Source organism: Campylobacter sp. BCW_4321 (assembly GCF_001763075.1).
Classification (GTDB): Bacteria; Campylobacterota; Campylobacteria; order Campylobacterales; family Campylobacteraceae; genus Campylobacter_D; species Campylobacter_D jejuni.
On sequence record NZ_MJYA01000060.1, the window covers coordinates 57,672 to 115,182 of the forward strand.

Consider the following 57,511-nt stretch of genomic DNA (forward strand, 5'->3'; position numbering starts at 1 on the left):
ACTTGAAGAGCGTAGTTATGAGCACTTTAGTGAATTATTATGCTTGGGTTTAAATCCTTCATTGGTAGAAGATTTAAAAATTCAAGGTTTTATACAAAATTTAACACAAAAGCCTTTTGTAATAGGCGAAGAAAATTTTAAGAACGAATTAATGGAATTTATCAATCATCGCATAATGGTTGATAATATGTATGTCCAAAAAAATTTAAATTTTTTTAATGATAATCTAAAAAAAATCTATGAATTACTTGTTTTGCTTAATAAATCGAATGAAAAAAATATGGATTTTATCAATACCTTAAAACCAGATGAAAATGGGGAAGTAAAACTTAGTTTTGAGGATTTAAAACTAAAATTTAAACAACTTGGAGAAAAAATTACATCTTTAAATAATCAAATTGAATTCACGCAAAATTTGGAGGAGAGAGAGGCTTGGAGTGTTCTTAAAGAGCTTGATAAAATGGATGAAAATTTTAATAAGTATAAAGTTAATTATTCTTTAGCTTTATTTTCTATAGTGAATTACCGTTTCATTATGGAAAAATATGGTATGGGAAGTTTGAATGAAATTTTTGTTCGATTTAAAAAAATTTTAAAAGATTCTTGTAGCGAATTTGATGAACTGTGGATGATAGATGAAAAGAGTTATTTGATTGTTTCGCCAGGAAAAAGCAAAGATGAAATTACACAGCTTGTAAATACAAATCTTAAAACTATAGAAAATTTTAGATTTATTTATAAGCAAGATATTATAACCCCTAAAATTCACGTGGCTTATCTTGATAAGCAAAGTAAACCAAGTATTAATATTTTAGATGAGTTAATAAAGCAAATTGCAGCGGTTAATGAACAATATAATGAAAGTTGAGAATTTTTTAGCCCAAAAAAGCATAAATTACGATAAAATTGACCGTTTTTTGATGTTTAGAATGTATGAAAAATATAAGAAATGTTTTAAAAATATTCCTATAATTCAACTTATAGGCACAAACGGTAAAGGTAGCACGGGTAGATATTTAACCCAACTTTTAGAAAATTTAAATTATAAAATAGGGCATTATACTAGCCCGCACATTTTCAGTTTTAATGAAAGATTTTATCTTGATGGTAAGATTGCAAATGATAAAGAATTAGAACAAGCTCATATAAGACTTGAAGAAATTTTTAAACAAGACTTGCAAAAATTAAGTTATTTCGAATATGCTACTTTTTTAGCTATGATTTTATTTCAAAAATGCGATTTCATTGTTTTAGAAGCAGGGGTGGGTGGAGAATATGATGCTACTTCTGTTTTTGAAAGAAGAATGAATATTTTTACAAGAATTGGATTTGACCATGTTCAAATTTTGGGTAATTCTTTAGAAGATATTGCAAGAACCAAGCTTAAAATTATGGCACCTATAGCGCTTATAAGTGATGAGCAAGAGCAAAATGTTTTAAATTTAGCAAAAAAAATTGCTTTTTTAAAAAAAGCTGATTTGCAAGTTTCTTCCTTAAATCCTTTTTTGAAAGAAAATTTTGAGATTTATTGTAAAAAGTTTGTTTTACCTTATTTTTTAAAGCATAATTTAAAGCTTGCATTAAAGGCTTGTGAAATTTTAACTTCGCAAGAAAAAACCTTAGAAGCTTTAAAAAAGTTACAAGAGTTAAATTTACAAGGAAGATGCCAAGAAATTTCTCCAAATTTTTTTGTTGATGTGGGTCATAATCCCATGGCTGCTAAGGCTATGCTTGATAAATTTCAAGGAGAAAAAATAAATCTTATTTATAATGCTTATTTAGATAAGGATATTTTTCAAATTTTAAATGCATTAAAGCCTATTATTGATACAATACAAATATATAAATATAAAAGTGCAGAACGAAAGCTGGCTGATGATGAAATTTATAGTATTGCATCAAAGCTAGGCATACAATGTAAAGAATTTGTAAAATTAGAAGAAAATAAAAAAAATCTAGTTTTTGGCTCTTTTATGCTGGTAGAAAATTTTTTAAAGGAGTGGTGTGGTAAAAAATAAATTCACTATTACCATTACAGATATTAACGGTTCAAGACATTTTTATTTAAATCAAATAATCAAAAAAATAGTTTTTTATACTATTGCTTTTATTGTTTTATTTTTAGTTTTTAGTGGTTTTTATATCAAATATCTCGATAGCAAACTTAGTGATATCAGTGAAAAGCGTGAGGAGCTTTTGAAAAAAAGTAAAGAATTGGAATTATCTAATTCGCAAATGCAAAAAAGCATAGAAGAAAAAACTCAGCAGTATGCAGCTATAGAAGATAAAATAGCTTCTTTTGAAGAGGCTTTGGGCTTAGAAGCAGAAAATAATCTTACAATTAGTGCAAGACTTGATAATCTTCAGCTTACCAATGAGCAGCAACTTGGAATTTTGGGACAAATTCCTAATGGATGGCCTATTGAAAATAAAGGTATTACGGGAAATTTTGGCTGGAGAGAGCATCCGCTTTTAAAAAGAAGGGAATTTCATCCTGGCATTGATTTAAGAGCAGAAATTGGTACTCCTATTTATGCACCAGCAAGTGGAGTGGTGGAATTTTCAGGTTATAATGATAATGGCTATGGTTATAATGTAATTTTATTGCATAATTTTGGTTTTAAAACAGTATTTGCTCATATGATGCGCAAAGAAGTAGTCAAAGCGGGTCAATTTGTTAATAAAGGGCAGTTGATAGGTTATAGTGGCAATACAGGTCTTTCTACGGGGCCGCATTTGCACTATGAGGTAAGGTTTATTAATAAAACTTTAGAACCTTTGTATTTTTTAAATTTGCAAAGAAAAAATATGAATGATTTTTTTAATCAAGAAAGGAGAGTTCCATGGCAATCTTTAATAAAGGCGGTATCAGCCCAACATCCAGCTCTAGCTCAGAAACAACAGTAATTTCTTCAGGTGCGAGAATTGAGGGTAAATTTTATTTTGCTTCTATGCTTCATGTTGATGGAGAGTTAAGTGGTATTATTCATTCTGAAAGTATTGTAGTTATCGGAAAAAATGGAAATTTAAAAGGTGAATTACAAGCAGATAAAATTGTAGTAAATGGGTATTTTGAAGGGCAGCTTGAGGCTAATAGTTTAGAAATTTTAGCAGGCGGAGTTGTTAATGGCGATATTTCAACGCAAAAAATTTCTATAGAAAATGGCGGTCGCTTTAATGGAACTAGTAAAATTAAAGAAGATACTATCAAACTTATTGAAAATAACAACGAAGAATAATGCAAGCTTCATTTTATGAATACCTACAAAATCCAAAAATTTGTGAACTTTTGCTTTGTAAAGATGAAAAACAAGCAGATTTACTTGCTCAAGTTTCACGATTTAAGGGTTTAAAAACCTTTGTTTTACCTGATTTTAGAGCGCAGTTTGGAGATGATTTAAGGGCTTTTTCCAAAGAACTTTTTGATCTTTGCAAGATTTTAAATGCTTATCATAAAGAAGAAGAAAAAAAAATCCTTATTTCTCCTTTAAATACTGTTTTAAAAAAACTTCCTTCAAAAAAACATTTACAAAATTATCATATCGATAAAAAACAAAATTTTGATTTGAAATGTTTTGAAGATGAAATTTCAAGATTGGGATACGAATTTGTAGATATAGTTCAGGATAAAGGTGAAATTTCAATTCGTGCGGATATTATTGATATTTTTTGTATCAATGAAGAAAATCCTATTAGAATTTTACTTTTTGGCGAAGAGATTGAAAGCATAAGATATTTTGATTTGCAAAGTCAAAAGTCTATTCCTAATGAACTAGAATATTTTGAAATTTGTCCTTTTTTAAAATATTTTGACAAAGAAAATTATGAAATTTTTAAGGACAAATTAGAAGATTTTCAAAGCGATACTTTAATACATGATATTAATTCTTTAGGATTTTGGTGTATTGATGATTTTTTTGATTATTTAGAACTTGATTTTTTAGCTTGTGAAAAGTTTGATATTAATGAATATGAAAAAGATATAAGTTTTGTGAATGCAAAAATTTTACCTCAAGCTAAAAAATTTAAAGAATTGCAAAGTTCTTACAATAAAGATTTTTTTGAATTTCATAAAAATAAAAAAATCACACTTTTAGCTAAAAATGAAGCTTTGTTTAAAGCTTTGGAGCTTGAAGATACTCAAAATATCCATTTTGTAAAAAGTGATTTAAGGCTTAATCTTATTAGTCCTGAAGAGCTAATCATTTCTTTAAATCAAAAAGAAAAACAAAAAACAAGAAAAAAAGCTAGTTTGATTATAGATGAGCTTAAAAATGGGGATTATATAGTGCACGAAGATTATGGAGTGGGCAAATTTTTAGGTCTTGAGATGATAGTGATAAGCGGAGCAAAAAAAGAGTTTGTTGCTATAGAGTATCAAAATTCTGATAAGCTTTTATTACCAGTGGAAAATCTTTATTTGATTGATAAATATTTGGGTGTGAGTGGATCTATTCCAAGCTTAGATAAACTAGGTAAAACAAGCTTTATTAAACTTAAAGAAAAATTAAAGACTAAACTTTTAGCCATAGCTTCTGAAATTGTTATTATGGCGGCTAAAAGATCTTTGGTGCAAGCAAAAAAAATTACAGTGGATTTAAATAGACAAGCTGATTTTATAACTAGTGCAGGTTTTATTTATACAAGCGATCAAGAGAAAGCTTGTCATGAAATTTTGCAAGATTTTCAAAGTGGAAAAGTTATGGATAGGCTTTTAAGCGGTGATGTGGGTTTTGGAAAAACAGAAGTTGCCATGAATGCTATTTATCCAGTGGTTAAAAGTGGATTTTGTGCATTTTTATTTGCGCCTACAACTTTGCTTTCTCATCAGCATTATAAAACCTTAAAAAAGCGTTTTGATCCTTTTGATATAAAGGTTTTTAAACTGGATCGCTTTACAAGTAGTGCAGAAAAAAAACAAGTTTTACAAAATTTAAAAGAAAATAAAGCTTGTGTAGTTGTAGGAACTCATGCGCTTTTAAGTGTAGAATGTGAAAATTTAGCTCTTGTTATTATTGATGAAGAGCATAAATTTGGAGTGAAGCAAAAAGAAAAGCTTAAAGAAATCACTCAAAATTCACATATTTTATCCATGTCAGCAACCCCTATACCAAGAAGCTTAAATCAAGCTTTAAGTTCTATAAAATCTTATAGTGTTTTACAAACTCCACCAGAAGATAGAATGGATGTAAGAACTTTTGTCAAAGAAAATGATGACGCACTTTTAAAAGAAGCTATAGCAAGAGAGTTAAGACGTGGTGGGCAAATTTTTTATATTCATAATCATATTGCAAGTATAGAGCAGTGTAAAAAACATTTATTAGAACTTTTTTCTACTTTGCGTATTTTGATTTTACATTCTAAAATCGATGCCAAGGTGCAAGAAGAAGAAATGTTGAAATTTGAAAACAAAGAATATGATTTGCTTTTAAGTACCTCTATCGTAGAAAGTGGGATTGATTTACCTAATGCAAATACTATCATAGTAGAAAAAAGCGATCGTTTTGGTATGGCTGATTTGCACCAATTGCGTGGGCGTGTAGGAAGAAGTGATAAGCAAGGTTATTGTTATTTTTTAATCGAAGATAAAAATGCTATCACAAAAGATGCTTTAAAGCGTCTAGTTTCTTTAGAAAGTAATTCTTTTTTAGGCGCAGGTTCTGTTTTGGCTTATCATGATCTTGAAATTCGTGGCGGTGGAAATTTATTAGGCGTAGATCAAAGTGGACATATCGAGCAAATTGGATATAGTTTATATCTTAAAATGTTAGAAGATGAACTTAATGCTTTAAGTAAAAATGAAGTGGATCAAAAAGAAAATAAACTTGATTTAAAACTCAATGTTAATGCCTTTTTAAATAGTGAGCTTATCAGCGAAGATCGCTTAAGATTAGAACTTTATAGAAGACTTAGCAAGTGTGAGCAAGTTCATGAGGTTTATGAGATCGAAGGTGAAATTGAAGATCGCTTTGGAAAACTTGATGTTTATACTAAGCAATTTTTATCTTTGATTATTATTAAAATTTTAGCTTTAAATAAATTTAAAAGTATTAGCAACTATGAGCAAAATATTCAATTTACTGCTTTAAATGATGAAAAAGAACTCATCAAAGCAAAAAGCAAAGACGATGATGATATTTTAGAGGCAATTTTAACGCATTTAAGAAAGGCTTAAAATGGATTGGAATAAAACTTATGCAGCAATTTATAGAGCAAGAAAAGACTATTTAAAGCCTATTTTTGAAATCGATCCTATTGCTTTAAAAGATTTAGTAGGTATGGAAAAACAAAAAAAAGCACTTTATGAAAATACTTTAAATTTCATTCAAAACAAAGGGGCAAATCACGCACTTTTATGGGGATCTAAGGGTACTGGAAAATCAAGTTTAATTAAGGCTATATTTAACGAATTTAAAGATCAGGGCTTAAGACTTGTTGAATTAAATAAAGAAGATTTATTTGCCTTAGCAGATATCATCGATGAAATCAGATTAGAAAATTTTAAATTCATACTTTTTTGTGATGATTTTTCTTTTGAGAAGGGAGATGATAGTTATAAATTTTTAAAACCTTTACTTGAGGGAAGCATAGAAAAAGCCCCAAATAATGTAATTATTTATGCGAGTTCAAATCGTAGGCATTTATTAAGTGAAAGCATTGCTGATAATCTTGATACGCAAATTGCACATACAGAACTTCATTTAAGCGATGCTGCTGAAGAAAGATTAAGCTTGAGTGATAGATTTGGTTTGTGGTTAAGTTTTTATCAAGGAAATTTAGAAGAGTATTTAAAGATGATAGATTTTTATTTTAAAGATTATTCTTGTGATAAAGAGCTTTTACACGCTAAAGCTAAAGAATTTACTACTCTAAGAGCAAGTAGAAGTGGTCGTACTGCAAAGCAATTTTATTTGGCTTTTAAGGAGAATTTTAAATGACTGGAGCGCAAATTTTTACCAAGCTTTTAAATTTGGATTTAAATTATCATGATTTTGATTGGCTTGAAAATCAAGGATTGAGTGAATTTGAGCTTTTAATTTCTGTGATTTTAACTCAAAATACAAATTGGAAAAATGTCTTAAAAGCTTTAGACAATTTAAAAAAAGAAAATATTGCAAGCTTAGAACAAATCAATACTTTATCCAATTTAGAACTTGCAACTTTAATTAAGCCTAGCGGATTTTACAACACCAAAGCCAAGCGTTTAAAAGGCTTGGTAGAAAGTATCATAAACACTTATAAAAATTTAGAAAATTTTAAAACAAATGTAAGCAGAGAATGGCTTTTAAATATCAAAGGTTTAGGTTTTGAAAGTGTTGATGGTATTTTAAGCTATCTTTGTAAAAGAGAGATTTTGGTTGTAGATAGCTATAGTTTGCGTTTGGCTTTTTACTTAGGTTATGAGTTTGAAAATTATGAAGAATTAAGAGAATTTTTTCAAAGTGGCATAGAAAGTGAGCAAGAAAATTTGTGTAAAATTTTAGGAAAAAAATGCGAACTTTACGAACTTTATCAAATTTTTCATGCTTTGATCGTAGCTTTTGCAAAACAGAGTTTTAAAGGACAAAAATTAAGCCCTAAGGGTGAAGAATGGATTAAAATTTTAAAGGAAGATTTATGAAAGCAAAAGGAAGTGAACTTATACCTGTTTTAACTATAGCAGGGAGTGATTGTAGTGGTGGAGCAGGGATACAAGCCGATCTTAAAACCTTTAGTGCACACAATCTTTTTGGTATGAGTGTGGTTTTAAGTGTGGTAGCTGAAAATACCGCAAGGGTGATTTCTGTACACGATATACCTACTCAAAGCGTGGACGAACAAATGCTTGCCGTGTTTGAAGATATAGCGCCAAAGGCAACTAAAATCGGAATGATAGGTTCTTGTGAATTAATGAGCTGTGTAGCTAAAAATTTAAGCGAGTTTAAACCTCAAAATATAGTGATTGATCCTGTAATGTTTGCTAAAAATGGTTATGCTTTAATGCCTCAAGAAAATTGTGATTTTTTCAAACAAACCATAGTAAAATTTGCAGACATTCTTACGCCTAATATTCCTGAAGCAGAGTTTTTATGTGGTTTTAAGATTGCCAATGAAGAGCAGATGATAAAGGCAGCTAAGCATTTATGTAGCTTGGGATCTAAGGCGGTTTTACTTAAAGGCGGACATAGTGAAGAAAATGCCAATGATGTGCTTTATGATGGAAAAGAAATTTATATTTTAAAAGGCGAACGCATAGAAACTAAAAATACTCATGGTACAGGTTGTACGCTTTCTTCGGCTATTGCTAGTAATTTAGCTAAGGGCAAGGATTTATTTCACGCCGTTAGTGAAGCTAAAGAATATGTAAGAAATGCGATTTATTATTCACTCAATCTTGGAAAAGGTTGTGGTCCTACAAATCATTTTTTCAAGTTTTTAGATGAAAAATAAATTAGATCTTAGTCTTTATCTAGTTGCTTCTCAGGGAAATAAAAGCGAGGAGTGTTTTTTAAATACTTTAGAAAATGCTATAAAAGGCGGAGTAAGTATCATACAACTTCGTGAAAAAGAGCTTAATGCAAGAGAATTTTATAAACTAGGTTTAAAAGTACAAAAACTTTGCAAGGCTTATAAAATACCTTTTTTAATTAACGATAGAGTGGACATAGCTTTAGCTTTAGATGCTGATGGGGTGCATTTAGGGCAGGAAGATTTAGAAGTAAAACTAGCTAGAAAGCTTTTGGGAGATGAAAAAATCATAGGCTTAAGCCTTAAAAAGCTAGAACAACTTGAGTTCATACAGGGAGCAAATTATCTAGGTTGTGGAGCCATTAAGACAACACCTACTAAAGAAAGTTCGCTTTTAAGCCTTGAGCTTTTAAGTCAAATTTGTGATAAAAGTCCTATAGGGGTTGTAGCTATAGGAGGGGTTGATAAAGCAGTGCTTGATGAGTTAAAGGGTATAAATTTAAGCGGCGTGGCTGTGGTTAGGGCGATCATGGATGCTAAAGATGCTTTTTTGGCAGCTAAAGAGTTAAAGCGTAAAATCTATGAAAATTTACCTTTTAAATGAAACTCCTTTTAAAGGGGTGGAAAATCTTATTTTAAATGAGATTATTTTTTACGATTTTAGTGTGGATTTAAGTTTATATGATGCTTTAATCTGCACCTCAAAAAATGCTTTAAAAGCTTTACAACATGCAAAAATCACTTTAAATTTTAAACTCAATTTATACGCTGTAGGACAAAGTACAGCTCAATACGCTAAAAATTTAGGTTTTAAAAAGATTAAAATTCCATCAAAGGCTTATGGAAAAGATCTTTTTCTTGAATTTAAAGAGGAATTAAAAACGCAAAAATGTTTGTATTTAAGGGCTAAAAATATTGTTTCAACTTTAAATTTGGATCTTAAAAATGTAGGTGTGGATTTAGATGAAGTGATTGTTTATGAAAATGTTTTTAAAAAAGGTGACAAAAAACTTACTCATCCTGCTATTTTTATATTTACCTCTCCTTTAAGTGTAGAAAATTTTTTAAAATTTTATAGCTTAAAAGAAGAAGATAAGGTTGTAGTTATAGGACAAAGCACAGCAAAGAAGCTTTTAAATTTTAAAAATCTTTATATATGCGAAAATCAAAGTCTTTTAGAGTGTGTTAAGCTTGCTAAGACTTTGGTTTAATTTTTTAAATTCCAAAAATTTTCTTTGGGATAAATAATAATGCTTTTTGTGAGTAAAATTTCATCATTGACGTTTTTATCACGATTTAAAGCAATGCTAATGTGGGCTATAATAACACCATCTTTGCTTAAATTTGCATCGGGATTGAAGTTGGAAAATTTAAAATTAACACATTGTGCAATAGGATAAAAATATTTTATTTTAATCAAAGCTTTTGTGTAATTAAAATATATATTATCTAAACATTCTTTATTTTCTTGCTTTGCTTGATATAAAAAATATTTAGAAAATTGTGTTGCATTATGACTTAAAATTTGAGCTTGAAGGTAGTAATAACTATCTTGGATTATTTTTGGAGTGTAGCTAGATATGTTTAAGGTCAAGCTCATCCATAGACTTATTAGTAATATTAAAAAAATTGTCCAAATTAAAACATAAGCTTTTTTCATAGTAAAATTCTTTTTTCAAGGCAATATTTTGTTTGTCTTTTTAGGCAAATTTTTAATTTATTGTTTTGCAGGTTAAATGAGCTTATGTTTTTAGAAATTAATCCTTGTTGGTTTAATTGTCCATTAAATTTTGGCTTTATTTCATATATAAGTTCTCCATTTTGCAATTTGATAACTAATTGAGCTTGCAAAGGAATAAAACTACCTGTAAAATTTGCAGATATACCATTTTCTAAGATGAATATTTTTTCAACCTTATTAATTTTATAAGCATAGCCAATATGTTCATTGTCATTATATAAATCTTTTCTGTTTTGGAGTTGTGTTTTAAAATCAGAATGAGGTGAATAAAGTGTATGATTATTTTCTAAAATAAGAGCAGAATTAATAAGATAAAGTTTATTATCTTTTAGGCTAATTAACTCATCTTTTAAAAGACATTTTAATGTATTTTGTGAAAATGTAATATTAATACAATTTTGTATTAATTTTTCTATTTTAAGCAAGTTTAAATGTGTTTGAGTGATAAGATTGTTTGTATGTAAAGCAGTGAAATTTAAATGATAAAAATCCATTAAAGGTTTTGAAAGTAAGCTAGCTATAAAAGTAAAAAGTATTAGCGATAATATAAGTTCAAAAAGTGTAAAAGCTTTGCTCATTCTTTAAAATAAACACTATAATTTTGATCTTGAAAATATAATTTTTGAAATTGAAATATACCATCATTAACAAACTGTTCTTGTAAAATTATAGGTTTTAAGGCTGAAGTTTGAAGTATGATGGTTTTAAAAATGGGCTTTTCATATAATTCTTCTTGAAGTCTATAGAGTCTTTCAAAAATATTTAAATTTTCATAGTTTTTGTAAAGTTGAGTATAATAATAAAAAATGCCAATGAAAATTAAAGATATGATCGTTATAGCACTAATACTTTCTATAAGTATGAAAGCCTTTTTCATTTAGCGCTGCTAGCATTTATGGCTTCAAAAAAACTTCCGCGAATTGCTTTTTGTTCGAGTATTTTTATGCCTTTTATTGTAACTCCGCCAGGAGAGCAAATATTTTCTTTGATAATAGCTGGATGTTCATGTTCTAGTAAAGCACTAGAGCTTTTAAATAAAGAGCGCGTAAGATTGAGACTAAGTTCTTTTGACAAACCTTCATAAACTCCAGCATTAGCAATACTTTCTGCTATAAGTGCTAAAAAAGCAGGAGCGCAGCCGCTAATCGCCATAGCTGCATTCATTTGTATTTCATTATCTAATTTATAAGCCGAGCCAAAAGTTTTTAAAATGTCTAAAATTTCATTTTCAAAATGAGAGTTTTTAAGTATATATGGTGTGGTTGAAGCCTTATATTTAGCTGCTGTATTAGGCATTATTCTAACATAATTTTGAGCTTTGATGGTTTGTAGTTTTTCAAAATCAACATTGGCTAAAACAGAGATTAAGATACGTGCTTGTCCTTTTAGCATTTGAGCAATATTTTCTAAAGCATAGGGTTTAAATGCTAAAATAACATCTTTACCTTCTATGTTAAAATCTTTGTAAAGTAAGGTTTTAAAGCCTTCTTTGGTGAGGGCTTGAAGTTTTTCTATACTTCTTCCTACTATACAAATTTCATAATCATCTTTTAATCCATAGGCTAAGGCTGTTGCCATAGCTCCATTTGCAAGTATATAGAGCATTATTTTTTAATATAATTAGCAATTTGATCAGCTTGAAAAAAGTCCGGATAATTAACTGTATCTAGTATCACTTGTACCATAGTATTATTATCAAGATTAATGACTACTGGAGCTAGAAAATTCACTGTCGATTCTTCAATGCTTTTTGCTATGGCTACTATATTAAAAATTTTCATATTAGATTCAGGTGTTAAAGAAAGAAGCTCTTGATAATAAGTTGGTATATCAAATTCATAATCAGGTCTAATTAAATAAGGATTAATTAAAACAAAAGAAAAGTCTTTACCATCAAGACTTTTAAGTCTTACAAATACTTCATCGATAGTTGAAAATTCCATATTTTTGGTTTCTTCAAAACCTAAGATAGGGCATTTAACAGCTAGGGTCATGTTTTCTCCTCAAGTTATAATGTTTAATATTTTAACATAAAATAAGCAATAATCATTCCAAAAATTTTAAATTATTTAATTAATTTTATTATAATTTTAGAAGAACATAATTATAAAATCGTTAAAATATAGATTTTTGAGAATATAAATCAAGGTGAAGTATGAAAAAAGGTATTTTTTTATTGGTTTTTTTAAGTGTTTTTTTTAATGCGTGTAGTACGAAAAATGATGAAGGTTTATACAATCTTAGTGCTAGTGAGTGGTATAAGCAAATTATTAAAGATTTACAGGACAAGGATTTGGAAAAAGCCGATGATCATTATAATGGCATGGCAAGTGAGCACATTGCCGATCCTTTATTGGAAACTACTTTAATTATTTTAGCACAAGCTCATATGGATGAAGAGGAATATAAGTTAGCTGAATTTTATTTAGATGAATATAATAAAAAATTTGGAAATTCACGCAATGCTGATTATATTCGCTATCTTAAAATTAAAGCAAAATTTGATGCATTTGCAGTGCCAAATCGTAATCAGGCTTTAATGCTTGAAAGCCAAAAAGAAATAGATACTTTTTTGAAAGATTATCCTTATACAGAATATGAACCTTTGGTTCAGACAATGCTTACAAAATTTAATTTAGCGGTTTTTTATCTTAATAGTACTATAGAAAATCTATACCAGCGCATAGGGCATGATGAAAGTGCACAAATTTATAAACAAAGACTTCAAGAAAGTGAATTTTATCAGCAAAGTATTATCAAACCTGAGCTTCCTTGGTATAGAAGTATATTTGAAAGATTTTAATAAACAAGGAAAATAAATGCAGATTGAAGAGATACAAAATTATCCAGCAAATTTACCAGTATTGGTTGAAGATGAATTATTTTTATATCCTTTTATGATAACTCCTATTTTTATTAACGATTCATCCAATATGAAAGCTTTAGATCTTGCGATTAAAAATGATAGTATGCTTTTTGTTGCACCTTCAAGGTTGGAAAATGGAAGAAATTTTGATGAAATTTATAATTGTGGAGTGATTGGGACTATCATGCGAAAAGTTCCTTTACCTGATGGAAGAGTGAAAATACTTTTTCAAGGATATGCTAAGGGTAAAATTATAGAGCAAGTTTCTAATAAACCTTTGGAAGCCAAGATAGAACTTATAAAAGAAGACTTTTTAGAAGGAACTAAAAAAGAAGCACTTCTTGAAGTTTTAAAAGAGAAGGTAAAAAATTTGGCAAATATTAGTCATTATTTTTCTCCAGATCTTTTAAGAACAATTGAAGAAGGCTTTGATGCATCTAGGATTTGTGATTTGATTTTAAATACTGTGCGTATTAAAAAACAAGTTGCTTATGAGTTTTTTGTTTTAACAGATCTTGAGCAAAAATTAGTAAAATTAATAGATTTAATTGCTCAAGAAATAGAAGCCAATAAAATTCAAAAAGAAATTAAAAATAAAGTACATTCTCGTATTGACAAGGTAAATAAAGAATATTTTTTAAAAGAACAATTAAGACAAATTCAAAAAGAGCTTGGTTCTGATACACAAAAAGAAGATGAGGTTAGAGAATATCAAAAGCGTCTGGAGTTAAAGAAGAAATTTATGCACGAAGACGCTTATAAAGAAATCAAAAAACAAATTGAAAAATTCGAACGCATTCATCAAGATAATTCTGAAGCATCGATGATTCAAACTTACATAGAAACAGCATTAGATATTCCTTTTGAAAAAATTTCTAAGAAAAAACTTGATATTAAAGAAGTTTCAAAACAGCTCAACCATGATCATTATGCATTAAATAAACCAAAAGAACGCATAGAAGAATATTTTGCAGTTAGGGAACTTTTAGAAAAAAGAAAAATAGCAGAAAAAGATGGTGCTAAAGTTATACTTTGTCTTTATGGACCTCCTGGCGTGGGTAAAACTTCACTGGCAAATTCTGTTTCAAAAGCTTTAAAAAGAGAGCTTATTCGCATAGCCTTAGGCGGACTTGAAGATGTTAATGAGCTACGTGGTCATCGTAGAACTTATATAGGCGCTATGCCTGGACGTATTACCCAAGGACTCATAGAGGCAAAACAAATTAATCCTGTAATTGTATTGGATGAAATTGATAAATTAAATCGCAGTTTTAGAGGCGATCCAAGTGCGGTGCTTTTAGAAATTTTAGATCCAGAGCAAAATTCTAAATTTAGGGATTATTATTTAAATTTTAATATTGATTTAAGTAAAGTCATTTTTATAGCAACGGCAAATGATATTAGCAATATTCCTGCACCTTTAAGAGATAGAATGGAATTTATAGAACTTAGCTCTTATACTCCAAGTGAAAAATTTCATATAATGAAAAAATATTTAATTCCAGATGAGCTTAAAAAACATGGCTTAAAATCCAATGAATTATCTATTGATGATGAAACTATAGAGTTAATCATTAGTGATTATACTCGTGAATCAGGAGTCAGAAATTTGCGTCGCAAAGTGGCAGAGTTGTGTCGTAAGAGTGCTAAAAAACTACTTTTAGAAAATATTAAAAAAGTCATTATTAATACAAAAAATTTGAATGAATTTTTAGATAAAAAAGTTTTTGAAATAGAAAAAAATAATGGAGAAAATCAAGTAGGTCAGGTTAATGGTTTGGCTTGGACAAGTGTAGGTGGAGATGTTTTAAAAGTAGAGGCTGTAAAAATTAAAGGTAAAGGAGAATTAACGCTCACGGGAAGTTTGGGTGATGTAATGAAAGAATCAGCTAGAATTGCTTTTAGCATGATAAAAGTTTTAATCGATGAAGGAAAAATAAAAATACCTAAAAAAATAATTATCGATCCTAAAGTTAATGTTTATGATAGTTATAATATTCATATACATGTGCCAGATGGAGCTACTCCAAAAGATGGCCCAAGTGCAGGCATTACGATAAGCACAGCTATTGCTTCTATTTTTAGTGATAGAAAGGTTAAAGCAGATATTGCAATGACAGGTGAAATAGATTTAAAAGGAAAAGTTTTACCAATAGGTGGATTAAAAGAAAAATTAATTGCGGCTTATAAAGCAGATATAAAAATAGCTTTAATCCCAAGAAAAAATTACGAAAGGGATTTAAAAGATATTCCTAGTGAGGTTAGAGACAATATGGAAATCATTGCTGTTGATACTTTTAGTGATGTTTTAGAATATACTTTGGTTTAATTTTATTTTGAGAATAAATGTATATAAAAGCAAACTTTTTATAAGTTTGCTTTTAAAAGATTATAGTCCTTCAAAAGGATTATTGATTACTTCTTTTCTATCCACTATATAAGGGATAAGAGCTACATGTCTTGCACGTTTGATTGCAACTTCTACCATTTCTTGGTATTTTTTGCTTGTACCTGTTAAACGGCGTGGCATGATTTTAAATCTTTCAGATAAAGCATGTTTTAACATTGCTGTATCTTTATAATCAATAAATTCAACTTTTGCTTCAGTGTATTTGCAATATTTGCGAGAGTATTTTCTTTTTTCTGCCATAGTTTATCCTTTAAAATGGTAAATTAGTATCATCGCTATCATAAGCATCGATATCAATTTCTTTTAATTTTTCTTCGTGTTGTGGGTTTTGGTTTCTTTGTGGAGCAGGGTTTGCTTTTGCTTTATTAAAATTTTGATTTTCACTCATATAAGGATCATAGCTTTGATTTTCATAGTTTCCACTATAATTGTTGTTTGAAAAGCTATTATTGCCAATTCCACCTTGTTGTGGAGCATTGGAATTGCCGCCAAGCATTTCCATATTTTCAACTTGAATGCTATGTTTAGAGCGATTTTGCCCATTTTGATCACTCCATTGTTCAAATCTCAAACGTCCTTCTATGAGTACTTTTGAACCTTTTGTAAGGTATTGGTTTGCAACTTCTGCGGTGCGACCATAAAAGCTTATATCAATAAAGCAAGTTTCCTCTCTTTTTTCTCCATTTGTGGTAAATCTTCTTGTTACTGCGATAGCAGAAGCCCCAATAGCACTACCGCTTTGTGCATAACGCATTTCTATATCACGTGTAAGATTTCCAACCAAAACAACTTTGTTAAACATCTTTTTCCTTATTGAATTTCAGGAGCATCTAAAGGTTTGATTTCTTTTTTAGATTGCTTAATCCCGTGGCTTAGTTTTTCCCAAGCTGCAATTTCTTTTTTGTTTTCATATTTTACGATTAAAAATCTTATTACTTCTTCAGTGATTCTTAACACCCTTTCAAGCTCAGCGATCAAGTTTGTAGGAGCTTTGAAATAAATCACAAAATAAGTTCCTCTTTCGTATTTTTTGATTTTATACGCTAATTTTCTAGTGCCCATTGGAACAACAGTTTCAATTTCTGCACCATTTTTGGTTAGGACTTCTTTAACGAATTCCAACTTCGCATTCACTTCCTCTTCGGTAAGTGTTGGTTTTAAGATAAATAAAACCTCATAATGTTTCATTTTTTCTCCTTATGGATATTAAAGCCCATTTTCATGAGCAAGGATTTTGCATAAAGCAAGACTAAATTATATCAAAATATACTTAATTTATACTTCAATAAGTGTTGTAACTTTTTGTAATTACTGTTTATAATTTAAAGGTGAAATTTTAACCTTTTATCTTAATCCGTGATATAATTAATTTAAGTTGCGAATTGTTAAAAAAGGAGGGTGGATATGAATAGTACGAAACCTATTCGTTGGTTTACTTTTATCGTTTTAGTTATTGGCGGAGGAACTGTTTTTAAACTTTCCTCTTTAAAAGATGCCTTTTATGTGCCTATGCAAGAATTTATGAATCTTAGCAATACACAAATTGGACTCGCGCTCTCAGTTTATGGCATAGTGCAAACGGTAGGAAATTTTGCATCTATTTATATAGCAGATAGATTTTCTAAAAAAATACTCATTCCTTTTTCATTGGTTTGTGTGGGTTTGGTTGGAATTTATATTTCTACTTTTCCTTCTTTTTATGGAATTTTAATAGCTTGGGGTTTGCTTTCTTTATTTGGAGAAGTTGTGTATTGGCCTGTTTTGCTTAAAGCCATTCGCTTGCTTGGAGATTCTACTCAACAAGGAAGACTTTTCGGATTTTTAGAAGCAGGACGTGGTGTTATAGATACTATAGTTGCTTCTAGTGCTTTGGGAATTTTTTTACTTTTAGGGTCTGGTGCAGGTGGACTTAAGGCTGCTATATTATTTTATAGCGCTTGTGTGATTATAGCAGGTATTTTGGCATATTTTCTACTTGAAGATGACAAAATTAATACCCAAGATGAGCAAGGAAATGAAATCAGCAAAAACAAAACCGCTTGGAATGGAGTTATTAAAGCGATTAAAACTCCTGAAATTTGGGTGGTATCTTTGACCATTTTTACTATTTATTCTGTGTATTGTGGTTTGACTTATTTTATTCCATTTTTAAAAGATATTTATGGTATGCCTGTGGCTTTGGTTGGTGCTTATGGTATTATCAATCAATACACTTTAAAATTAGTAGGTGGGCCAATTGGGGGATATTTAGCAGATAAAACCTTTAAATCTTCAACAAGATATTTGCGTTTTGCTTTGATTTTAGGAGCCTTGGCCATATTAATTTTTGTTTTTATGCCTCATGAGAAATTAAATATTTATTTTGGTATGAGTTTAACCTTAGGTTTTGCCGCTCTTGTTTTTACTATGCGTGCGACATTTTTTGCACCTGTGGATGAGATAGAAGTACCTAGAGAAATTAGCGGAGCTGCTATGAGTATAGCTTGTATTTTTGGTTATTCTCCACAACTTTTTTGTTTTGCGCTTTATGGTTTTATGATCGATCATTTTAAAGGTTTATTAGGCTATCAAATTGTTTTTGCGTTAATGGGGATTTTTGCTATTTGTGGTGTGATTGTAACTACGATTTTACTTAAGATGATAGCTAGAAAAAAAGCATCAAAAGGAGTGGTATCATGAAAATAGGTTTAGAAACTGAAAGCATGCATTTATGGTTTCAAAATGGCAGGATGGATATATTTTCTTATATCGATTTTGCTAAAAATTTGGGCTGTGAGGGTGTGATTATAAATATCATTAAAGATTTTGGTTTGGATGAAGAATGGGGATGCTTAGGAAGCGATGACGAAAATCATCTTAAAAAAATTAAAGCTAAATTGGATGAATACAATATGTATTGTGAGATCGACTCTAAGGGTTTTAATAAAGATAAATTTGAAAAAATTGCTAAAGTAGCTTCTATTTTAGGCGCTAAAATTATACGCTCTTATGTGCCCTTAACCGATAAAAATAAAAAGGTTAAACATGCTAGCGATGGGGCTTATGATGATTCTAAAATTACTGCTAGATTCGATAAAGAAGATTTTTTAGCTACAAAGGATGAAATAAAAGCTTTGATACCGATTTTGGAAAAATATGATTTAAAACTTGCTATAGAAAATCATGAGTATCAAACTTCAGAGGATTTGCTTGATTTGTTGAAATTGATCAATCATCCTAAAATAGGATTTTTATATGATTTTGGAAATTCCATGATGGCCTATGAAGATCCTATAAAAGCTTGCAAAGACATGGCTAAATATACTTTTAGCACGCATTGTAAAGATCATATAGTTTTCATTGAAGAGGGTGTAGAATATGTTTGTGGCGTTCCTTTAGGAGAAGGAAATTTAGACATTAAAACTTGTGTAGAAATTCTTAAAAAAGAAGGACTTGACCGTATTAATGTAGAGCAATGTTATCCTTATTGTGCGACTTTTAAAAGAGAAAAAGGAACAGGCGGGGTTAAAGAATTAGGTAAAGGGGCTTTTAAGATAGAAAAAGCTTTATTTGAAGATTTAAAAGCTATGCAGTATTATTATCCTCAAGAAGTATCTCAAGAATGCTTAGAGAGGCTTTTAAAACTTCAAAAAAAAGGTTGCGAGAAAAGTGTAGAATATTTAAAAAGTATTATTTAGATAAAATTTGGAATAAATTTTGTTTAATATTTTCAAGCATAGCAAAACGTTTTTTATACATGGAGCGTTTTTGCGAAGGGATTTCTTCTAGGTTTTTTTGCGAGTGGTGGAGCTTGTAGTATTTGTGTTTATCGATTTTTATTAATTCTCCACCATTTTCTAGCCAAATTTTTTGATAATCTACAAAATAGCCCTTTTCTTTTCCTTTTTGAGAACGGATTTGATTTTTTTCATGTACACCTAAAGTAGCTTGAAGTTTTAAAATTTCACAAAGCATCTTAGAGCATTCTATAAGTAAAGCAACAGGGCGCAAACCGTGACATTTTTTAGTTAAAATTTTATTAATTTCTAAAATATTGAAATCTTTGTATTTATATCCTTGTATGCAAGAAAGTAGAAGATTATTTTCTAAAGTAAAGCAAAAATTACATTGTGAAATAGTGTATTTTTTAAATTTTAAAGAAAAAGCCCAAAAACCTTCTTCGTAAACATTATGGTTATATCCTAAAAAAAGCTCAAAATCTTTATCAAAAGAAAAAATCATTTGTTCTTCGGGAAGAAATTTAAAACAAGTAAGTCCCTTATCAACATCATAAATAAGTGTTTTAACGCGTTCATTTGCTTTAAAACTTTTATCGCAAAATCTTCTTATAGCATTGTAGCAAGCATAGGGTCTTTGAGAGAAAAAGTCTTTTAAATGTTTATTTTTTTCTTCATTAAGCGTTTTTTCCAGAAGTCTTACTTGAGGAAAATATAGAATTTTTCTTGCTTGAAAACGCAAATAGCGCCAAAAGATGATACTTTTTCTTCTATCAGTAAAATTTGGAATAGGGTAGGAAAATTTTTTATTCACCTGCAATCCTTGATATATCATTATAAGTTGCAAAGAGCATCAAACTTAAAAGTATTGCCATGCCTGCATAACTTAGATATTCAAAAGCACGCTGTGGAACCTTGCGTCTAAAAATCATTTCATAAATATTAAAAAGTATATGTCCTCCATCAAGCATAGGAATAGGCAAAAGATTTAAAATGCCTAAATTTATAGAAATTAAAGCAGTGATAAATAAAAGTAAAGTAAAGCTATTTTGTGCAGCCTTTGAGGTAATTTCAGTCATGGTAATAATACCACCTAAATTTTTTGCTTCAACTTCACCACTTATGAGTTTTACTATACCCTTGATGATGAGTGTAGAAGCTTGAAAACTTTCTTGTGCGGCATATTTAAAACTTTCTAAACCTTGATGTTTTACAAGAGTGCTTGTACCATTTGGACTGATTCCAAGTTGAGGTTTTTCAATAATTTGCCCAAAGTCATTATATCCTTGTCCTATTTTTGGAGTTAAAATAAATTCTAAATTTTTTCCTTCTCTATTGATTAATATTTTCAAAGGCTCTAAACTTAAATGTTTTGAAATTTCATCAAAGCTTTGAATTTTTACACCGTTGATTTCTAAGATAGTATCATTTTTTTGAAGTCCTATGTCTTGTGCAGCAGAGTTTGGCGCTATGTTTCCTATTTGTGGAGCAAGTTTTTCTAAGCCTAAATTTCCTATGATAATATAAAGAAAAAAAGCTAAAATCAGGTTGAAAAATGGTCCAGCAAAAAGAATATAAATCTTTTTTAAGGGGCTTAAAATGCTATAGCTATCTTTGTCTAGATTTTCAAAACCAGGACGCATATCATCTTGTCCTTTAAGTTTAACATATCCTCCAAGTGGCAAAGCACTTAAGCGATAGTTTGTGCCTTTAAATTCACGTTCTATAAGACTTTTTCCAAATCCTATGCTAAAGACTTCAACTTTTACACCCAAAGATCTTGCAGCTAAAAAATGTCCTAATTCGTGAAAGAAGATTAAAAATGAGATGACTAAAACAGTTGCTAAAAATTCAATAGAATAAAATTTAATTCCTAAAATCAAAATAATAATTAAAAACAATAAAGATCTCATTTTTCTCCTTTTTTTTGAGCTTTTGTATAAGTATAGATGTATTCAAATCCAGAATAAAGAGTTAAAATCAAAGCTATATAAAGTAGAATTTCTCCGCCTATCCACTCCATGATTAAAAATCCTATCGCAGTCATTTGAAAAGCGGTTTTAAGTTTGCCTGCAAAAGAAGCATTGACATTTAAATTTTCACTAATCATCACAACTCTAAAACCTGTGATAAAAAATTCCCTTACTAATATAATATAAATTACCCATTCATTAGCTTTTCCTGTGAGTAAAAGTCCTAAAAAAGCTGCTAAAACAAGCATTTTATCGGCTAATGGATCTAAGATTCCGCCCAGTTTTGTAGTTTGTTTCCAAGTTCTTGCAATATATCCATCGAAAAAATCACTTAAAGCTGCTAATGAAAAAGTTAAAGCAGCAAAATAGTTAATCCAACTTTGATGAATATTTTCAAAATGATGAATTAATAAAAAAAATAGCAAAGGCGCTAAAACCATTCTAAAAATCGCCAAGATATTGGGTAAATTCATAACAAGCCTTGTGAAATTAAATGTAAAATTATAATCAAAATTGTATAAAATTTAAGCAAAGACTTAGTAAAAATACAAAAAAAGAATCAGTTTATTTTTATTTAAATTTTGCTTTTAAGCAAAATTTAAATAAATTTTACAACTTCATCAAAACTAAAACGATTTTTTTGAGGATTTTTTTCATCGTTGCAATATCCTAAAGCCACCACCAAACTTGATCTTTCTTTTTGAATATCAAGTGATAAATAAGAATCAAGCTTTTCTTTATCAAAACCACCTATAGTACAACTTGCTATATTTAAAGCATTAGCACTGTAAAGTATGCTAGCTAGAGCTATATGAGCTTGTTCTCTTGCATAAGATATTTTTTGTTCTTGATTTAGAGATTTTAAAAAAGGCATATAAGTATCTAAGCGTTTTTGAATTTCTGTTTCACTCATATCTCTTTTTCTAAGTTTTTCTTCAAAATAATCTAAAAAATCAAGTCTTGAAATGATGATAATTAATACAGCGCAATCTTTTACATGTTTTTGTTGGTTGCAAATTTTAGAAAGCTCTTCTTTTCTTTTCTCATCTTGCACTACTATAAATTTCCAAGGTTCCAGTCCTAAGGAACTGGGGCTTAATCTTGCTATTTCTAAAATAGAATTTAAATCCTCTTTTTTGAGTTTTTCATTTTTAAAATTTCTACAAGAATATCTTGTGCTAAAAATTTCAAGTTCTTTTTTCATTATTTTTCCTTGTAAAATTCAACGACTTCATTAAAATTTAAGCGTTGAGTAGAATATTTTGGTTCGTGGGCTTTATATCCTAAGGATAAAATTACAGCAGTTTCAAAAGGATAAGTTAAATGAAGAAAATCATCAACCTTAGTTTTTTCAAAGCCGCCTATCATACAAGAATCAATACCTAAGCTCATTGCAGCTAGCGACATTTGCATCATAGCAAGATAGCATTGAAGTTGTGCGTAATGATAGAGTTCATTATCATTCATTGCATTGGTTTTATGGGTGTAAATTTCTAAAATTTTTTGAAAATTTTCTTCGCTAGAACCTGAGAAACGACGCACCTGTTTTTGTGTAAATTCATCTTTGCTTTGAAGATCTTTTCTTGCTAGAAAAATAATATTATGACTCGCACTTGCTACATTTTGTTGATTGTAACATAGGGTTGAGAGTTTAAGATTGTGTTCTTTTTGTTCTAATACTACAAATTTCCAAGGCTCAAATCCATGTGAGCTTGGGGCTAAGACTCCACTTTCTAAGATAAAATGCAAATCCTTTTCATTGATTTTTTTATCATTAAAAAGTTTACAAGCTCTGCGTTTTGAAATTAGTTCTTTAAAATTCATTTTATTCCTTAAAATCAAAAATAATAATATTAATTATAAAATGCAAAGCTTAATCAGAAATATTATAGTTTGATATTTTTCTTAAAAACAAAACCGGATTTTTCAAAACCCATTTTTTGGATATAAAATTTATGAGCTTGTGTTCTAAAAAAACTTGAACTTAGTTCTAATTCTTCATATCCTTGATCTTTTGCCCAAATTTGGATTTTTTTCAAAAAAGCTTGACCTATACCTTTTCCTCTTAAAGTTTCATCTACGACAAAATCACAAATATAAAGACAATGATTATGATAAAGTAGATTAAAGGGTATGACCCCGCAAGCTGCTTTGTAATTTCTCTCATTTTCATAGGCAAAAAGTTTATAATGTTGAGTTTGTGTAGCAAGTTGGATTTTGTCTAAAAAATCTTTCAAAGATAGGTTATTTCTTAATTGTTTTATCAAGGGATAAATTTTTTCCAAGTCTTCTTTTAGCTTAATTTCTTTCATTTTTAAATCCCTTAAATTTCAAAAATCTCAGGTTTTAATTTTAAAAGTAGGCAAAAAGTTGCCAAAACAGCTTGTTCTTGCATAAATTCACGATCCCCATCTAAATAAAGAGTTTCTTGGACAAAAGTTCCATCTCTAAACATTGCACCTATATAAATAGTGCCTGATTTTATTTTTCCCTCATCTTTTTCGCCAACTACTCCGCTAATAGCTAAGGCAAAATCAGGATTAGCTGTTTTAAAAATACCTTTTAGCATAAAATAAACACAACGTTCACTGTATTCGCCATTATTTTCTAAGACGCTTTCGCTAATTCCAAGCCATTCGTGTTTGATGCGGTTGGAATAACTTACAATAGATCCTTCAAAAATTTCACTTACACCTGAAATTTTGGTTAAGGTGCTTGCACAAAGTCCGCCTGTGCAACTTTCAGCAAAAGAAATTTTTAATTTTTTTTCTAAAAGTTTAGAGCTTATAAAATGTATAGGATCTTTACCTAAAAATACTTTTTGTCCAAAAAGATTTTTTACGCTATTTAAAAAACCATCAAGTTTTCCAAAATTAGCGCAAGTGGCCTTAATAAGCACAAGATTATCTAAAAGCTTGGTTGATTTTATACTTATCTCATAAGATTTTGTTAGGGTTTGCAGTAGCAATATAGCGCTTTCATCATCCATACCAAAAATGCAAAAATATGCAAAATTTAATTTTATATGCCCAAGAAGATTGGGTAATTTTTCGCTTGGATTTATTTTAACGACATTGATTTTTGAATTTGAAAAATTACACACAAAGCTATTTTTACTAAATTCTGCTTTATCTGGAACCAAGGTATCATCTTTTAAGATAAGATTATCATCATTTAAAGTTGCTAAAATTTTAGCAACAGTCGCATAATGCAAAGAGCTTGTAAATAAAGTGATAAAATCATACTGATTTAAGAGGTTTTCAAGCAAAAAGGGTAAATCTTTATCGGTTTTATTTTGTATGCGAATTTCGTTAATTTCTTTAAATTTTTCTTCATAAGTTCTATAAATATAATTTTTGAATTTTTCGTTTATAGTAAGCTCATCTCCTATAAGATAAAGCAAATGTTTCATAAATTTTCCTTTTTTTCTTATAATTATAGCCAAAAACAAAGTAGAAATTAAAGCTAATTTGAGTAGAATTTAAGATTATTAAAAATTAGGTGGAAAAAATGGACTACAAAGAAACTCTACTTTTGCCCAGCACTACTTTTGCTATGCGGGCGAATTTAGCGGAACTTGAACCGCAAAGATTTAAAAAATGGTTTGAGCAAAATTATGCTTATGAAAAAATGAAAGAAAATCGCAAAAATGCGAAAAAAAGTTTTACCTTGCACGATGGCCCCCCTTATGCTAACGGACATATTCATATAGGACATGCTTTAAATAAAATTTTAAAAGAAACTATTATCAAAACGCATTATTTTAAAGGTGAGAGTGTGCGTTTTACTCCAGGGTGGGATTGTCATGGTTTACCTATAGAACAACAAGTAGAAGTAAAGCTTGGAGAAAAGAAAAAAAGCTTAAGCAAGAAAGAAATTCGTGAGTTTTGCAGACAACATGCGAGTGAATTTGTAGATATCCAAAGAGAAGAATTTAAAAATTTAGGCATTATTGCGGATTGGGATAAGCCTTATTTGACTATGAAATTTGAGTTTGAAGCAGCGATTTATAGAACTTTATGTGAGATTGCTAAAAAAGGCTTACTTTGTGAGCGTTCTAAACCTGTTTTTTGGAGTTGGGCGGCAAAGTCAGCTTTAGCGGAAGCTGAAGTAGAGTATCAAGATAAAGAAGATTATTCTATCTTTGTGGCTTTTGATTTAGATGTAAAAGCTTGCGAAAAATTAGGCGTTTCAAAAGCAAGCGCAGTGATATGGACAACTACGCCTTGGACTTTGGTGGCTAATCAAGCTATAGCCTTAAATCCTAACGAAAATTATGTGATCACTAAAGAAGGTTTGATTTTTGCAAGTGCTTTGCTTAAAAGCATGGTAGAAAAAGGACTTACAAGTGGAGAAATTCAAAAAGAACTCAACGCAAAAGAATTTGAAAAACTTGAAGCTATCAATCCTTTAAATGGAAGAAAATCTGTTTTAATTATGGGCGAGCATGTATTGATGGATGGTGGAAGTGGACTTGTACATACTGCACCAGGACATGGCGAAGATGATTACTATGCTTGTTTGAAATATGACATTGAGGTTTTAATGCCTGTTGATGATAGCGGATGTTATGATGAAACTTTAAGAGCTAAAGGGCTTTTGCCTTCTCATTTGCTTGAAGAGTTTATAGGTCTTCATATTTTTAAGGCCAATGAAAAAATTTTAGAACTTTTAGGCGAAAAACTTTTACATTCTTCTAAATTTATACACTCTTATCCATTTTGTTGGAGAACGCATAAGCCTGTGATTTATAGAGCTACTAAACAATGGTTTATTTTAATGGATGAACCAAAACTTCAAGGAAAAACTTTAAGAGAGTGTGCAAAAGAACAACTTTTAAAAACAACCTTTTATCCGCAAAGCGGAGTAAAAAGAATAGGTTCTATGGTGGAAAATCGACCAGATTGGTGTATTTCAAGACAAAGGGACTGGGGAACGCCTATAGCCTTTTTTAGAGATAAAAACACTAAAGAAGTGATTTTTGATGATGAACTTTTTGACTTTGTAGTAGCTATTTTTGAAAAACACGGTGCTGATGCGTGGTGGGAGTTTGAAATCAAAGATTTAATTCCTACAAATTCAAAATATAAAGCTGAAAATTTAGAAAAAGTATATGATATTTTAGATGTTTGGTTTGATAGTGGAAGTACTTTTAATGCGGTTTTAAATAGCGGACTTTATGACGCAGGAGAAAAAAGAGCAAGTATGTATTTAGAAGGAAGCGATCAGCATCGGGGTTGGTTTCAAAGCTCTTTGCTTGTAGGTACAGCGATCAATGAAAGCGCGCCTTATGAAAGTATTTTAACTCATGGTTTTACTACGGATGAAAAAGGGCAAAAAATGTCTAAATCTAAAGGCAATGTGATTGCTCCTGAATATGTAGCAAAAACCTATGGAGTTGAAATTTTAAGACTTTGGATACTTTTAAGTGATTATTCAAGTGATTTAAAAATTTCAGACAATATCTTAAAACAAGTGGGCGAACAATACCGCAAAATAAGAAATACTATAAGATTTTTACTTGCCAATACAAATGACTTAAAAGATTTAGAAGTTAAAGAATTTAGTTTTATTGATAAATGGATATTAAGTCGTGCAACCAAAGTTTTTAAAGCAAGTAAAGAAGCATTTTTTGCTTATGAATTTGCTAAAGGTTTTAGTTTGCTTTTAAATTTCTTAAGTGCGGATTTAAGTGGGATTTATCTTGATATCAGTAAAGATAGACTTTATTGTGATAGTGAAAATGCTCAAAGAAGAAAATCTGCTCAAGTGGCTATGGCTTTGATAGCAAAAGAACTTTTAAATTTACTTGCTCCAAATTTAAGCTATAGTGTAGATGAGGCTTTAGAACATGCTAATGTTTTAATCAAAGGCGATGCAAAAGATGTATTTGATTTGAGTTTAACTCAGGATTTTGATTATGATTTTGGTATAGATGATACATTTTTAATGAGTGCTAGAGAGAAATTTTTTGAACAAATTGATATGCTTAAAAAAGATAAAATCATTAAATCCACCTTGGAATTAAATTTAAACATTAGTTTTAATAAATTCCCAAATGAGGAATTAGCCGATTGGTTTATGGTAAGTCAAATCAGTAATGAAAATGAAGAAATTTTGGCTGAATTTGAAGTAGAGAATGAGAAATTTAAAATCACCAAAGCTTCACTTTGTAAATGCCCAAGATGTTGGAAACTTCAAAGTAAAGATGAAGAAACACCTTGTTTAAGATGTGAAGAAGTTTTAAAAGGGGTGTAATGTTAGAAAATCCTATTCCAAATAGTATTATCATTGCAACTATAGCGGTGGTTTTGGCTTTTAGTGCTTTAGCAGTATTTTTGATCAAAAAAACAAAGGAAAATAAATGATAACTTTAAAAGAAGCTTTAAAATACTCCAAAGAAGAACTTGAAAATTTAAAAAAAGAACTCAATGAAAAAGCAAAAAAAGAAAAAAAAATAGGTGCTTATATCGAACAATTTTTAGATAAAGACTTAAGTGTTTCAGGTGAAGGTGTGCCTGTAGCTATAAAAGATAATATCAGTGTAAAGGGCTGGGAGCTTACTAGTGCGAGTAAGATTTTACAAGGTTATATCGCTCCTTATGATGCAAGTGCGATTGTTAATTTAAAGGCTAACGGTTTTTCTCCTTTTGGGCGTTGCAATATGGATGAATTTGCTATGGGAAGTTCAACAGCGAGTTCTTGTTATGGAAAAACTTTAAATCCTTTAAATTTTGAGCGTGTTCCAGGTGGGTCAAGTGGTGGAAGTGCTGCTGCGGTAGCGGGTGGCTTGGCTTTAGCAAGTTTAGGTTCTGATACAGGAGGATCTGTGCGCCAACCTGCGGCTTTTTGTGGTTGTGTAGGATTTAAACCGAGTTATGGAAGAGTAAGTCGCTATGGTTTGGCTTCTTATTCTTCAAGTTTGGATCAAATCGGAGTTTTAACGCAAAATGTAGAAGATGCGGCAATTTTATATGATGCGATCGCAGGATATGATAAAATGGATAGCACGAGTGCAAATATCGAGTTTATCAAAACCGCTCCAAATTTAAATGCAAATAAAAAATTAAAAATTGCAGTGATTGAAAATTATGTCAATGATGCAGATAGCGAAGTAAAAAACGCACTTTTAAAAACCATAGATATGTTAAAAGCTAATGGACATGAGATTGTATATAAAAATTTGCTTGATTCTAAGTTTGATATCGCAGCGTATTATATCATCGCAACAGCTGAAGCAAGTGCAAATTTAAGTCGTTATGATGGGGTGCGTTATGGCAAGCGTTCTGAAAATATCCAAAATTTAAAAGAAATGTATGTAAATACACGCAGCGAAGGTTTTGGCGAAGAAGTAAAAAGAAGAATTTTGTTAGGAACTTTTGTTTTAAGTAGTGGATATTATGATGCGTATTATATCAAAGCACAAAAAGCTAGAGCTTTTATCAAGGCAAAATATGAAGAAATTTTGCAAGATTGTGATCTTATTTTTATGCCTGTAACTCCTACAACGGCTTTTAAATTTGATACTCAAAAAAGCCCTATGCAAACTTATTTAGAAGATGTTTATACTATCTCTGTAAATTTAGCAGGACTTGGAGGCATTAGTGTGCCTGTTGCAAAAGATAAAGAAGGGCTTAATATATCAGCACAACTGATTTGCAAAGCTTATGATGAACAAACCTTGTTAGATGGGGCTTTAAGTTTAGAACAAATGATTAAAAATTAAGGATGAAAGATGAAAATTGTAAAAAGAGCTTTAACTTTTGAAGATGTATTACTGCGTCCTGGGTATTCTGAAGTTCTACCTAAGGAAGTAAAAATTCACACTAAACTAACAAAAAATATCACTTTAAATATGCCTTTAATCTCTGCGGCTATGGATACAGTTACTGAACACAGAGCTGCTATCATGATGGCAAGACTTGGAGGACTTGGGGTAATTCATAAAAATATGGATATAGCTTCACAAGTTAGAGAAGTAAAAAGAGTGAAAAAAAGTGAAAGTGGAGTGATTATCGATCCTATTTTTGTAAGTCCTAAAGCAAGTGTTGCAGAGGCTTTAGAAATCATGGCAGAGTATAGAATTTCAGGTGTTCCTGTAGTAGATGAAGATAAGAAACTAATAGGCATACTTACCAATCGTGATTTAAGATTTGAGAGTGATTTTTCAAATTTGGTTGAAAATGTTATGACTAAAATGCCTTTAATTACTGCTCCAAAGGGTTGTACTTTAGATGATGCAGAAAAAATTTTCAGCACCAACAAAGTAGAAAAACTTCCTATAGTTGATGAACAAGGACGCTTGGAAGGACTTATCACTATAAAAGATCTTAAAAAACGCAAAGAATATCCTGATGCCAATAAAGATAATTTTGGAAGATTACGCGTGGGTGCGGCTATAGGAGTAGGGCAAATGGATCGTGTGGATGCTTTAGTTGAAGCAGGCGTTGATGTTGTTGTGCTTGATTCTGCGCATGGACATTCTAAGGGTATTATTGATACGATAAAAGCAATTAAAACTAAATATCCAAATTTAGATCTTATCGCAGGAAATATCGCTACTGCAGCCGCAGCAAAAGCACTTTGTGAAGCAGGAGTAGATGCGGTTAAAGTAGGTATTGGGCCAGGAAGTATTTGTACTACGCGTATTGTTTCAGGTGTGGGTGTGCCTCAAATTTCGGCCATTGATGAGTGCGTGGAAGAAGCAAATAAATTTGGCGTTCCTGTGATAGCTGATGGCGGGATTAAATATTCAGGTGATATTGCAAAAGCTTTAGCTGTGGGTGCGAGTTCTGTTATGATAGGATCGCTTTTAGCTGGAACGGATGAAAGTCCAGGAGAGCTTTTTACTTATCAAGGAAGACAATATAAGTCTTATCGTGGTATGGGTTCGCTTGGGGCTATGCAAAAAGGAAGTTCGGATAGATACTTTCAGCAAGGTACCGCTCAAGATAAACTTGTTCCTGAAGGTATAGAAGGGCGTGTTCCTTATGTGGGAAGTATAAGAAGCGTGGTGCATCAACTTTTAGGAGGTTTGTGTTCTTCTATGGGTTATGTTGGGGCTAAAGATATAGAAGATTTTCAAAAAAGAGCTGAATTTGTTGAAATCACTACTGCAGGGCTTAAAGAAAGTCATGTACATGATGTTACTATCACTCATGAAGCACCAAATTACAAGGTCAATCATCAATGAGTTTTGAAGAAAATTTAAAACACGCTAATGAATCTTTGGAAAAATTAAACAATCAAGAGCTTGCCTTAGATGAAAGTGTAAAAATTTACAAAGAAGGTTTAGAGAGTATCAAAAAAGCAAGACTTGAGCTTGAAAAAGCAAAATTAGAAGTGGAGCAAATCGATGAGTAAAATAGCAGCTTTACAGTTTCCAACTTTAGCTTTAAGTGAATCAAGGCTTGATTATTATCTTAAAGCTTCAAAAGACAATGGGGCAAATTTGGTAGTTTTGGGAGAATATGTGATTAATAGTTTTTTTACAGAACTTTTACACATGCCAAAAAATATGATAAAAGAACAAAGTGAAGCTAAAAAAGAAAGCTTGATTAAACTTGCTAAAAAATATGAATTAGAAATCATCGCTCCTTATGTAAGCGTTGAAGCTAAAAGTTATAAAAAACTTTGCTTAAAAGTTACTCCAAATGGTGTTAAAAGTTATGAACAGCAAATTTTAATGCCTTATGAACATTGGAATGAAGAAAAATTTTTCAGCAACAAAACTCCATCAGAGTTAAAAATTTTTACTTTTAATTATGAAAAATTAAAATATGCCTTACTTTTTGGTTTTGAGACCCATTTTGATATCTTTTGGCAGCAGATTATGGCGAAAAAAATTGATTTGGTTATCGTTCCTAGTGCTTGCACCTTTGAAAGCAAACAAAGATGGGAAGAACTTTTAAAAACAAGAGCTTTTTTAAATTCTACAAGCATTTTAAGAGTAAATCGCATAGGCAAAACAAAAGATGAATGGAATTTTTACGGCGATACTTTGTTTATTAATGCTTTTGGTGAGATAGAAAGTAAATTAGGTTCTGAAGAAGAAATGCTTATCATAGAGCCTAAAAAAAGCGATGAGGCAAGAAAACTTTGGGCTTTTGATAAAATTCTTAAGAATTTTTAAAGAAGGTGAACATGAGAAAAATTTTACTTCAAATTTTTATTTTTAGTGTATTATTTATAGTAATTTTTACCATTAATCGTATTTTAATGCAAAATTCTTTTATCCCTACTGGTTTAATTGATGATAAAAATGAAATCTTTTTAATGTATCTTTTGGGTGTTTTTCATGATATAAGATTTTTAAGTGCAGCGTTTTTACCATTCTTGCTTTGTGGTTTTTTAAGTTTAATTTTTTCTAATATAAAAATAAATAATAAATTAGTAATATATAGTAAAAATTTTTATTTCATTTTTTCAAGCATTTACATAATTGTTCTTTCTTGTCTTTGTATAGGATTTTCTTATGCAAAATACTATTATTACGAAATTTACAAGACTAAATTTGATATTTTTATGTTTACTCTAAAAGATGATAATGCAAAAACTATTTTAAGTATTATTTATCATGATTATCCAATTTTAAAAATTTTAGCTTTAATGTTGATTTTTGGAGTCTTTGTATTTTTTTTAAATTTGAAAATATTAAATTTAAAGCTAAAACCTGTTAATTTAAGATTATTTCCCTTGATAGCTTTAAATTTAATATTAATTATTGTTTATGTTATAGCCTTAAGGGGCCCCTTTAAGCATGTGGCTATAAATGTACAAAATTATTCTTTTAGTGAGTATAGTGTTGTAAATGATACAATGTTAAATCCAATTATGGCATTTTCTTGGGCTTTAAAACAATATAAAGAAGAAGCGGCTTTGAAGGTTATCACACCTTTGAAAGCACAAGAACTTAAAGAAAAACTTTTTGATTATTGGCATCAAAGCCCTATAAATCTAAAAGCTGAAAAGAATCATCCTAGTGTATTTGTTAACTTAATGGAAAGTTTTGGGCTTAATTTGGCTGATTTTACAAATACAGAACATAATTTTTTGGGTTCGTTAGATAAACATTTTAAACAAGATTTTTTATTCAAACGCTTTTTGAGTTCTAGTAATGGAACTATACCAAGTTTTGCAAACTTATTTTTTGTAAGTCCATTTTCTAATATTTCTACAAGTAAATTTCAGAAAACTTATTTAGATTTAACACCTATTGCTGTTTATAAGAAAGCAGGATATAAGGTGATTTTTGTAAGTGCAGGTAATGGATCTTGGCAAAATATTAAAAATTATCTCAGTATTTTGGGAGTAGATGAGATTATAGATGAAAATATTTTAATGAAAGAGTATAATGGAGCAAAAGATAGCGAAAATGGTTATGGGGTAGCTGATGAGTTTTTATATAAAAAAGTTTATGACTTACTTCAAAAAAATCCACATAAAACCCTTATAATCGCTCTTACTATTTCTAACCATCCACCTTATAAATTTCCGCAAAATGATTTGCCAAAATTAGAAAATATTCCACAAACTTTGCTTAATATGCTTCCTTATGAAAAAGATAAACAAGACAATATTATCAAAGCTTATACTTATGCAAACAATGAATTTGGAAAATTTCTAGATAAAATAAAACAGAGTTCTTTTAAAGATAGTGTCATTATAGCAGCAACTGGAGATCATAGAGTACGCGAAATGAGTATGGATTTAAATTCCCAAAAAGCTTTTGCTTATAGTGTGCCTTTTTATCTTTATATTCCTAAGGATTTACAAGATGATATTTATTATGATAAAGATCGTGTAGGATCTCATAAGGATATTTTTCCAACTCTTTATGCTTTAAGTTTAAATAATGTTAAGTATTTAAGCGTAGGCGGAAGAAATATGTTAGCAAGACCAAATGATGATAAATTTGAATTTGGGATCAACGATGCTGTATGGATTGATAAAAATGGAGTATATAGCGGTGGTAAAGGGTATTATTTTGAAAGTAATGATACTTTAAAAGATATGAATAAAGCTTTTAATCTTGATGTTTATACTAAAGACTTTGATAAATTTTATAGAGAGTTAAATTTATATCAATTAGCCGAGCGTTTAGGCATTTCAAAATAGGATTTATATTTTCTTTTTAGTAAAAAAGTGCTAAAATTAGCCTTTAAGGTATAAAGGTTTAAATGATGCAAAATATCCATTTTATCGGCATAGGCGGTATAGGAATTTCCGCTTTAGCAAGATTTTTAAAAGAAAAAGGTTTTAAAATTAGCGGAAGTGATCTTAAAGAGAGTAAAATCACTAAAGAACTAGAAAAAGAAGGGGTTAAGGTCAGCATCCCTCATCATAAAGACAATATTTTAAACAAAGATTTAGTTATTTATTCTGCTGCTATCAAAGAAGAAAATCCTGAATTTAAACACGCTAAAGAATTAGGCATTAAATGCCTTTCACGCAAGGAGGCCTTACCTCTTATCTTAGAAGATAAGCGCGTTTTTGCAGTTGCAGGAGCACATGGAAAAAGCACAACTTCAAGTATTTTGGCTTCTTTGCTTGATGATGCTTCTGTGATCATCGGAGCGATTTTAAAAGAATTTGGTTCAAATATGATTTATAAAGAAAGCCAAAACCTTGTTTTTGAAGCTGATGAGAGCGATAGTTCTTTTTTAAATTCAAATCCTTATTTGGCTATAGTTACCAATGCGGAAGCAGAGCATTTAGATCATTATGGTAATGAAGTTTCAAAACTCCATCATGCTTATGTGGAGTTTTTAGATACGGCTAAAATTCGCGTGATTAATGCTGAAGATGAGTTTTTGAAAAATTATAAAAATGAGTCAATCAAGCTTTATCCGAGCAAAGATATCAAAAACTGCACCATGTGTATAGAAAATTTCAAACCTTTTACAAGCTTTGAGTTGAAAGATTGGGGTGAATTTAAGGTTTTTGGCATGGGATATCATTTAGCCCTTGATGCGTCTTTGGCGATTTTGGCGGCTTTAAATTTCTTAGATATAGAAACGATAAGAACTAGGCTTAAAAATTATCAAGGTATTAAAAAGCGTTTTGATATTTTACATGCTGATGAAAATTTGGTTTTAATCGATGATTATGGTCATCATCCCACCGAAATAAAAGCGACTTTAAGCGCAGCACAAGAATACGCAAAATTAGGTAGATATAAAAAAATTACAGCCATTTTTGAACCTCACCGCTACACGCGTTTGGCTACAAATTTAAAGGAATTTGCAAAGGCTTTTGAAGGTGTTGATGAGCTTGTAATTTTACCTGTTTATGCTGCAGGAGAAGAGCCTATAGAACTTGATTTAAAAGCGGTTTTTCCTAAGGCTTTATTTGTAGAAGATATCAAAAGAGAGGGTAAATTTTTGGTGGCTTCTAAGGGGCAAGTTTTTGAAGAAGGGCTTATTATAGGTTTTGGTGCAGGAGATATCAGTAATAAATTAAGGCAAAAAAATGAGTAGGTTTTTTTTATATTTTTTAATTATCTTAATTTTAGCCTTAATCACTTTTGCTTTGCGTGAAAAATTAGGCAAAAAAACCAAACCTTTTTTTGGTATTTTGCTTGTGATCTTTATCATTTTAGCGGTATTTTTTGAATTTGAAAATACGCAAAAAAGTCGTTTAAGAACAGATATTATCGTAGCTTTTAATCAAAATAAAAATATTTTATGTAAAGATATTAATGTATCTAAGGCGTATTTTAACTATGAATTTGGTACAGGAAGTTTTATTTCAAAAGATAATAATCAAAGTTTTAATTCTTTAATCATAGATATTAAAGATTGCAGGTTAAATGATGAATGATGCAAAAGAAGAATTGATCTCAAAGCTTGATTTAAACGGCTATTTAGAAGAATTTAAAGGCCTTTTTGCAAGAGATAAGGAGATTTTTTTGCAAGGAGATTCTAATCTTCATTTTAAACGCATACATGAGCTTTGCGAGGTGGAATTTCCTGCTATGCCAGAGCTTAGCAATCTTGATAAAGCCTTAGTTCATTTAAGCAAGCAAGGAATTTTACATTTAGATGAAATTTTTGAATTTGTAAAAATTTTTCGTTATTTTGAAAAGTTAAAAAAAATAAAACTAGGAACAAATTTAGACTCTTGGCTACAAAAGATAGAATTTGTTAGCGGGGCTTTGGAGCTTTGTTTGAATTTCGATGAGAAAGGGGAATTAAAAGAAAGTTTAGATGAAAGACTTGTAAATCTTAATACCGCTCTAAGATTGAAAAACGAAAGCATAATAGCTGAGTTTAAGAAATTTTGCTATACAAAAGCTTTAATGCCTTATCTTATCGATACACAAATCCATCTTATAAACAATCTTGAAGCCTTGCTTGTAAGAGGCGGGTTTAATCACGCTATTAAAGCAAAAATCATAGGTAGAAGTAGTGGCGGTGGCTTTTATATCGTGCCTTTAAGTGTTGAAAATTTGCAAAATGATATAGAAAAAATCAAAAATCAAAAAGAAGAAATTTATTATGAATACGCTAAAAATTTCTCAGCTTTTTTAGCAAAAAACCTACCTTTTTTAAAATTTATCAATACAGCCTTTGATCTTTTTGATCATTATAGTGCTAGGGTTTTGCTTGCTAAAAAAAAGGATTTTGAAATTGTTTTGTGTGATCAAAGTACGGATTTAGTGCTTAAAAATTTCGCTCATCCTGCCTTAAAAAATCCAAAAAGCGTGAGTTTGGAATTTAAAAAACAAGTTTTAATCATCACAGGGGTAAATGCAGGCGGAAAATCCATGCTTTTAAAATCCATGCTAAGCGCAGCATTTTTAGCTAAACATCTTTTGCCTATGCATATCAAAGCAAGTGAAAGTAAAATTGGTACTTTTAAAGAATTTGATGCCATCATAGAAGATCCGCAAAATGTTAAAAACGACATTTCAACTTTTGCAGGAAGAATGTTGCATTTTTCTAGACTTTTTTCTAAGAAAAATTTGCTTTTAGGTATAGATGAAATAGAGCTTGGAACAGATTTTGAAGAAGCGGCTTGTTTGTATAGTGTGTTAATTTCAAAACTCATAGCTAATAATCTTAAAATCATCATCACCACGCACCACAAACGCCTTGCCATGCTTTTAGCAAAAAATGAGCAAGTTGAACTCATTGCTGCTTTATATGATGAAGAGCTTTCACGCCCAAAATATGAGTTTTTAAAAGGTACTATAGGAAAATCTTATGCCTTTGAAACCGCTTTGCGTTATCAGATTCCGCCGAATTTAGTTAGCGAGGCTAAAAAGCTTTATGGCGAGGATAAAGAAAATTTAGAAGAGCTTGTGGGTAAAAATATCAATCTTGAATTAGAACTAAAAGCTAAGCTTGAAAATGTTGAGAAAAAAGAGCAAAAAGTCGATGAAATTTTACTTTCTTTAAAAGATCAAAAAGAAAAAAATGAACAAGAATTTCGCACGAGTTTGAGAAATTTAGAATTTAAATTTCACAAAGCCATAGAAGAAGCTAAGAAAACCATACAGCTTAAAGACACAAAAGATAAGCAAAGAAGCCTTAATAAAGCCAATGAACTTAAAAAAGAAATCATCTTGCCAAGTATGGAGCAAAACGAAGAATTGCGTGTGGGGGATTTTGTAAAATATGAAAAAATTAAGGGTAAAATCATAAGCATTTCTAAAAACGATGCTATGGTTGAAAGCGATGGGATCAAACTTCGTGTGCCTTTAAAACTGCTTAAAAAAAGTGGTGCAATGCCAAAAAAAGTAGCAAAAACAAGTATAAGCGTAAGCAAACCAAGCAATCTAAGCGTAACTTTGGATTTGCATGGACTTAGGAGTGATGAGGCTATTTCAAGGCTTGATAAATTTATTTCAGATGCTTTAATAGCGGGATTTGATGAGGTTTTGATCTATCATGGTATAGGCACAGGAAAGCTTGCCTTTGCGGTAAGAGAGTTTTTAAAAACCCATAAAAGTGTTAAAGGCTTTAATGACGCACCGATCAATCAAGGTGGCTTTGGTGCTAAGGTGGTGAGATTATGAAAAACATTATGATATTAAGTGGAGCGGGTTTGTCTGCTCCAAGTGGACTTAAAACTTTTAGAGATAATGATGGACTTTGGGAAGAATACGATGTGATGGAGGTTTGCTCCGCAACAGGTTTTAGAAAAAACCCTAAAAAAGTGCTTGATTTTTACGATGCAAGAAGGGCGCAACTTCAAAATGTAAAGCCAAATCATGCTCATGAAAAAATCGCACAATTAAAAGAAAAATGGGGTAAAAATCTTTTTGTTATCACGCAAAATGTAGATGATTTGCTAGAGCGTGCAGGGTGTAAAGATGTAGTGCATTTGCATGGCTTTTTGCCCGAACTTCGCTGCTTAAAATGCGAAGAAATTTTTAATATAGGTTATGAAAAAATCACAGATAAACAATGCCCAAAATGCAAAAGTAAGGATTTAAGACACAATATAGTCATGTTTGAAGAGCAAGCTCCTGCTTATGCTATGCTTTATTCTTTGCTAAATCAAACTTCGCTTTTTATCAGCGTAGGCACAAGTGGGGCGGTTTTGCCTGTAGGGCGTTATGCTTCAATGTGCGAAAAAAGTATTTTAAATATCTACGAAAAAGATGCGAATTTAGAGCGGTATTTTGATAAAATCTATATAGAAGATATTATAAGCGCTATTGATAAAATCGCACTTGATATAGAAAATTTTATGAAAGATGGTAATGTTTGATTCTTTTTTAAGTGGAGTTTTTTTGGGCTTTGGAGTGAGTGTTCCTTTTGGACCTGTAAATATTTTGATTTTAACTTATGCACTAAAAGCTTTTAAAAATTCCATAGCTGTAGGACTTGGAGCATTTAGTATAGATATGCTTTATCTTTTTTTGCTTCAATTTGGGCTTTTAAATTTTTTAGACAATGTTATTTTTATGCGTTCTTTGGCGATTTTTGGTTTTTGTTTTTTAACTTATATGGCGTACTTGATGCTAAGAAAAAAGAAAGAAAGCTTAAATTTAGAGCATAAAGAATTTAAAGAAAGTCTTTTGAAAAGTTATATTAAAGGAGCTTTTTTAAATGGTTCAAATCCTTTTGTGATAGGATTTTGGCTTAGTGCTGCAAGCGTGGTTTTAAGTAGTGATCATGCTTATTTGATGACTTTAGGGCTTGTTGTGGCTATACTTTTTTGGGTAAGTGCTTTAGCCTTTGTGGTGGCAAGATATAGTCATGTTTTTAGTGCAAAAGTTGTTTTTATAATCAATATAATTTCAGCTATAATTATAGAGTATTTTGCTCTTAATTTATTATATAAAACTTTCTTAGGATAAAAAATGAATGCAAAAGAATTTTTAATCGAATTTTTAAAATTTAAATCTGTTACGCCAAATGATGATGGAGCTTTAAATTTCATCGCTATGGAACTGAGTGATTTTGAAGCTTTTTTTATAGAAAAAGAAGGCATTAAAAACCTTTTACTCACTAAAAAATTTAAAGATGAGGGTGAGCATTTAGCTTTTGGTGGGCATGTAGATGTGGTGCCTGCAGGCGAGGGTTGGAGTAGTGATGCTTTTGTGCCTATGGAAAAGGAAGGCTTTATCTATGCAAGGGGTGCTCAAGATATGAAAAGCGGAGTAGCAGCCTTTGTAGATGCGGTAAAGAATGCGGATTTTAAAGGAGCTAGACTTAGCCTTATTTTAACAAGTGATGAAGAAGGCGAAGCTATATATGGAACTAAGGCTGTTTTAGAATGGATGCAAGAAAGAGATATGCTACCTGATTATGCTGTGGTTGCCGAGCCAACCTGTGTTAAAAAAATTGGTGATAGTATTAAAATAGGGCGTCGCGGTTCTATCAATGGAAAACTTTTAATCCGTGGAAAACAAGGGCATGTTGCTTATCCTGAAAAATGTATCAATCCTGTGCATGATTTTGCACCAGTTTTAAAGCTTTTAGCGGGTTTTGATCTTGATCCTGGAAGTGCTGAATTTAGTCCTTCAAAAATTGTTATTACCGATATTCGCGGAGGTATGGGGGTGTGTAATGTTACGCCAAATGATTTAAAACTTATGTTTAATGTTCGCAATTCCCCCGATACAAGCTTAGAAGATGTAAAAAGTTATGTAGAAAAAATTTGTCATGGTTTAAACTATGAGTTAGAGCTAAAACAATCAAGCGAAGCTTTTTTGACAAATATCGATAATAAAATCGTTCAAAAAATGAATGAAAGCGTTCAAAAAATCACTCATGAAGTACCAGAGCTTAATACCAAAGGCGGTACAAGTGATGCAAGGTATTTTGCAAAATACGGTGTAAAGGTAGTGGAATTTGGGGTTTGTAATGATAGAATTCACGCTATTGATGAAAGAGTAAGTATAGAAGAATTTGAAAAACTTTGCCTTGTTTTTAAAGACTTGATAGAAAATTTTTAAAGGTTTAAAATGATTATCAATGGACAAAAGCTTGAGTTAAAAGAGCTTAAATTTATGGATTTTATTAAAGAAAAAGGTTTTAAAATCGAACTTATCGCTTTAGAATTAAATGGAGAAATCATACCAAAAAGTGAATTTGAAAATTTGATTTTAAAAGAAAACGATAAAGCTGAAATCGTAAGCTTTGTAGGAGGCGGTTGATGAGAGTGAAATTTAATGGCAAAGAACTTGATACAGACTTTAAAACAAGTTTGGAATTTTTTGAAAATATCAGCAAAAATGAAAATGATGTTTGGATTATCAATGGTTTTGCAACAAAAGAGAATATCGCTTTAAACGAAGATGATGAGCTTTTTTGCATAGAAAAAAATACTTTACCTCCAAAAGATGCACTAGATGCTATGATGAGAGCAAGACACACTCCAAAACTTCACGATAAACTTAAAAATGGGCGCGTGGCGGTGTGTGGTTTAGGCGGACTTGGATCACATATAGCGATAAATTTAGCAAGAAGTGGTGTGGGGTTTTTAAAGCTGATTGATTTTGATGTGATTGAGCCTAGCAATTTGAATCGTCAAGCTTACCGTGTAAGTGATTTGGGTAAATTTAAAACCGAAGCTTTAAAGGAGCAAATTAGCGAGATTAACCCTTATATCAGCGTTGAAATTTGCACTTTAAAAATCGATGAGGATAATTTAAAGTCTTTGTTTAAAGATATAGATATAGTTTGCGAAGCCTTTGATGGTGCTATCGCAAAAGCGATGATGGCACAAAATTTTCATAGATTTTACAAAGATAGTATTTTAATCTGTGCTTCAGGGCTTGCGGGCTATGGTGATAGCAACAGCATACAAACAAGAAAAATTGCTAAAAATTTCTATGTATGTGGGGATTTGGTAAATGGTGCTAAGCTAGGAAATGGACTTATGGCGCCAAGGGTAAATATTTGCGCAGGACATCAAAGTAATCTTGTTTTAGAGCTTTTAGCAAATAAGGAGTAAAAATGCAAGAAAATTTAAAAAATGATAAATTAAAAATAGGCAAATACGAGTTTGATTCAAGATTTATTTTAGGTTCTGGAAAATATTCGCTAGAGCTTATAAAATCAGCCATAGAAGAAGCTAAAGCGCAGATTATCACTCTAGCCTTACGCCGTGCAAATACAGGGGAAATTGCAAATATACTTGATTATATCCCTAAAAATATCACACTTTTACCCAACACTTCAGGCGCAAGAAACGCCGATGAAGCCTTACGCATTGCAAGGCTTTCAAGAGAGCTTGGTTGCGGAGAACTTATCAAGATAGAAGTGATAAGCGATAGTAGGTATTTGTTGCCTGATAATTATGAAACGATTAAAGCTTGCGAGCTTTTAGCTAAAGAGGGCTTTACGCCTTTACCTTACATGCATGCTGATCTTTACGCAGCTAGAGCTATGCGTGATGCAGGAGCTGCGGCTATCATGCCTTTGGCAGCACCTATTGGGAGCAATAAAGGCTTATGTGCTAAGGAATTTATACAAATTTTGCTTAATGAAATTGATTTGCCTATTATTGTAGATGCGGGTATTGGAAGTCCTGCACAAGCTTGTGAAGCTATGCAAATGGGAGTAAGTGCGGTGATGGTAAATACAGCTATAGCTGAAGCTAAAGATATAGCCTTGATGGCTAGAGCTTTTTCTTTGGCGGTAAATGCGGGAAGAGCGGCTTTTTTAGCAGGTTTGGCAAGTGTGAGCGAGGCTAAAGCAAGTTCTCCATTAACAGGCTTTTTAAGGGGTTAATCATGCAAGATTATATGCAGCATTTACCTCACATGCAGGAAATAAAAAGCGAAATTTTAAACAAGGTTTTAAGTCAAGTTCAAAACTATGATGAGAGTCAATTTAGCGCTAAAGATGTTAAAAATGCTTTAAATCAAACACATTTAAGCATAGAGCATTTAAAAGCTTTGCTTTCAAGTGCAGCAGAAGATTTCATAGAAGAATTAGCTTTTAAATCCGCTAAAGTCAAGCAAAAATATTTTGGAAATTCTATCTCTCTTTTTACCCCACTTTATTTGTCAAATTATTGTAATTCTAAATGTGTTTATTGTGGTTTTCAAAAAGGTAATAAAATCGCAAGAGCTAAACTAAATGAAGTTGAAATTCACGAAGAAATGCAAGCCATTGCTAAAAGTGGTTTAGAAGAAATTTTAATGCTAACAGGCGAGGGTAGGGAGTTTGCAAGTGTAGAATATATAGCAAATGCTTGCAAGATTGCTAGAGAGTATTTTAAGGTTGTAGGTGTTGAAATTTATCCTATGAATGAAGACGAATATAAAATTTTACATGAAAAGGGTTGTGATTATGTGACTGTTTTTCAAGAAACTTACAATCCTTTAAAATATTCTAAAATTCATTTAGCGGGTGAAAAACGCATTTTCCCTTATCGCTTTAACGCTCAAGAAAGAGCTTTAAAAGCGGGTATGCGTGGAGTGGCTTTTGGGGCGCTTTTAGGCATAGATGATTTTAGAAAAGACGCCCTTGCTACGGCACTTCATGCACATTTTTTACAACAAGCTTATCCTCATGCTGAAATTTCTATTTCGGTGCCTCGTTTAAGACCTATTATCAATAATGCTAAAATTCATCCTAAAGATGTGAGTGAAAAACGCCTTTTACAAGTGCTTTGTGCTTATAGGCTCTTTTTGCCTTTTGCGGGCATTACTATTTCAAGCCGTGAAAGAATAGGTTTTAGAGATGAGGTTATTAAGCTTGGGGCTACTAAAATGAGCGCAGGAGTTAGTGTGGGTATAGGTGAACATAAGGGCGAGAAAAAGGGCGATGGGCAGTTTGAAATTTCAGATGATAGGAGCGTGGATGAAATTTTAACTATGCTTAAAAGATCAAATTTACAAGCTGTGATGAGTGATAGTATCTATGTGGGATAAAAAAATCATTGCTATAAGCGATAGAAAATGTGTAGAAATAGACTTCTTAAAGCAGATTGAAAAACTTGCTAAGGCTAAGGTAGATGCTATAGTTTTAAGAGAAAAAGATTTAAGCGAATTTGAGTATTATGACTTAGCAAAAGAAGTTTTAAGCATTTGTGCAAAGCAAAAAGTGACTTGTTTTTTGCATTTTTTTGATAGGGAGTGTTTAAAATTAGGACATCGTTATTTTCACGCACCGCTTTCTTTGCTAAGAAAAGAGCCTAAATTAGTAAAATATTTTCATGTACTTGGTACTTCAGTCCATAGCAAAGAAGAGCTTTTAGAGGCGATGAGCTATAAGGTAAATTATGCTTTTGCAGGGCATATTTTTGAAAGTTCTTGCAAGGTGGGTTTAGAGCCTAAAGGGCTTGATTTTTTAAAATCCTTGCTTGAATTTAGTCAAATACCACTTTATGCTATAGGCGGTATCAATGCTCAAAATATAGAAAATTTTAAAGATATAAATATAGCAGGCGTTTGTATGCGTGAAATTTTAATGAAAGAAAAAGATTTAAAAACATATATCCAAGTTTGCAAAGAAAGATTATCTCATGAGTAGTATTCAAAAAAAGATTTTTTGGCTTAATTTTTTCATCGTTGTGATTGTAGCTTTTAATCTACGTGCTCCTATTACGGCTATAGGACCTATGATAGATGTGATCAAAGATGCGTATGGGTTAAATTCTACTTTTGCAGGAGTGCTTACAAGTTTGCCTTTGATAGCCTTTGGAAGTATTTCTTTTATAGTGGGATATTTTTCACCCATTAGAGCGATTATCGTGGGGATTTTTTTAATCTTTATTGGCGAAATTTTGCGTTCTTATACAGGGATATATGGCTTATTTTTGGGTATGTTAGGCATAGGTTGTGGTATAGCAATCGCTAATGTTTTATTGCCTAGTTTTATTAAAGAGAAATTTCCTAAAAAAATAGCAAGTATGATGGGGGTTTATAGTCTTATTTTAAGCATTTCTTCTATAGTAGGTGTTGCTTTGACTATACCTTTGCTTAGCGTGTTTGATTTAGCAGGTGCTATGTTTTTTTGGGCGATTTTTTCTTTTATAGCTTTGGTGGTTTATTATCCTCAAGCTAAAAATGGTAGATTTTTTCGTGCCAAGAAAAAAAGTTCTAAAAAAATCAATCTTTTTACAAATGCAACCACTTGGAAGATCACTCTTTTTATGGGATTTCAAAGTTTTTTAGCTTATTCTTTGTTTTTTTGGTATATTCAAATCGTTGTAGAAAAAGGTTTTGATAAAGAATTCGCTACAAATATGGTTCTTTTTGCTCAGCTTGTTGCAGCCCCAGTGTCCCTTTTTGGCCCATTGCTTTTAGGAAAATTAAGGCAAAAATTACATACTCCTTATATAGCAAGTTTATGTAGTATGTATGTAATCGCTTTTGCCATGCTTTTTGTTTTTGATAGTAAAACTTCTATTATTATTAGTGCTTTTATCATGGGCTTTCCATGGGGTGGGGTTTTTGGTATTGCATTGCTTTTTATCGCACAAAAAAGTTCAAATACCCAAGTAGCAGCAAAGCTTTCTGCTTTAGCTCAAGGTTTTGGGTATTTAATCGCAGCACAAGGGCAGTGGATTATAGGCTTTTTACATGATAAATTTGAGAATTTTTCACTTGCTATTTTGATGTTGATTTTTGTAGGGATTTTGGTAAATATCTTTGGATATTTATCGTATAAAAGCCAAGTTATCAGATAGTGCTTTTTCTAGTAAAATATCCCCACCATTTTTTTGTGCTATATTTTGCAATCTTGTGGAAATATCTTCTAAGTTAAGTTTTAACATTGCTTTGAAAAAATCATCAAGATTGATCGAATCTTGCGTGAAAATTTGACATAAAGCTTGATCTTGTAAAAATTTAGCATTAAAGTATTGATGATTTTTAGCTGCATGAGGATAAGGTATGAAAATAGCAGGCAAGGTGTTAGCACAAAGTTCAAAAAGGGTGCTTGCACCTGCTCTTGATATAGCTAGATCTGCATTTTTCATTTTTTCTTCCAAATTTGAACTAAAGTCAAAAACATCAGCTTGGATATTTAAGCTTTGGTAGTGTTTTTTGCATTTTTCAAAATCATTTTTTCCACATTGATGGATGATTTTGATATTTTGTTCTTGAAGCTTTGGGGCGAGATTTAAAGCTAGTTCGTTTATAAAACTAGCTCCTTGTGATCCTCCTAGGAAAATAATATTTTTTAATTCTGTGCGAGTCCTAGCATTATCAAAAAATTTATTTGCCACAGGATAAGGACTAAATTCTTTTTCAAAGGCGCTAAAAAATTTTGTAGCGAAAGGTTTTAAAAGCATGTTTAAAGAGCCACTTTTTGAATTTTGCTCGTGTATAAAAAGAGGCAAATGTGAGAATAAAGCCGCAAAAGATGCAGGAGCTGCACTATATCCACCTACACTAAAAACGGCTTGGATGTGGTATTTTTTAAAAATTTCTCTACAATCTTTGGAGAGTTTTAAGGTGTGGAGTAAAGAACTAATTTTGCCAAATTTGTTTTGATTAACCACTCCTTTAGAGCTTAAAAAAAATTTTTCCTTAAAACGTACTTCATTTTCAAACCAAGCTTTATCTTGACCATTTTGACTACCTATGTATACACATTCTATATTTTTTTTAATCGCACTTTCTAATAAGCAACGCACTATGGCCAAATGTCCTCCAGTTCCGCCACCTGTTAAAGCTATTGTCATAATTTAACCTTTTTTGAAATCATTAATACATATCCTATACCTATACAAATTGCCCACATTGAACTTCCTCCATAACTTAAAAGTGGAACAGCCACACCTTTTAGTGGAGTAAGAGAAATAATACCAAAAGCATTCATAAAAAAGGAAAAAAGTAAAAGTAAGGCTATGCCTGAACAGAAAATAAAATCTTGTTTAGCTTCGCATCTTCCTGCAATTCTAAAAATTCTTAAAATCATCCAAAGATAAATATAACAAATAACTCCAAGACCCAAAAGTCCTATTTCTTCAGTAATTCCTGAAAGAATAAAGTCAGTATGTACTTCACTTAAAAAGCCTAATTTAAAAGTTCCAAGTCCTAAGCCTTCGCCAAACATTCCTCCATGGGCTATAGCATTTAAAGAGTGCGAAATCTGATAAGGTTCGCTGTTGCTACTTACTCTTAAAGCATTTGCCAACCAATCAGGAAGCATAGGTAAAAAAGCATCTTGTATATTCCCCCACCAAGAAGCAATTCTTTGAATTCTTCTTTGATTACTAGAAATTACCATTATACCTATCATCATAATGATTAAAGTTCCAAAAGCAAAAAGTCTTTTACTAGCTCCTGCAAAAAAAGCTAAAGCTAGAATTAAAAAGAAAGAAATTATACTTTGTCCTAAATCGTTTTGAGTGATATAAATATATCCTATAACTATAGAAGCTAAGATACAATAAGGCAGAAGAATTAGAGCCTCGTGTCTGATAGCTTTTTTGCTATCATCAATACGCCTTGTATAGCTCCATGCTAAAAAATAAATCAATCCTATTTTAAAAAATTCCACAGGAGAGATAGAGAGTGGGCCTAAGCGTATCCAGCGTTTAGCTCCTCCGCTAGCTGTTGCTAGTGCAGAAGGTAAAAATGGTAAAATGATGATAAAGATAAAAGAAACAATCAAAATAGCTAAAATAATTTTTTTAGAAAGTGCTTTATCAGGATCCAAACGAGAAATAAAAAACATTATAAGTATGCCACTAATTCCAAAAAAAAGCTGACGAATAAAAAAATGAAACTCGCTATAGTCAAGAAAAAGAACAGTAAAAGCTGTAAGAGAGTATGAAAATACTATTCCTATGGTGATTAAAATACAACTTAAATAAAATAATCTTTTATCAGCAACCATTATAATTATAACTTTTCTTTATTGGAATTAAAATTTTAAAAAGTTTTATTATAACTAAAATAAATTAAATTTTTTGCTAAGTTTTTGTAAGGAAAATTTGCTAAAATTAACAATAAAAATATAACAAAAAAGGCAAATTATGAATCAAATCCATAAAATTCTCATAGCAAATAGAGCTGAAATAGCTGTTAGAGTAATCCGTGCTTGTAGAGATTTACATATTAAAAGTGTTGCAGTTTTTACAGAGCCTGATCGTGAATGTTTGCATGTAAAAATCGCAGATGAGGCATATCGCATAGGAACGGATGCTATAAGAGGATATTTAGATGTTGCTCGTATTGTCGAGATTGCTAAGGCTTGTGGTGCTGATGCAATCCATCCTGGTTATGGATTTTTAAGTGAGAATTACGAATTTGCTAAGGCTTGTGAAGATGCTGGAATTATTTTTATAGGTCCAAAATCTGAAGTAATTCATAAGATGGGAAATAAGAATATCGCTCGTAAGTTAATGGCTAAAAATGGTATACCTATTGTTCCAGGGACTGAAAAATTAAATTCCTATAGCATGGAAGAAATTAAAATTTTTGCTGAGAAGATTGGTTATCCTGTTATTTTAAAAGCTTCAGGTGGTGGAGGTGGACGCGGAATTCGCGTTGTTCATAAAGAACAAGATCTTGAAAATGCTTTTGAATCTTGCAAAAGAGAAGCTTTAACATACTTTAATAATGATGAAGTATTTATGGAAAAATATGTAGTTAATCCTAGGCATATAGAATTTCAAATTTTAGGAGATAACTACGGAAATATTATCCATCTTTGTGAAAGGGATTGCTCTATCCAAAGAAGACATCAAAAGGTAATTGAGATAGCACCTTGCCCTGGAATTTCAGATAATCTTAGAAAAACCATGGGTGTTACAGCTGTGGCAGCTGCTAAGGCTGTAGGTTATACAAATGCTGGAACTATAGAGTTTTTGCTTGATGATTATAATCGCTTTTATTTTATGGAAATGAATACAAGAATTCAAGTTGAACATCCAATTACTGAAGAAATTACAGGTATTGACCTTATTGTAAGACAAATTCGTATTGCAGCAGGAGAAATTTTGGACTTAGAACAAAGCGATATTAAACCTAGGGGTTTTGCTATTGAAGCTAGAATTACTGCTGAAAATGTATGGAAAAATTTTATTCCAAGTCCTGGAAAAATAGGAGAATACTACCCAGCTCTTGGACCATCTGTTAGGGTTGATAGTCATATTTATAAAGACTATACTGTGCCGCCTTATTATGATTCCATGCTTGCAAAGCTTATTATTAAAGCAACCAGTTATGATTTAGCGGTTAATAAACTTGAGCGTGCTTTGAAGGAATTTGTGATTGATGATATTAGAACAACGATACCATTTTTAATTGCCATTACAAAAACAAGAGAATTTAGAAGAGGGTATTTAGACACCTCTTTCATAGAAACACATATGCAAGAATTATTAGAAAAAACAGAAGATCGTCATCAAGAAAACAAAGAAGAAGTTATAGCTGCAATAGCTGCTACGCTTAAAAAAATACGAGAAAGTAGAGAATAATAGATGGATTTTTTAGACAGTCTTAAAAGTATTAAAAAAGAAATGCAAGCTAACGCCAATACTCCAAAATTAGCGAAGAAATCAAGCAAGAGTGGTGCAAGTGTAAAAAATTTAGAAAAACTAGCTAAAGATATTCGCGAAAAAAATCAAGAAGCAAACATAGATAAGGAAATGCAAGAAATTTTCTTAAAGCAAGAAAAACTACAGGATGAATTTTCCGGATTTATCAAAAATGCAGATATTAAGAAAATTTAATGCTTGAGATTGGTTTTTGTACTCTTGAAGATCAGTGTCCTTACTTAAAAGATAAACGATCAAGAATAGAGTATAAATACATTGAAAATTGCCCTAAAGAAATCAATAATGGGCTAATAAAACGAGGTTGGCGTCGTTTTGGTAGGTATTTTTCACGCCCTATTTGTAAAGATTGTGATGAATGTTTAAGTCTTAGAATTTTAGTTAATGAATATAATTTTTCAAAAAGTGAAAGAAGGGTTATAAATAAAAATATTAACACCAAAGTTATGCTTAGAACACCCAATTTAAGCAATGAACATTTGTTTTTATATGATAAATACCATCGTTTTATGGAAGAAAAAAAGAACTGGAAGCGTTATGATTTAAGCTTTAAGCAGTATTATAATCTTTATGTCGATGGTTTTATGAATTTTGGATATGAGCTTGCATTTTATATAGAAGATAAGCTCGTTTGTGTTGATTTGATTGATATTTTAGAGGATGGAATTTCAAGCATTTATTGTTTTTATGATCCTGATTTTTCGTATTTTTCTTTGGGTAAATTTTCTTTGCTCAATGAAATACAAATAGCTAAAAAAATGAACTTAGATTATATTTATCTTGGGTATTTTGTAAAAAAGTGTCAATCTTTATCTTATAAAGCCGATTATACACCCAATGAAATTTTAAAAGGCACTAAAGAGCTTTTTGAAAATGAGGTTTTATGGGAGAAATAGATGCAAATCGTGCAAACTTTAGAAACTATCAATGTTAATACAGATGATATTAGCGTATTTCAGTATTTTAAAGACTTGATTACCAAAAATTTCACAAAGGTCATAGGACGAAAAAATAAAATTTTTTCTTTTTTTGAAGAAAATGAAATTCCACAGCGTCGTTATTTCTTAAAAGTTTTAGATCAAAAATATCGCAAAAGTACAAATGAAGGTATAGAGAATTTACAAGATGCTCATTTTAAAACTTTTAGATTAAATTTTGAGCAAAATAATATGCTTAAGCCTATGTTGTTTATCAAGATTGATTTTGCTGCGGGTAGAATTTTGATGAAGTTAAGCTCTAATGAAAAATTATTTGTTACCTATATAAGAAATTATTTTCAAGATCATAATATAGAATATAATGAAATGACAAATATTCTAATTTTAGAATATAAAAACGAGAATACTCTTGAACTTTTTGAAGCTTTTGCAGATGAGAGCGAGCATTTAAAATATTGCGTGAATTTTGAAGTTGACCGAGAAGAGTATAAAAAATTTCGCCAAAATATTCACAATAAAGAAAATATGAAATGGAAATTTAATGCTTTAGCTAAGCTTTTTAGTAATTATTTTAATACTTTAGAATGTACTCCGCAAAATGATCTTAGTGAAATCAGACAAAAATATTTGATTTTGGTAAAACTTTATCATCCTGATTTTCATCAAGGAAAAAGTGCAATAGAAAAAGCTTACGCAAGAGAACAGTTTGAAAAAATACAAATCGCCTATGATAACTTAAAAGCACTTTATAAGAATAATACTTAAAAAAATTAAATTAATCATTTTGGTTAATTTAATTTTTCTCTCTCATAAATTTTTCTTAATTTGTTATCTAGTTTAAAACAAAATTTAAAAAGTGCAGGTACTACGAGTAAGGTAAGCAAAGTCGAACTTATAAGCCCAAAGATAATGGCTATTGCCATAGGAGAATTAGCTTCATAGCCCGCACCCCTTGAAAGAGCGAGTGGGAGCATAGCAAAAATCATAGCAAAAGTTGTCATCAATATAGCCCTTAAGCGTGATTTTCCAGCGATTAAAAGAGCTTTATCGGGATCTAAACCTTCATGACATTTTTTATTAGCTACATCCACAAGCAAAATAGCATTTTTCCCCACCATACCAAAAAGTAAGATGATGGCAATAAGTACAAAAAGCGAAAAATTATGCCCCGTGATAAAAAGCCCTATAGAAGCTCCGCCAAAGGCTAAAGGCATGGTTATCATGATGATTAAAGGCAGAATAAAACTTTCATAAAGTGCGGCTAAAACAAGATAAATTAAAACAAAAGCAAGTACTACTGCCATAGCAAAACCTTGCACGGTTTCACCTAAAAGATTGATAAAGCCTGAAAAAGCATAGCTAAGACTTGCATTATTATTTAAAATTTTATCCATATTATCTAGTAAAAGTTTTTGCACCGCTCCTAAGGAAAGATCATTTACTCCAGCTGTGATTTTCACAGAGCGGTTTTTATTGTAACGATTGATAGTTTTTAAATCCTTACTGTATATAAAATCCACCACGCTTGAAAGTTCTAAATTTACACCTTGGTTGTTTTTAATACTAATGCGTTTTAAAGCTTCTATGTCTTTTTTAAATTCTGGAGCAAAACTTAGGATAATATCATCTTTTGAATTGCCTCTATCCATACTTCCTACGCTAAGTTGCGAAAAAGAATACCCTAAAACCCCAGCGATATATTCAGGATTGACATCTAAAAGTTTAGCTTTTTCTTTGTTGATGTGTAAGGCTACTTCATCTTTTGTAGCATTAGCATTGTCGCTTATATCTACAATGCGTGCATTAGTGCCTAAAATTTCTTTTGCTCGAGAAGCAGCTTCTTTTAGAGTGTTTAAATCATCTCCTAAGATTAAAAACTGCACGGGATCATCAATGCCTGCACCCTCTATCTTTGGAAGTTCTAAAATTTTGATTTTTAAACTTTCATCTTGAAATTTTTGACGATATAAACTTACTATAGCACTTTGTCTTAAATTTCTTTCGTCTAAATTTTTAAGTTTAACATAAATTTTAGCCTTTGTAGCATCTTTGGCATCATCATAGCCTACAAGTAAAAAAGCGTATTTGACATTGCTATCATTTTTGATTTTTTCAAGCAAATTTAAACTTTTTTCTTTCATGGCTTCTAAACTTAAATCCTTTTTGCTTTCAAGTAAAACTTGAATTTCGCTATCATCTTCCATAGGTAAAAAATCAAGTCCTATACGGGTAGCTAAAGCAAAAGAAAGCCCTACAAAAACAAGAGTGGCTAGGATAAATTTTGCTTTATTTTGTAAAATTTTATAGAGTAAATTTTCATACTTTTGCTCTATTTTTTCAAAAAAAACTTCTGTTTTTTCATAAAACTTACTTTCTTTTGGATTTAAAAATCTTGCTCCAATACTAGGTATTAAAAATACAGAAACCAAAAAGCTTATCACTATCCCACTTGCAACGCTTATGCCTAAGGCATTGAAAAAAAGCCCTGGTATAGAGTTCATATAAGAAATAGGGATAAAAACACAAAGTAAAACTATACTGATGCTTAAAACGCTAAAACCTATTTCGTTGATACCTAAAAAAGCAGCTTGTAAAGGCGGATAAGTTTTTAGTTTTTTAGCAATATTTTCAATCACTACTATAGCATCATCGATAAAAATTCCTATGCTTAAGGTTAAAGCTATGAAAGTTAAGCGGTTTAAATCATAGCCTAAAAGATCGATAATAAAAAAAGTTGAAATGATAGAAGTAGGTATAGCTATGCAAGCAATGAGAGTTGCACTTAAATTTCTTAAAAATAAAAATACAATTACAAGGGTTAGAAAAATCCCCAAAACCATATCAAAAATCACTTGAGAAAGATGCTTGTGGATATTTAAGCTTTTATCGTAAAGCACATTAATGCTTATATCTTTTGGAATTTGTTTTTCTAAAATAGGCAAGGCATTTTTGACATTTTTAATCATTTCAAGGGTGTTATAATTTGTGATTTTTCCGAGTTCTAAAAGCACCCCTTCTTTACCTTCGTATAAAGCACTTTGTTTTTCATCTTCATAAAGGCTTGAAATATTAGCAATATCGCTTAAAAATACTCCTGTTTTTATGCGAAGATTGCTAAGTTCTTCTAAATTTGTGGCTTCAAAATAGCCTTTGATGATATAGTTATCTCGATTGTTATTAAGTTCGCCTAGGGCTTGTTTAAAATTTTGACTTTTGATGATATTTGCTACATCAAGGGCGTTAAGATTGTATTTTCTAAGTTCATTTGGTTTTAATTCTATGCGAATTTGGGGTTCTAAAAAACCCTTAGCTTCGATTTTACCTACTCCTTTAACTCTTTGCAAAAAAGGTTTTATTTTATCATTGATTTCGCGCATGAGTTGTAATTTATCTTTAGAATATAAAAAAAGCGAAATAGCAGAACCAGAATCTGAGCTGATTTTTTCAATTTCAGGCTTAGAAGGTAGGCTTAAAGTTCCTATTTTATCACGCACATCATTAGCAGCTACTTCAAGATTTTTACCTAGTTTAAACTCGACTACACTCACACTAAAATTATCATACGCAGCTGAGGTTATGGTCTTTACTCCATCAATCTCACTTAGAGCATTTTCTATTTCTTTAGTGATTTTTGATTCTACGAAATTTAAATCCCCATTTACCTTGCTTGTAATCTTTATAAGAGGTATGGAAACATTAGGAAATAAATTTACACTCATGCTAAAAGCAGAGATTAGCCCAAAAATCATAAGAGCTAAGAAAAACATTAGCACAGTAATTGGTCGGTTTATAGCTAGTTTAAACATTTTTAATCTTTAGTGATGATTCTACCTTCGCCAAAAAGCCCTGGTGTTAAATTTGTAGTTTGCACTTCAGCATAAATTTTTCTTGTTTTTACTTCTATACTTGGATAGATAAGGCTGATTTTTCCTTTCAATTCTGCACCATTTTGATCGATTTTGTAAAAGAAATCATCGCCTAATTTAACTTTATCTTTGTATTTTTCATCAAAACTTAAAATCAGTTTGCTTTGTGGATAGGAAAAAATTTCTATTAAAGGTTGAGCTACTCCTCCTACTCCTTCACCCACTTGTATAAATTTATTTGCGATAATAGCATCATAAGGTGCGCGCAATTCTTTTTTTGTCATGATATTTTTATAATAAGCTATATTGATTTTTGCTTTGTTTAAATTTAAATTAGCTGCATCAAACTTAGCTTTCATATCTTCATAGCTTTGTTTGTCTATAACATTTTCTACAGCTTTGATTTTTTGCATTTTGCTTTTGGTATTTTCGTATTCTACAAGAGCAAGTTGATAAGAATTTTGGGCATTTTGAAGAGCTATTTTTTCACTTTCTTGATCAAGAGCAAGTAAAAGTTCTCCTTTGCTGACTTTTTGTCCAATTTCTACAGGAATTTTTTGAACTAAACCTATGCTTTCAAGGGCAAGTTTACTTTGTTTTGATGCTTCTACATTGAAACTTGCATAAATTTCTTCGCCAAAGGCGCAATTAAAAGCAAGAAGTAAAAATAGAATTTTTTTCATTCTTTAACCTTTGAATTAAGATCTATACCTGCATTAAAATAATAATTTGCTTTAGTAATTTCAAATTCATTTTTAGCAAGCTCTAAATCGCTTTGTGCTTTAAATTTAGCCTCTAAAGCTTGAAGATATTCCACATAAGAAACAAGTCCTGCTTGGTATTTTTTATCTACACTTTCAAAAGCTAAATTTGCAGCATTTAAGCTAAGATTAAGAGCTAAAATTTGTTCTTGTAAAACTTTTAAACTTTTGTCTAAATAATTTAATTCTTCTTTATTTTTTCTCTCACTAAACCTTGCGTTTGCATTGGCTATTTGAACGTTTAAACGCTCTTTTTCAACTTCTTTAGCCCTTGCATTGAAATCAAAAATTTTCCATTCCATACCTAAAATAAACTGATTACCTTGAGAATATTTTTCTAAGAATTGATCCGCTAAATTTGCAAAAGGAGCCGGAACTTTTGGATTATAATTGTTTTTATAAAAGTTAAAATTATCTTGAATATAAAATTTTGGAAAATATTCAGCTTTTGCTAAATTTACACTTTCTTTAGCAAGATTGATTTGTTCTTTAGCTATCATTACTTCATAGTTTTGACTTTTTTCTTGTTGCGGATTTTCTAAAAAAGCATTCCCTTGCACTTTAAAATCTGTATCGCTTAAAATTTTAATCTCTTTTTGTATATTGGCAAGTTTTAATTCATTTTGACTGAGCTCTAATAAGCTTAAATGATATTTGGCTTTAATGCTTTCAAGTTCATGTTTAGGGCTAAGTCCTGCATCGTAAAATTTTTGCAATCTTTCAAAAGTTGATTTTAAAAAAGCTACTTTTTGTTGATTGGCTAGTAAAATTTTTTCAAGACTTAGGGTGTTAAAATAAAGTGTGATTGCATTTAAGGCAAGGTAATTTTTGCTTTGTTCTTTGTCTAAAAGGCTTAATTTTTCTTTGCTTTCTAAAGCCCTTAAATTGGCCTCTCTAGAACCCCCATCAAAAAGCAAAAAATTAAGAGAAACTTTAGCAAATAAACTTTCTTGTGGATCGATAATGAAGCGATCTTTATTGTTGGCTACATAAGCTGAGTTTAGACCAAGAGAGGGTAGGTAATTTCTAAAAGCTTGTTCTTTGTCCAAATTTGCTTGTTCGCTTTGCATTTGTTTAATGAGATAGGATTCGTTATTTTGACTTAGTGCTATAAATTCGTGCAAATTAGAAGCTAACATTGCTAAGGGATAAAGAGCTAAAAACATAGCTGATTTTAAATATTTTTCAAACATTTGATATTTTAGTATGCTTTATATAAATTTCAATTGAAGTTTTTTATATAAAATAAAATTTATTTGTTTTAAACATAAATTTTGTTAAAATCCTAGCTTTAAAATTTTATATTTAGGATGAAATTTTGTCGGTAAAAAATATTAGAAATTTTTCTATTATAGCTCATATAGATCATGGAAAATCTACTCTTGCAGATAGGATTATTAGCGAGTGTGGCGCTATTAGTGATAGGCAGATGAGTTCACAAGTTATGGATACTATGGATATAGAAAAAGAGCGTGGTATCACTATAAAAGCACAATCGGTGCGTTTAAATTATAAATTTAATAACGAAAATTTTGTTTTAAATCTTATTGATACTCCTGGCCATGTGGATTTTTCTTATGAAGTGAGTCGTTCTTTGGCAAGTTGTGAAGGGGCTTTACTTGTAGTAGATGCTTCTCAAGGTGTTGAAGCACAGACTATAGCTAATGTTTATATAGCGCTTGAAAATAATCTTGAAATCATTCCTGTGATTAATAAAATCGATTTGCCTAATGCTGATATTGAAAAAGTCAAGCATGAAATCGAGCATATTATAGGTATAGATTGTAAAGACGCCATTTGCGTGAGTGCAAAAACAGGAGTGGGTATAAAAGAGCTTATAGAAACAATTATTACTAAAATCCCTGCACCAAAAACAGATGATGAAGCTCCTACTAAGGCTTTAATTTATGATTCTTGGTTTGATAATTATTTGGGTGCTTTGGCTTTAGTTAGGATTTATGAAGGAAGTATTGCTAAAAATGATGAAGTTTTAGTCATGAGTACGGATAAAAAACATATAGTTCAAGATCTTTTTTATCCTCATCCTTTAAGCCCAATTAAAACTCAATCTTTACAATCAGGTGAAGTAGGCGTGGTGGTTTTAGGGCTTAAAACTGTAGGTGATGTACAAGTAGGCGATACTATTACTTTAGTAAAAAACAAGGCTAAAGAAGCCATAGGCGGTTTTGAAAAGGCTAAAGCTTTTGTCTTTGCAGGACTTTATCCTATAGAAACGGATAAATTTGAAGATTTAAGAGATGCTTTAGATAAGCTAAAACTTAACGATAGTTCTATTACCTATGAGCCTGAAACTTCTTTGGCTTTAGGCTTTGGTTTTAGGGTAGGGTTTTTAGGACTTTTACACATGGAAGTGATCAAAGAAAGACTTGAAAGAGAATTTAATCTTGATTTAATTGCTACAGCTCCAACTGTGACTTATGAAATTTATCAAACCGATGGAGAACTTGTTAAAATTCAAAATCCTAGCGAGCTTCCTCCTGTTAATAAAATCGATCATATAAAAGAGCCTTATGTTAAAGCCACTATCATTACTCCAAGTGAATTTTTAGGGAATTTAATCACTCTTTTAAATCGCAAAAGAGGAGTGCAGGTTAAAATGGACTATATCACACCTGAGCGTGTTTTGCTAGAATATGATGTACCTTTAAATGAGATTGTGATGGATTTTTATGATAAATTAAAGTCCTTAACAAAAGGCTATGCGAGTTTTGATTATGAACCTATAGAATTTAGAGTAGGGGATTTGGTAAAACTTGATATTAAAGTGGCGGGTGAAAATGTTGATGCGCTAAGCATTATCGTGCCTAATGAGAAAGCACAAGGTAAAGGAAGAGAGCTTGTTAGCGCTATGAAAGAAATAGTTCCTAGACAGCTTTTTGAAGTGGCCATTCAAGCAAGTATTGGAAATAAAATCATCGCAAGGGAGACTGTTAAATCCATGGGTAAAAATGTGACAGCAAAATGCTATGGTGGGGATATTACTAGAAAAAGAAAGCTTTTAGAAAAGCAAAAAGAAGGTAAAAAAAGAATGAAAGCTATAGGTAAGGTAAATTTACCTCAAGAAGCTTTTTTGAGTGTTTTAAAGATAGATTGATGATAAATTTAAAACTTGGCTTGAAATTTGCTTGTATTTTTAATACAATTTTAAAATAATTTTCTAAGGAGAAAAAATGTTTAAAAAATTTTTGATTTTTATAGCGCCTATTTTATTTTTGAGTGCTTGTGCAACTAAACAAGATACTTTTGCTCAAGTTAATCAAATTTCTAGAAATTCTCAATGCAGTTCTTGCGAAAGTCCTGATGGCTTTGAAGCAAAGATTAAAGGACTTTTATACATTAGCGATGTTGGAATTCAATGTTGTGCCAATAAACGCACTTTAGACACTGGTATTGCTTTAAAAAAGGTTTATTTGCATAGATTTTATGATTTAAAAGAAGGACAAAAAGTTTTAAATGCTAAAGGGAAAAAGTTATTTGTTGATGTGAATTTTAATGCGGTATTTTATACTTATTTAAAACAAGAACTTGAAGCTAGAGGAATAGTTGTGCTTGACAATAACGATCAAAATTCACCTTATGTGAGTAAGATTGATTTAGAATTTATATCTTATGGAGCAACTCAAGATACTACAGGATTACATTCAAAACTAGTAGGAGTTTTACAAGTTAGCGATATAAACAAAAATAAGAAATTTACAATCCGCACCAAGCAAGATGTACAAGGTTTCGATGATCTAAAAGAAACAACTTTTTATACTCATTTGTTAATAAAACAAATGGCAAATAAAGCAGCTAGTTTAATCTCTGAACTTTGAGGTGTATAAATTGCGGAGCTTTTGCTCTGCTTTG

60 protein-coding genes (2 of these 60 only partly in view) are annotated in these 57,511 nt (G+C 30.8%); 40 read left to right on the plus strand and 20 right to left on the minus strand.

Annotation, left to right across the window (positions count from 1 at the left end):
* The 10 genes in view from AJN58_RS06705 to AJN58_RS06750 are tightly spaced (at most 1 nt apart) and all read left to right on the plus strand, a layout consistent with a single transcriptional unit that may run on beyond the window.
* Positions 1-868, plus strand: the 3' portion of a protein-coding gene (locus AJN58_RS06705) for a hypothetical protein (RefSeq protein ID WP_070233053.1). It extends 530 nt beyond the left edge of the window; the window shows 868 of its 1,398 coding nt (coding positions 531-1,398); its start codon lies off the left edge, out of view; the stop codon is at positions 866-868.
* Positions 834-2,018, plus strand: a complete 1,185-nt coding sequence (locus tag AJN58_RS06710) for a folylpolyglutamate synthase/dihydrofolate synthase family protein (RefSeq protein WP_074470034.1) — start codon at positions 834-836, stop codon at positions 2,016-2,018. The genes AJN58_RS06705 and AJN58_RS06710 overlap by 35 nt, the downstream gene beginning before the upstream one ends.
* A complete protein-coding gene (locus tag AJN58_RS06715) occupies positions 2,005-2,907 on the plus strand; it encodes a M23 family metallopeptidase (RefSeq protein WP_044780205.1) in 903 nt (300 codons plus the stop codon). Before AJN58_RS06710 ends, AJN58_RS06715 begins: the two co-directional genes overlap by 14 nt.
* The gene (locus AJN58_RS06720; protein ID WP_002868630.1) at positions 2,844-3,239 is read left to right on the plus strand and encodes a polymer-forming cytoskeletal protein; all 396 of its coding nucleotides are present in this window, start codon (positions 2,844-2,846) and stop codon (positions 3,237-3,239) included. Before AJN58_RS06715 ends, AJN58_RS06720 begins: the two co-directional genes overlap by 64 nt.
* Positions 3,239-6,175, plus strand: coding sequence for a DEAD/DEAH box helicase (locus tag AJN58_RS06725; RefSeq protein WP_070233057.1), 2,937 nt, complete (start codon positions 3,239-3,241; stop codon positions 6,173-6,175). The genes AJN58_RS06720 and AJN58_RS06725 overlap by 1 nt, the downstream gene beginning before the upstream one ends.
* A gap of 1 nt (position 6,176) precedes the next feature.
* Complete coding sequence (locus AJN58_RS06730) at positions 6,177-6,938, plus strand: ATP-binding protein (protein ID WP_070233059.1); 762 nt, start codon at positions 6,177-6,179, stop codon at positions 6,936-6,938.
* Positions 6,935-7,621 carry an endonuclease III domain-containing protein gene (locus AJN58_RS06735; protein ID WP_070233061.1) on the plus strand — a complete coding sequence of 229 codons (687 nt, stop codon included), beginning with the start codon at positions 6,935-6,937 and terminating at the stop codon, positions 7,619-7,621. The genes AJN58_RS06730 and AJN58_RS06735 overlap by 4 nt, the downstream gene beginning before the upstream one ends.
* Positions 7,618-8,430, plus strand: a complete 813-nt coding sequence (gene thiD / locus AJN58_RS06740; RefSeq protein WP_070233063.1) for a bifunctional hydroxymethylpyrimidine kinase/phosphomethylpyrimidine kinase — start codon at positions 7,618-7,620, stop codon at positions 8,428-8,430. Before AJN58_RS06735 ends, thiD begins: the two co-directional genes overlap by 4 nt.
* Positions 8,420-9,052: a thiamine phosphate synthase gene (thiE, locus tag AJN58_RS06745; RefSeq protein WP_070233065.1), complete on the plus strand. Its 633-nt coding sequence runs from the start codon at positions 8,420-8,422 to the stop codon at positions 9,050-9,052. Before thiD ends, thiE begins: the two co-directional genes overlap by 11 nt.
* The gene (locus AJN58_RS06750; protein ID WP_002880802.1) at positions 9,030-9,659 is read left to right on the plus strand and encodes a uroporphyrinogen-III synthase; all 630 of its coding nucleotides are present in this window, start codon (positions 9,030-9,032) and stop codon (positions 9,657-9,659) included. Before thiE ends, AJN58_RS06750 begins: the two co-directional genes overlap by 23 nt.
* Here the strand turns inward: AJN58_RS06750 and AJN58_RS06755 are convergent.
* Genes AJN58_RS06755 through fliW form a run of 5 tightly spaced genes read right to left on the minus strand, consistent with a single transcriptional unit; the run spans position 9,656 to position 12,183 of the window.
* Complete coding sequence (locus AJN58_RS06755; RefSeq protein ID WP_002859148.1) at positions 9,656-10,108, minus strand: hypothetical protein; 453 nt, start codon at positions 10,106-10,108, stop codon at positions 9,656-9,658. The two genes, AJN58_RS06750 and AJN58_RS06755, sit on opposite strands and share 4 nt — an antisense overlap.
* Positions 10,105-10,767: a hypothetical protein gene (locus AJN58_RS06760; protein WP_044779158.1), complete on the minus strand. Its 663-nt coding sequence runs from the start codon at positions 10,765-10,767 to the stop codon at positions 10,105-10,107. Before AJN58_RS06760 ends, AJN58_RS06755 begins: the two co-directional genes overlap by 4 nt.
* On the minus strand, positions 10,764-11,066 hold the full coding sequence (locus AJN58_RS06765; protein ID WP_044779159.1) for a transformation system protein: 303 nt from the start codon (positions 11,064-11,066) through the stop codon (positions 10,764-10,766). Before AJN58_RS06765 ends, AJN58_RS06760 begins: the two co-directional genes overlap by 4 nt.
* On the minus strand, positions 11,063-11,794 hold the full coding sequence (locus AJN58_RS06770; RefSeq protein ID WP_044779160.1) for a pyrroline-5-carboxylate reductase: 732 nt from the start codon (positions 11,792-11,794) through the stop codon (positions 11,063-11,065). Before AJN58_RS06770 ends, AJN58_RS06765 begins: the two co-directional genes overlap by 4 nt.
* On the minus strand, positions 11,794-12,183 hold the full coding sequence (gene fliW / locus AJN58_RS06775; protein ID WP_002852982.1) for a flagellar assembly protein FliW: 390 nt from the start codon (positions 12,181-12,183) through the stop codon (positions 11,794-11,796). Before fliW ends, AJN58_RS06770 begins: the two co-directional genes overlap by 1 nt.
* A 161-nt stretch (positions 12,184-12,344) precedes the next feature.
* On the opposite strand from fliW, the gene bamD reads away from it, so the two are divergent.
* On the plus strand, positions 12,345-12,992 hold the full coding sequence (bamD, locus tag AJN58_RS06780) for an outer membrane protein assembly factor BamD (protein WP_002861799.1): 648 nt from the start codon (positions 12,345-12,347) through the stop codon (positions 12,990-12,992).
* 16 nt (positions 12,993-13,008) lie between these two features.
* On the plus strand, positions 13,009-15,384 hold the full coding sequence (gene lon / locus AJN58_RS06785; RefSeq protein WP_002870546.1) for an endopeptidase La: 2,376 nt from the start codon (positions 13,009-13,011) through the stop codon (positions 15,382-15,384).
* A gap of 60 nt (positions 15,385-15,444) precedes the next feature.
* On the opposite strand, the gene rpsR is transcribed toward lon, so the two are convergent.
* Genes rpsR through rpsF form a run of 3 tightly spaced genes read right to left on the minus strand, consistent with a single transcriptional unit; the run spans position 15,445 to position 16,653 of the window.
* Complete coding sequence (rpsR, locus tag AJN58_RS06790; protein ID WP_002853032.1) at positions 15,445-15,705, minus strand: 30S ribosomal protein S18; 261 nt, start codon at positions 15,703-15,705, stop codon at positions 15,445-15,447.
* Between the two features lie 10 nt (positions 15,706-15,715).
* Positions 15,716-16,267, minus strand: coding sequence for a single-stranded DNA-binding protein (locus tag AJN58_RS06795; RefSeq protein ID WP_002861797.1), 552 nt, complete (start codon positions 16,265-16,267; stop codon positions 15,716-15,718).
* Positions 16,268-16,275: 8 nt separating this feature from the next.
* Complete coding sequence (gene rpsF / locus AJN58_RS06800) at positions 16,276-16,653, minus strand: 30S ribosomal protein S6 (protein WP_002812868.1); 378 nt, start codon at positions 16,651-16,653, stop codon at positions 16,276-16,278.
* Between the two features lie 216 nt (positions 16,654-16,869).
* On the opposite strand from rpsF, the gene AJN58_RS06805 reads away from it, so the two are divergent.
* Together AJN58_RS06805 and AJN58_RS06810 are read left to right on the plus strand one after the other, a co-directional pair.
* Positions 16,870-18,144, plus strand: a complete 1,275-nt coding sequence (locus tag AJN58_RS06805; protein ID WP_070210250.1) for an MFS transporter — start codon at positions 16,870-16,872, stop codon at positions 18,142-18,144.
* Positions 18,141-19,142 carry a sugar phosphate isomerase/epimerase family protein gene (locus tag AJN58_RS06810; protein WP_002870549.1) on the plus strand — a complete coding sequence of 334 codons (1,002 nt, stop codon included), beginning with the start codon at positions 18,141-18,143 and terminating at the stop codon, positions 19,140-19,142. Before AJN58_RS06805 ends, AJN58_RS06810 begins: the two co-directional genes overlap by 4 nt.
* On the opposite strand, the gene AJN58_RS06815 is transcribed toward AJN58_RS06810, so the two are convergent.
* The 7 genes from AJN58_RS06815 to AJN58_RS06845 all read right to left on the minus strand — a co-directional run bounded on the left by AJN58_RS06815 (position 19,135) and on the right by AJN58_RS06845 (position 24,566).
* On the minus strand, positions 19,135-19,995 hold the full coding sequence (locus AJN58_RS06815) for a VirK family antimicrobial peptide resistance protein (protein WP_070233066.1): 861 nt from the start codon (positions 19,993-19,995) through the stop codon (positions 19,135-19,137). The two genes, AJN58_RS06810 and AJN58_RS06815, sit on opposite strands and share 8 nt — an antisense overlap.
* Positions 19,988-21,094, minus strand: a complete 1,107-nt coding sequence (gene rseP, locus AJN58_RS06820; protein WP_002870551.1) for an RIP metalloprotease RseP — start codon at positions 21,092-21,094, stop codon at positions 19,988-19,990. Before rseP ends, AJN58_RS06815 begins: the two co-directional genes overlap by 8 nt.
* On the minus strand, positions 21,091-21,627 hold the full coding sequence (gene pgsA / locus AJN58_RS06825) for a CDP-diacylglycerol--glycerol-3-phosphate 3-phosphatidyltransferase (protein WP_002870552.1): 537 nt from the start codon (positions 21,625-21,627) through the stop codon (positions 21,091-21,093). The genes rseP and pgsA overlap by 4 nt, the downstream gene beginning before the upstream one ends.
* A gap of 125 nt (positions 21,628-21,752) precedes the next feature.
* The gene (locus AJN58_RS06830) at positions 21,753-22,358 is read right to left on the minus strand and encodes an NAD(P)H-dependent oxidoreductase (protein ID WP_070233067.1); all 606 of its coding nucleotides are present in this window, start codon (positions 22,356-22,358) and stop codon (positions 21,753-21,755) included.
* The gene (locus tag AJN58_RS06835) at positions 22,358-22,978 is read right to left on the minus strand and encodes an NAD(P)H-dependent oxidoreductase (protein ID WP_070233068.1); all 621 of its coding nucleotides are present in this window, start codon (positions 22,976-22,978) and stop codon (positions 22,358-22,360) included. Before AJN58_RS06835 ends, AJN58_RS06830 begins: the two co-directional genes overlap by 1 nt.
* A 62-nt stretch (positions 22,979-23,040) precedes the next feature.
* A complete protein-coding gene (locus AJN58_RS06840; protein WP_070233069.1) occupies positions 23,041-23,466 on the minus strand; it encodes a GNAT family N-acetyltransferase in 426 nt (141 codons plus the stop codon).
* Positions 23,467-23,477: 11 nt separating this feature from the next.
* Entirely contained in the window at positions 23,478-24,566 is a 1,089-nt protein-coding gene (locus tag AJN58_RS06845) for a CinA family protein (protein ID WP_070233070.1), read from the minus strand.
* A 98-nt stretch (positions 24,567-24,664) separates the two neighbouring features.
* On the opposite strand from AJN58_RS06845, the gene ileS reads away from it, so the two are divergent.
* The 19 genes from ileS to AJN58_RS06940 all read left to right on the plus strand — a co-directional run bounded on the left by ileS (position 24,665) and on the right by AJN58_RS06940 (position 44,254).
* Positions 24,665-27,412: an isoleucine--tRNA ligase gene (gene ileS, locus AJN58_RS06850; RefSeq protein ID WP_070233071.1), complete on the plus strand. Its 2,748-nt coding sequence runs from the start codon at positions 24,665-24,667 to the stop codon at positions 27,410-27,412.
* The gene (locus AJN58_RS06855) at positions 27,412-27,522 is read left to right on the plus strand and encodes a hypothetical protein (RefSeq protein WP_002880777.1); all 111 of its coding nucleotides are present in this window, start codon (positions 27,412-27,414) and stop codon (positions 27,520-27,522) included. Before ileS ends, AJN58_RS06855 begins: the two co-directional genes overlap by 1 nt.
* Entirely contained in the window at positions 27,519-28,880 is a 1,362-nt protein-coding gene (gene gatA, locus AJN58_RS06860) for an Asp-tRNA(Asn)/Glu-tRNA(Gln) amidotransferase subunit GatA (protein ID WP_052857614.1), read from the plus strand. Before AJN58_RS06855 ends, gatA begins: the two co-directional genes overlap by 4 nt.
* Before the next feature lie 9 nt (positions 28,881-28,889).
* Positions 28,890-30,347: an IMP dehydrogenase gene (gene guaB / locus AJN58_RS06865; protein WP_070233072.1), complete on the plus strand. Its 1,458-nt coding sequence runs from the start codon at positions 28,890-28,892 to the stop codon at positions 30,345-30,347.
* A complete protein-coding gene (xseB, locus tag AJN58_RS06870; protein ID WP_002853034.1) occupies positions 30,344-30,517 on the plus strand; it encodes an exodeoxyribonuclease VII small subunit in 174 nt (57 codons plus the stop codon). The genes guaB and xseB overlap by 4 nt, the downstream gene beginning before the upstream one ends.
* On the plus strand, positions 30,510-31,286 hold the full coding sequence (locus AJN58_RS06875) for a carbon-nitrogen hydrolase family protein (protein WP_070233073.1): 777 nt from the start codon (positions 30,510-30,512) through the stop codon (positions 31,284-31,286). Before xseB ends, AJN58_RS06875 begins: the two co-directional genes overlap by 8 nt.
* Before the next feature lie 11 nt (positions 31,287-31,297).
* Positions 31,298-33,271, plus strand: a complete 1,974-nt coding sequence (locus tag AJN58_RS06880; protein WP_070233074.1) for an LTA synthase family protein — start codon at positions 31,298-31,300, stop codon at positions 33,269-33,271.
* Positions 33,272-33,333: 62 nt separating this feature from the next.
* Positions 33,334-34,632, plus strand: a complete 1,299-nt coding sequence (murC, locus tag AJN58_RS06885) for a UDP-N-acetylmuramate--L-alanine ligase (RefSeq protein WP_074470035.1) — start codon at positions 33,334-33,336, stop codon at positions 34,630-34,632.
* Positions 34,625-34,975, plus strand: coding sequence for a hypothetical protein (locus tag AJN58_RS06890; protein WP_002861781.1), 351 nt, complete (start codon positions 34,625-34,627; stop codon positions 34,973-34,975). Before murC ends, AJN58_RS06890 begins: the two co-directional genes overlap by 8 nt.
* Positions 34,965-37,175, plus strand: coding sequence for an endonuclease MutS2 (locus tag AJN58_RS06895; protein WP_074470036.1), 2,211 nt, complete (start codon positions 34,965-34,967; stop codon positions 37,173-37,175). The genes AJN58_RS06890 and AJN58_RS06895 overlap by 11 nt, the downstream gene beginning before the upstream one ends.
* Positions 37,172-37,873 (plus strand): SIR2 family NAD-dependent protein deacylase, encoded by a 702-nt coding sequence (locus AJN58_RS06900; RefSeq protein ID WP_070210240.1) that lies wholly within the window; start codon positions 37,172-37,174, stop codon positions 37,871-37,873. The genes AJN58_RS06895 and AJN58_RS06900 overlap by 4 nt, the downstream gene beginning before the upstream one ends.
* Positions 37,866-38,465: a LysE family translocator gene (locus tag AJN58_RS06905; protein WP_002861777.1), complete on the plus strand. Its 600-nt coding sequence runs from the start codon at positions 37,866-37,868 to the stop codon at positions 38,463-38,465. The genes AJN58_RS06900 and AJN58_RS06905 overlap by 8 nt, the downstream gene beginning before the upstream one ends.
* A gap of 3 nt (positions 38,466-38,468) precedes the next feature.
* Positions 38,469-39,566, plus strand: coding sequence for a succinyl-diaminopimelate desuccinylase (gene dapE / locus AJN58_RS06910; RefSeq protein ID WP_070233077.1), 1,098 nt, complete (start codon positions 38,469-38,471; stop codon positions 39,564-39,566).
* A gap of 9 nt (positions 39,567-39,575) precedes the next feature.
* Positions 39,576-39,767 carry a sulfur carrier protein ThiS gene (gene thiS, locus AJN58_RS06915; RefSeq protein WP_002830937.1) on the plus strand — a complete coding sequence of 64 codons (192 nt, stop codon included), beginning with the start codon at positions 39,576-39,578 and terminating at the stop codon, positions 39,765-39,767.
* Positions 39,764-40,567: a thiamine biosynthesis protein ThiF gene (gene thiF, locus AJN58_RS06920; protein ID WP_074470037.1), complete on the plus strand. Its 804-nt coding sequence runs from the start codon at positions 39,764-39,766 to the stop codon at positions 40,565-40,567. Before thiS ends, thiF begins: the two co-directional genes overlap by 4 nt.
* A 2-nt stretch (positions 40,568-40,569) precedes the next feature.
* Positions 40,570-41,346: a thiazole synthase gene (locus AJN58_RS06925; protein ID WP_070233078.1), complete on the plus strand. Its 777-nt coding sequence runs from the start codon at positions 40,570-40,572 to the stop codon at positions 41,344-41,346.
* Positions 41,347-41,348: 2 nt separating this feature from the next.
* Positions 41,349-42,494, plus strand: a complete 1,146-nt coding sequence (thiH, locus tag AJN58_RS06930; protein WP_070233079.1) for a 2-iminoacetate synthase ThiH — start codon at positions 41,349-41,351, stop codon at positions 42,492-42,494.
* Positions 42,484-43,095 (plus strand): thiamine phosphate synthase, encoded by a 612-nt coding sequence (locus AJN58_RS06935; protein ID WP_070233080.1) that lies wholly within the window; start codon positions 42,484-42,486, stop codon positions 43,093-43,095. Before thiH ends, AJN58_RS06935 begins: the two co-directional genes overlap by 11 nt.
* Positions 43,088-44,254: an MFS transporter gene (locus AJN58_RS06940; protein WP_070276546.1), complete on the plus strand. Its 1,167-nt coding sequence runs from the start codon at positions 43,088-43,090 to the stop codon at positions 44,252-44,254. The genes AJN58_RS06935 and AJN58_RS06940 overlap by 8 nt, the downstream gene beginning before the upstream one ends.
* On the opposite strand, the gene murG is transcribed toward AJN58_RS06940, so the two are convergent.
* Positions 44,225-45,253 carry an undecaprenyldiphospho-muramoylpentapeptide beta-N-acetylglucosaminyltransferase gene (gene murG, locus AJN58_RS06945; protein ID WP_002870575.1) on the minus strand — a complete coding sequence of 343 codons (1,029 nt, stop codon included), beginning with the start codon at positions 45,251-45,253 and terminating at the stop codon, positions 44,225-44,227. The genes AJN58_RS06940 and murG overlap by 30 nt on opposite strands.
* Positions 45,250-46,413, minus strand: coding sequence for a putative lipid II flippase FtsW (gene ftsW / locus AJN58_RS06950; RefSeq protein ID WP_002870576.1), 1,164 nt, complete (start codon positions 46,411-46,413; stop codon positions 45,250-45,252). The genes murG and ftsW overlap by 4 nt, the downstream gene beginning before the upstream one ends.
* Before the next feature lie 139 nt (positions 46,414-46,552).
* Between ftsW and AJN58_RS06955 the strand changes: the two genes are divergently transcribed.
* Genes AJN58_RS06955 through AJN58_RS06970 form a run of 4 tightly spaced genes read left to right on the plus strand, consistent with a single transcriptional unit; the run spans position 46,553 to position 49,779 of the window.
* Positions 46,553-47,998: an acetyl-CoA carboxylase subunit A gene (locus tag AJN58_RS06955; RefSeq protein WP_002856595.1), complete on the plus strand. Its 1,446-nt coding sequence runs from the start codon at positions 46,553-46,555 to the stop codon at positions 47,996-47,998.
* A 3-nt stretch (positions 47,999-48,001) separates the two neighbouring features.
* Positions 48,002-48,253: a hypothetical protein gene (locus AJN58_RS06960; protein WP_070247870.1), complete on the plus strand. Its 252-nt coding sequence runs from the start codon at positions 48,002-48,004 to the stop codon at positions 48,251-48,253.
* A complete protein-coding gene (locus AJN58_RS06965; RefSeq protein WP_002870578.1) occupies positions 48,253-48,972 on the plus strand; it encodes an arginyltransferase in 720 nt (239 codons plus the stop codon). Before AJN58_RS06960 ends, AJN58_RS06965 begins: the two co-directional genes overlap by 1 nt.
* A complete protein-coding gene (locus AJN58_RS06970; RefSeq protein ID WP_002861764.1) occupies positions 48,973-49,779 on the plus strand; it encodes an adenylosuccinate lyase in 807 nt (268 codons plus the stop codon).
* Positions 49,780-49,802: 23 nt separating this feature from the next.
* Here AJN58_RS06970 and cmeF read toward each other — a convergent pair whose 3' ends face one another.
* From cmeF to cmeD, 3 genes are read right to left on the minus strand one after another with little or no spacing between them, the layout of a single operon-like run.
* Positions 49,803-52,820 carry a multidrug efflux RND transporter permease subunit CmeF gene (cmeF, locus tag AJN58_RS06975; protein WP_070233086.1) on the minus strand — a complete coding sequence of 1,006 codons (3,018 nt, stop codon included), beginning with the start codon at positions 52,818-52,820 and terminating at the stop codon, positions 49,803-49,805.
* Positions 52,821-52,822: 2 nt separating this feature from the next.
* Positions 52,823-53,563 (minus strand): multidrug efflux RND transporter periplasmic adaptor subunit CmeE, encoded by a 741-nt coding sequence (gene cmeE / locus AJN58_RS06980; RefSeq protein WP_002880742.1) that lies wholly within the window; start codon positions 53,561-53,563, stop codon positions 52,823-52,825.
* Positions 53,560-54,834, minus strand: a complete 1,275-nt coding sequence (gene cmeD / locus AJN58_RS06985; RefSeq protein ID WP_070233088.1) for a multidrug efflux RND transporter outer membrane subunit CmeD — start codon at positions 54,832-54,834, stop codon at positions 53,560-53,562. The genes cmeE and cmeD overlap by 4 nt, the downstream gene beginning before the upstream one ends.
* A gap of 125 nt (positions 54,835-54,959) precedes the next feature.
* On the opposite strand from cmeD, the gene lepA reads away from it, so the two are divergent.
* From lepA to AJN58_RS07000, 3 genes are all read left to right on the plus strand, one after another.
* On the plus strand, positions 54,960-56,756 hold the full coding sequence (gene lepA, locus AJN58_RS06990; protein ID WP_002880740.1) for a translation elongation factor 4: 1,797 nt from the start codon (positions 54,960-54,962) through the stop codon (positions 56,754-56,756).
* Positions 56,757-56,832: 76 nt separating this feature from the next.
* Positions 56,833-57,477 (plus strand): outer membrane lipoprotein MapA, encoded by a 645-nt coding sequence (mapA, locus tag AJN58_RS06995; protein ID WP_002880739.1) that lies wholly within the window; start codon positions 56,833-56,835, stop codon positions 57,475-57,477.
* Positions 57,474-57,511 carry the start of a ComF family protein gene (locus AJN58_RS07000; protein ID WP_002880738.1) on the plus strand. Its footprint extends 538 nt past the window's final position, so 38 of the gene's 576 nt are visible here — the first part of the coding sequence; its start codon is at positions 57,474-57,476; its stop codon lies beyond the right edge, outside the window. The genes mapA and AJN58_RS07000 overlap by 4 nt, the downstream gene beginning before the upstream one ends.

Coding starts and splice junctions, on each gene's coding strand:
- AJN58_RS06720 (WP_002868630.1), top strand. CDS start 2,844: ATGGCAATCTTTAATAAAGGCGGTATCAGCCCAACATCCAGCTCTAGC.
- AJN58_RS06725 (WP_070233057.1), top strand. CDS start 3,239: ATGCAAGCTTCATTTTATGAATACCTACAAAATCCAAAAATTTGTGAA.
- AJN58_RS06730 (WP_070233059.1), top strand. CDS start 6,177: ATGGATTGGAATAAAACTTATGCAGCAATTTATAGAGCAAGAAAAGAC.
- AJN58_RS06735 (WP_070233061.1), top strand. CDS start 6,935: ATGACTGGAGCGCAAATTTTTACCAAGCTTTTAAATTTGGATTTAAAT.
- thiD (WP_070233063.1), top strand. CDS start 7,618: ATGAAAGCAAAAGGAAGTGAACTTATACCTGTTTTAACTATAGCAGGG.
- thiE (WP_070233065.1), top strand. CDS start 8,420: ATGAAAAATAAATTAGATCTTAGTCTTTATCTAGTTGCTTCTCAGGGA.
- AJN58_RS06750 (WP_002880802.1), top strand. CDS start 9,030: ATGAAAATTTACCTTTTAAATGAAACTCCTTTTAAAGGGGTGGAAAAT.
- AJN58_RS06755 (WP_002859148.1), bottom strand. CDS start 10,108: ATGAAAAAAGCTTATGTTTTAATTTGGACAATTTTTTTAATATTACTA.
- AJN58_RS06760 (WP_044779158.1), bottom strand. CDS start 10,767: ATGAGCAAAGCTTTTACACTTTTTGAACTTATATTATCGCTAATACTT.
- AJN58_RS06765 (WP_044779159.1), bottom strand. CDS start 11,066: ATGAAAAAGGCTTTCATACTTATAGAAAGTATTAGTGCTATAACGATC.
- AJN58_RS06770 (WP_044779160.1), bottom strand. CDS start 11,794: ATGCTCTATATACTTGCAAATGGAGCTATGGCAACAGCCTTAGCCTAT.
- fliW (WP_002852982.1), bottom strand. CDS start 12,183: ATGACCCTAGCTGTTAAATGCCCTATCTTAGGTTTTGAAGAAACCAAA.
- bamD (WP_002861799.1), top strand. CDS start 12,345: ATGAAAAAAGGTATTTTTTTATTGGTTTTTTTAAGTGTTTTTTTTAAT.
- lon (WP_002870546.1), top strand. CDS start 13,009: ATGCAGATTGAAGAGATACAAAATTATCCAGCAAATTTACCAGTATTG.
- rpsR (WP_002853032.1), bottom strand. CDS start 15,705: ATGGCAGAAAAAAGAAAATACTCTCGCAAATATTGCAAATACACTGAA.
- AJN58_RS06795 (WP_002861797.1), bottom strand. CDS start 16,267: ATGTTTAACAAAGTTGTTTTGGTTGGAAATCTTACACGTGATATAGAA.
- rpsF (WP_002812868.1), bottom strand. CDS start 16,653: ATGAAACATTATGAGGTTTTATTTATCTTAAAACCAACACTTACCGAA.
- AJN58_RS06805 (WP_070210250.1), top strand. CDS start 16,870: ATGAATAGTACGAAACCTATTCGTTGGTTTACTTTTATCGTTTTAGTT.
- AJN58_RS06810 (WP_002870549.1), top strand. CDS start 18,141: ATGAAAATAGGTTTAGAAACTGAAAGCATGCATTTATGGTTTCAAAAT.
- rseP (WP_002870551.1), bottom strand. CDS start 21,094: ATGAGATCTTTATTGTTTTTAATTATTATTTTGATTTTAGGAATTAAA.
- pgsA (WP_002870552.1), bottom strand. CDS start 21,627: ATGAATTTACCCAATATCTTGGCGATTTTTAGAATGGTTTTAGCGCCT.
- AJN58_RS06830 (WP_070233067.1), bottom strand. CDS start 22,358: ATGAAAAAAGAACTTGAAATTTTTAGCACAAGATATTCTTGTAGAAAT.
- AJN58_RS06835 (WP_070233068.1), bottom strand. CDS start 22,978: ATGAATTTTAAAGAACTAATTTCAAAACGCAGAGCTTGTAAACTTTTT.
- AJN58_RS06840 (WP_070233069.1), bottom strand. CDS start 23,466: ATGAAAGAAATTAAGCTAAAAGAAGACTTGGAAAAAATTTATCCCTTG.
- AJN58_RS06845 (WP_070233070.1), bottom strand. CDS start 24,566: ATGAAACATTTGCTTTATCTTATAGGAGATGAGCTTACTATAAACGAA.
- ileS (WP_070233071.1), top strand. CDS start 24,665: ATGGACTACAAAGAAACTCTACTTTTGCCCAGCACTACTTTTGCTATG.
- AJN58_RS06855 (WP_002880777.1), top strand. CDS start 27,412: ATGTTAGAAAATCCTATTCCAAATAGTATTATCATTGCAACTATAGCG.
- gatA (WP_052857614.1), top strand. CDS start 27,519: ATGATAACTTTAAAAGAAGCTTTAAAATACTCCAAAGAAGAACTTGAA.
- guaB (WP_070233072.1), top strand. CDS start 28,890: ATGAAAATTGTAAAAAGAGCTTTAACTTTTGAAGATGTATTACTGCGT.
- xseB (WP_002853034.1), top strand. CDS start 30,344: ATGAGTTTTGAAGAAAATTTAAAACACGCTAATGAATCTTTGGAAAAA.
- AJN58_RS06875 (WP_070233073.1), top strand. CDS start 30,510: ATGAGTAAAATAGCAGCTTTACAGTTTCCAACTTTAGCTTTAAGTGAA.
- AJN58_RS06880 (WP_070233074.1), top strand. CDS start 31,298: ATGAGAAAAATTTTACTTCAAATTTTTATTTTTAGTGTATTATTTATA.
- murC (WP_074470035.1), top strand. CDS start 33,334: ATGATGCAAAATATCCATTTTATCGGCATAGGCGGTATAGGAATTTCC.
- AJN58_RS06890 (WP_002861781.1), top strand. CDS start 34,625: ATGAGTAGGTTTTTTTTATATTTTTTAATTATCTTAATTTTAGCCTTA.
- AJN58_RS06895 (WP_074470036.1), top strand. CDS start 34,965: ATGATGAATGATGCAAAAGAAGAATTGATCTCAAAGCTTGATTTAAAC.
- AJN58_RS06900 (WP_070210240.1), top strand. CDS start 37,172: ATGAAAAACATTATGATATTAAGTGGAGCGGGTTTGTCTGCTCCAAGT.
- AJN58_RS06905 (WP_002861777.1), top strand. CDS start 37,866: ATGTTTGATTCTTTTTTAAGTGGAGTTTTTTTGGGCTTTGGAGTGAGT.
- dapE (WP_070233077.1), top strand. CDS start 38,469: ATGAATGCAAAAGAATTTTTAATCGAATTTTTAAAATTTAAATCTGTT.
- thiS (WP_002830937.1), top strand. CDS start 39,576: ATGATTATCAATGGACAAAAGCTTGAGTTAAAAGAGCTTAAATTTATG.
- AJN58_RS06925 (WP_070233078.1), top strand. CDS start 40,570: ATGCAAGAAAATTTAAAAAATGATAAATTAAAAATAGGCAAATACGAG.
- thiH (WP_070233079.1), top strand. CDS start 41,349: ATGCAAGATTATATGCAGCATTTACCTCACATGCAGGAAATAAAAAGC.
- AJN58_RS06935 (WP_070233080.1), top strand. CDS start 42,484: ATGTGGGATAAAAAAATCATTGCTATAAGCGATAGAAAATGTGTAGAA.
- AJN58_RS06940 (WP_070276546.1), top strand. CDS start 43,088: ATGAGTAGTATTCAAAAAAAGATTTTTTGGCTTAATTTTTTCATCGTT.
- murG (WP_002870575.1), bottom strand. CDS start 45,253: ATGACAATAGCTTTAACAGGTGGCGGAACTGGAGGACATTTGGCCATA.
- ftsW (WP_002870576.1), bottom strand. CDS start 46,413: ATGGTTGCTGATAAAAGATTATTTTATTTAAGTTGTATTTTAATCACC.
- AJN58_RS06955 (WP_002856595.1), top strand. CDS start 46,553: ATGAATCAAATCCATAAAATTCTCATAGCAAATAGAGCTGAAATAGCT.
- AJN58_RS06960 (WP_070247870.1), top strand. CDS start 48,002: ATGGATTTTTTAGACAGTCTTAAAAGTATTAAAAAAGAAATGCAAGCT.
- AJN58_RS06965 (WP_002870578.1), top strand. CDS start 48,253: ATGCTTGAGATTGGTTTTTGTACTCTTGAAGATCAGTGTCCTTACTTA.
- AJN58_RS06970 (WP_002861764.1), top strand. CDS start 48,973: ATGCAAATCGTGCAAACTTTAGAAACTATCAATGTTAATACAGATGAT.
- cmeF (WP_070233086.1), bottom strand. CDS start 52,820: ATGTTTAAACTAGCTATAAACCGACCAATTACTGTGCTAATGTTTTTC.
- cmeE (WP_002880742.1), bottom strand. CDS start 53,563: ATGAAAAAAATTCTATTTTTACTTCTTGCTTTTAATTGCGCCTTTGGC.
- cmeD (WP_070233088.1), bottom strand. CDS start 54,834: ATGTTTGAAAAATATTTAAAATCAGCTATGTTTTTAGCTCTTTATCCC.
- mapA (WP_002880739.1), top strand. CDS start 56,833: ATGTTTAAAAAATTTTTGATTTTTATAGCGCCTATTTTATTTTTGAGT.